This window comes from Nocardia bovistercoris (assembly GCF_015674855.1).
GTDB classification, from domain to species: Bacteria; Actinomycetota; Actinomycetes; order Mycobacteriales; family Mycobacteriaceae; genus Nocardia; species Nocardia bovistercoris.
In genome coordinates this window covers 516399-574069 of the sequence record NZ_JADMLG010000004.1, presented here as the reverse complement: position 1 = coordinate 574069, position 57671 = coordinate 516399, and the positions used below count along the sequence as shown (strand labels likewise).

Here is a 57671-nt window from a genome sequence, read left to right as displayed (position 1 = left end):
CTCCTGAGGCTTCGACGAGTCCGTCGGTGTCGCGGCCGTCGGTGAGGATTCGGATCACGCCGCGGGTGGCGTTGCCGCAGAATTCGCCGCCGAACATCTCCATGCGGCCGATCGCGGTGGAGTCGGTGCGCGGGGTCGTCGCGAAGCAGCATTGTTCGATGCCGGGCAGGTCGGGGTCGAGTGTCGCGAGCGCGTCGATGAGGCGCGTGTTGAGATCTTTGCGGTCGGCGTCGAGCGCGTGGTCGAAGACGACGGCGGTGGCGTTGCCGCCGGGGTAGGCGACGACGACGCGGTGCAGGACTTCGACGGTACTCATCCGAGTCATTCTTCCTTGGAGCGCGCGGACGTCCGTGCAGCGGCGGCGGGTCGCGTGCGCTCCTCGAGGCGGAGAGCGACACACTCTCGCGCCGCGATGGGGTGAAGTGCAACTTCGGAACGCGAGGCGCGCCGCTGAAACATTCCGCCCGCCGCGAGGGCGAACGAAAACCGACCGCGATCACCGACTCTCAGTGTCATCCCGCTCACCGTCGGCCACGACGCCGAGATCGGACTTCATCCCTTCGAGTCACCGCCCGGAAACCGATCGGTCGAATAGTTTCGCACTCGAACCCCGACCGCGACGGGAACCTCGAAACCGTCCGCACGACCGATCCGAAGACACATCGCGGGCGCGAGATCAGCCCACGTCGCGACGCAACCAGGTGACTTCGGCGCCGATGGGATCCACCCCGGAGCGATAGAGTTCGAGTTCCTCGTCCCACGGCGTGCCGAGAGCGCGGTCGATCTCGGAGGCCAGGTCGTAGCTGGTGTATTTCCCGAGTTCCCGTGCGGCTTGGAGCATGGCGCGCAGGCGCATTTCCCCGAGGGTGACATCGCCGCTGGCCGAGGTGGATCCGTGCCAGAGTCCGAGGGCGGGGACGAAACTGTAGCGTTCGCCGTCGACTCCGTCGCTCGGGTCTTCGGTGACTTCGAAACGCAGGACCGGCCAGGACCGCAAGGATTGAGCTATGCGGGCGGCGGTGCCGACGGGGCCGATCCAGTCGCTGGTTGCGCGCAGTTGGCCGTCGGCGGGTTGGGTGGTCCAGCGGAGTTTCGCCGGGGAGCCGAGGGCAGCGGTGAGCGCCCACTCCACATGCGGGCACAGCGCGGCAGGCGACGAGTGGATCCACACCACACCCGCCGTCGCGTCCGCGAACTGACTCGATGCGCGCACCACTAACACCTCCAGCTTCGACGAGGAACGTCTTCCCCAACGGCCTGTCGGCTGGCGTTGCCTGAGTGTACTGGAGTGCACGGTGTTACGCGTGTTACTTCAGCGGCGCGTTGCTCCCGCGTGTCGCTTCGGCGATGACCCCATCGCTGAGAACCGGCCACGCGGCTCGCGCCCAGTCGCCGAAATTCTCGTCCGCCAAGGCGAGACACGCCACCCCGATAACGGGATCCACCCAGAGGAAAGTTCCCGACTGACCGAAATGTCCGTATGTCCGAGGCGAATTCGCGGCGCCGGTCCAGTGCGGCGACTTGCCGTCCCTGATCTCGAACCCGAGACCCCAGTCGTTGGGACGCTGTGATCCATACCCCGGAAGCACACCGTTCACACCGGGGAACTGCACCGATGTCGCTGCGGCATGGGTCTGTTCGGACAGCAGACGCGGGTGGAGTAGTTCGCCCGCGAAACGAGCCAGGTCGGCGGCGGTGGAGCGACCCGCGTGACCGGCCGGACCGGCGAGCACCGACGCGTCCATGCCGAGCGGGGCGAAGACCGCGTCGCGCAGGTACTCGTCGAAGGCGATACCCGTCTGCTCGGTGACGAATTCGGCGAGGACCTCGAATCCGCTGCTCGAGTAGATGCGTTTGGCGCCGGGCGCGGCCACCACATCGGTGGTGTCGAAGGCGATGCCGGAGGTGTGCGCGAGCAGGTGCCGCACGGTGGCGCCGGGCGGACCCGCTGGCTGGTCGAGTTCGATCGCCCCCTCCTCGACGGCGACCAGCACCGCGTAGGCAACCAGCGGTTTGGTCACCGAGGCGAGCGGAAAGACACGAGCGCCATCGCCTTCGACGGTCGTCGCGGCGGCGGTGACAACGGCGGCCGCCGCGTGCCGCACCGGCCATTGCCCGATCTGTTCGAGTGCTCCCACACCGGCGAGCGTACGAGACGTCGAATCCGCCGCGCCCGCCGGCGGGCGCCCTGCGCCTACCCGGTTCCTACCAGTCGGCCTCGGTGTAGCGGATGATGCCGCGAATGTTCTTGCCGTCCAGCATGTCCCGGTAGCCCTGGTTGATCTCCTCGAGGGAGTAGCTGCGGGTCACCATATCGTCGAGGTTGAGCTGGCCCGCTTTGTAGAGCGCCAGCAGTCGCGGCGCGTCCTGGCGGGCGTTGCCGCCGCCGAAGATGCAACCCTTCACCGTCTTCTGCAGCATCGAGAGCAGGAAGCTGTTGAGTTTGACGTCGTTCTCGTCCATCCGGCCCATCGAGGTGACCACCAGCGTGCCCGCCTTGCCGGTGAGGATCAGCCCCTGCTCGATGTATTCGCCGTGCATCTCGCCCATGGTGAGGATCACCTTCTCGGCCATCCTGCCCTCGGTGGCCTCCATCAGCGGCATGATCGCCTCGGCCATGGAGGCATAGGTGTGGGTGGCGCCGAATTTCTGGGCCTGTTCGAGTTTCCAGGGATTCGGATCGATGGCGACGACCTTCGATGCGCCGGCGAGCACCGCCCCCTGTAGGGCGCTCATGCCGACGCCGCCGATGCCCGCGATCACTGCGGTCTCGCCGGGCTGCACCTGCGCGACGTGGGTCGAGGAGCCGAATCCGGTGGGCACGCCGCAGCCGACGAGGCAGGCGACCTCGAACGGGATGCTCGGGTCGATCTTGACCACCGAGGTGTGGTGCACCGTCATGTACGGGGCGAAGGTGCCGAGCAGGCACATCGGAATGACGTTCTGCCCCTTGGCCTGGATGCGGTAGGTGCCGTCGCTGATGGCCTGGCCGAGCAGCAGCCCGGAGCCGAGGTCGCACAGCGCCATATTGCCCGACACGCAGGCCGGACAACGTCCGCAGGCGGGGATGAAGGACAGGATGACGTGGTCGCCGACCTGGAGGTCCGCAGGGCAGTTCGGTCCGAGTTTCGTGATGACGCCCGCGCCTTCGTGGCCGCCCATGACGGGGAAGGCGGGCATCGGCGTCGCGCCGGTGACGATGTGGTGGTCGGAATGGCACATGCCCGCGGTCTCCATGCGGATCTGCACCTCGCCCGCGACGGGGTCACCGATCTCGATCTCCTCCACCGACCACGGTTCCTCGATCCCCCACAGGATCGCACCCTTCGTCTTCATTCCAGTCGACCTCTCGCATGCAGGTGCTCGTATGTGACTGCACCCACAGTACGAGATGAGCATCGCAAATGTAACGCGTTCTAATATTGTGGCTGGATATCAGCGTGAACCCAGTGGAAGAAGTAGGAACACGTTCCAGATATGTGTCCGGTTCGGTCAGCGGTCGACGTCGTGGACATGGTGGGCGAGATCATGCAGGAAGTAGCGGACGAGCGAGTCGACGGTGAAGGTGGAGCCGTCGCCGCGCCGCACCCGCCGTTCGCGATCGACCTCGGGAACCGCCGCGATCACCGCGGCGACCCGCGCCACGGCAAGCTCCAGTTCGGCGGCGACGGTGCGCGGATCCTGCTCGGCGTAGCGGTCGGCGACGGCGGTCGCGTCCTGATCCCAATCGGCGAAGGCGGGCATACCGTCGACGGTGTCGACGCGCGCGTCGTAGGCGGGCAGGCGCGGATCGCGCGCCGCGCTTCCGGCGGCCACCGCGACCCGAAAGGTGAAGATCCGACACACATCACGGACGTGCGCGGCGTATTCGAGCGGCGACCAGGTCGACTCGTCGGGCCGAACGCGCGCCCGCGGCCCGCGCGCTACCGCCGCCAACCTGCCCGCGCAACCGACCGCGAGCGCGGGCACGTCGGCGAACGACGCACGGGCGGCGTCGAATCCGCACGCGGGGCAGGCGCGGTCCAGGACCCAGGTCCAGTTCTTGGTATCGGGCGCGATCGGCATACACCGATGCTAGGAATGGCCCTATCTATTCGGCCATAGATATCCAGCCAATCGACGTCGAGATACCGCCGATCACTCCAACAGGCGATGCGCGTGATCGAACAGCTCGAGGGTGATCGCGTGCAGGTACTCGCCGACCTGCTTGGGCGCCTTGCCCGCGAACGTGCGCGCGTAGGTGCCCTCCAGCACGATGCCGAGCTTGAAACAGGCGAGCACCGTGTACCAGGGCACGGCGCTCAGATCGCGATCGGAGAACCGCCCGTAGTGCTCCACCATCTGCTCGGCCGTCGGCAGGCCGCCGACCGCGCCGAGCCTGCCGATGAGGGAGGACAGCGTGCTGTTCGGGTCCGGCCTGGTCGCGATCTGCCAGCCCAGGTCGAGCAGCGGATCGCCGATGGTCGACATCTCCCAGTCCACCATCGCGGCGACCTCGGGGCCGTCGTAGGAGAACATCATGTTGGCCAGGTGACAGTCGCCGTGCAGGATGCCGGGGGTCCAGTGTTCGGGACGGTTGCGGTCGAGCCAGTCCCCGACCCGCGCGACGCCGGGAATCTCCGGGCCGGGATACCCCTCGTTCGCCGAATACGATTCGAGTTCGCCGAGCCAGCGCGGCACCTGGCGTTCCAGGAAGCCGTCCGGTTTGCCGTAGTCGGACAGACCGAGCGCCACGTAGTCGAGCGAGCCGAGGCGCGCGATGGCCTCCACCGCGGACAGACCCATCTGCCGCCGGATCTCCGGATCACCCGCGTGCAGGTCCGGTAGCTCGGTCTGCGGATTGAAACCGATGATCGGTTCCATCAGGTAGAACACCGCCCCGATGACCGACTCGTCGGGACAGGCGGCGATGACGCGGGGCGCGCGGATCTCGGCGCCGTCGAGCGCGCCGAGCAGCCTGGCCTCGCGCCGGATCACGTCGTTGCTCTTGGGCCGCAGATGCTTCGGCCCGCGCCGCAGCACGTAGTCGCGACCGCCCCTGGTGAAGCGCAGCATGATGTTCTGGGTGCCGCCGCCCAGCGGTTTCACCTCGTCGAATTCGCCGGCGGGCAGCCCCTGCTCATCCATCCACTTTCCGACGATCGCGAAGTCGACGACCTCGCGATCCACTTCCCCCGGCTGCGCAACAGACATGTCACACATTGTGCACGACCGGTTCGCGAAAACTGACGGCACCCGACAACAGTTAGAGTAACCCGGTCGGGCGTAGGGTTGCCCACACCATGCGCACGTTGCTCATCGACAATTACGACTCGTTCACCTATAACCTGTTCCAGCTGATCAGCGAGGTGAACGGCATCGAGCCGACCGTGGTGCGCAACGACGAGGCGGGCACGATCGAGGAACTGGACCTCGCCGCCTTCGACAACATCGTCATCTCCCCCGGCCCCGGCCATCCGGCGACACCGCGCGACATCGGGATCTCCGCCGCCCTGATCGCCCGCACCGACCTGCCGCTGCTCGGGGTATGCCTCGGCCACCAGGCCATCGTCCTCGCCGAAGGCGGGCGCATCGATCTCGCGCCCGCGGCCCGCCACGGCCACCTCGACCGGATCGCCCACGACGACCGCGACCTGTTCGCCGGGCTCCCGCAGGACTTCACCGCCGTGCGCTATCACTCCCTGTGCGCGTACCCGCCGCTACCGCCGGAACTCGAGGTCACCGCGCGCGCCACCGACGGCGTGATCATGGGGATACGGCACCGCACCCGGCCGAGGTGGGGTGTGCAGTTCCATCCCGAATCCGTCGCGGGCGAGTACGGGGCGGCGCTGCTGCGGAACTTCGCCGAACTGACCCGGCAGGCTGGTGGGCGCCGACGCCCGACGGCAGCCGCGGCCCCCGCGCCGACCGCCGACATCCGGTCACGCCCCGAAACACGGCTGCGCATGCACCACCGGGTACTCGAACGCGCCGTCGACACCGAGGCCGCGTTCGTCCGCCTCTACGGCGACTCCCCGACCGCGTTCTGGCTCGACAGCGAACACGTCGAACCGGGACTCGACCGTTTCTCCTTCCTCGGCGACGCCTCGGGACCGCTGTCGGAAGTGGTGCGCTACCGGGTCGGCGGCGAGGTCGTCGTCGAGACCGCGGGCGGTGCGCGGCGCACCGTCGCGGGCGACGTGCTCGATTATCTGGGCGCGCAGCTGCGAAGACGCGCGGTCGACCCACCCGATCTGCCCTTCGATTTCGCCTGCGGTTACGTCGGCTACCTCGGATACGAGATCAAAGCCGACTGCGGCGGCGGCGCCGCGCATCGCGCCGAGACCCCCGACGCGCAATGGATATTCGCCGACCGGCTCGTCGCCGTCGATCACGTGGCGGGCCGAACCCATTTGCTCGCCCTGTCCGACACGAGCCCGGAATGCGCACGGGCGGCCCGCGATTGGCTTCGCGACACCGACGATATCCTGGATTCCCTTCCCACCTGGGCGAATCCGCCGACACTCGACATACCGTCCGACACCGAGGCGGTCGCCGAACTGTTCACCCGAGGGCGGCAGCGCTATCTGGCCGATATCGCGACCTGCCTGGACCAACTGCGGCGCGGCGAATCCTACGAGATCTGCCTCACCGACTCGCTGACCGTGCCCGCCGCCGACTCCGACGGACTCGACCTCTACCGCGTGCTGCGCCGCTGCAACCCCGCGCCCTACGCCGCCTACCTGCGCTTCGACGACCTCGACATCGCCTGCTCCTCGCCGGAACGGTTCCTCAAGGTCGATCGCTACGGCACCGTGGAGAGCAAGCCGATCAAGGGCACCGCGCCGCGCGGTGCGAGCGCGCAGGAGGACGAGCGACTGCGCCGCGAACTGGCCGACAGCCCCAAGACCAGAGCCGAGAACCTCATGATCGTCGACCTGCTTCGCAACGACCTGGGCAGGGTCTGCCGGATCGACAGCGTGCACGTGCCAGAACTCATGGCCACCGAGACGTATACGACACTGCACCAACTGGTTTCGACGGTGCGTGGCACGCTGCGCCCCGAACTGGACGTGATCGACTGTGTGCGAGCGTGTTTCCCCGGCGGCTCGATGACCGGCGCGCCGAAACTGCGCACCATGGAGATCATCGACGAACTGGAAACCGAAGCGCGCGGAGTGTATTCGGGCACCATCGGTTTTCTCGGCCTCGGCGGCACAGCCGACCTCAATATCGTGATCAGGACCGCCGTGCGCCACGACGGTAAGTGGCGGATCGGCGCGGGCGGCGCCATCGTGCTCGACTCCGATCCGGGCGAGGAGTACCGCGAGGTCCTGTTGAAGGCGGCGGCCGCCTACCGCGCGCTCGACGCGCGTTTCGCCGCGCGCTGACGCCGCTCGGGCGGGTCGGGCGGATCCTCGTCCTGGCTCGACCGCGCGCCGAGGCCCGCGACCCGGCCGAGTATCGATGCTCCGGGCAGCCGTACCATCGCGCCGAGGACGTCCTCGCCCAGCGCGATCAGCGATTCGACGCGCGGCAGCAGCCGGTCGTAGGCGGCGAAGGCGGGGTCGGCCAGCGCCAGGGTCCGGTCGAGGCGATCGACGGTCGAATTGAGCCGATCCACCGCGACGGACAGGTTTTCGATCAGATCCGGCAATTGCGCGGCCAATTGCGCCGAGGCGGGCGGCAGGCGGATCGCCGCCTCGAACGCCTGGCCCGCGGTGAGCTGCGCGGATTCCAGCGCCTGACCGGCCGCCGACTGCGCGGCCTCCACCGCGGCCTGCGCGGCGGCCAGGATGTCGGCGGCCCCCGGCACCTTCGCGCCGGACCTCGGAGCCGACGGTTTCGAAGCCATGCGTCCCTGCCCCTTCGGCGTGGTCATGGCTCCAACTGTGCCCGATACCCGGCCCGAAACCGCGGATAGACGCGGCCGCGCCGGGTCGCGGCAGGCCGAGCGTGCGGGCGTGTCGGTGGGGCGTGGCAATATTCGAGCACGATGAAACTGAGCAAGGGCGCCCATGCGCCGGTACCGACTTCGCTACTCGCCGTGGTTGTTTCATGGCGGTCCGACCATGCCGTCGATGCGCATGCCCTGTTGCTGAGCGAGTCGGGGGCGGTGCGCTCGGATCGGGATCTGGTGTTCTTCAACGCGCCGCGACACATCTCGCAAGCGGTGACCATCGATCAGGAACCCGATCCGCGCACCGCCCGGTTGAGCGTGTCCTTGCCGCGCACCGAGGACGAAGTGCGGCGCATCGTGGTCAGCGGGTCGCTGGAAGAGGGCACCTTCGGCGAGGTGCACGACCTCACGGTCACGGTCCTCGACGCGAGCGGTCCGGTGGCGCGCTTCCACATCGATGACGGCGACGCGGTGGACGCCATGATGTTCGGCGAGTTCTACCGCCGCGACGGGCTGTGGCGGTTCCGGGCCATCGGCCAGGGCTGGAGCACCGGACTGGCCGGGCTTGTCACCGAATTCGGCGTGCGGGTCGACGAGCGCCCCGACCGCTCGACCCGCGCGTCCAACCCGTTCGCCCGCCCCGGCCGCACCGACTCGTACCCGGTCGCACGCCCCGCTTCCACCGGACACCCCGACAGCGCTCCGCCTCCCGGCAATGCCGCACACTCCGGCGCCACCGCACACACCAACGAAGCCACACACTTCGGTAGCGCGCCGCATCCGGGCAACGCCCCACACCCCGGCAACGCCGCGCATCCCGGCGAAGCCGCGCGCGCTGGTGGCGCGCCGCATCCCGGCAACGGTCCGCACTTCGGCGACGCCCCATATTCCGGCACCACCGCACACTCTGGCGACGCCCCACATTACGGCCGCGCCACACCCACCGGCGACGCCGCGGATCCCGCTTCCGGCACACACCCCGGTATCGGGCCGTATGCCAGTAGCGCCGCACACCCCGGCGTCGCCCCTGCCGAACACCCCGGATCCCCGGTGCACCCCAAGGCCGCCCCAACGGCGCAAGCCGGGTCCACCGCGCCGAGATCCGCCACCAACGACGCCGCACCCCTGCCGCCGTCGGGCGCGACCACCAGACCCGTCGACCTCACACGTCGCATCCACCCGGAGCCCCCACCACCACCGCCCCCGACGACCCGCGCCGACTGGTACCGCGATCCCGAGGACCCCACCCGCATGCGCTGGTGGGACGGCTCGGAATGGACCGCCGACACCTACCGGCCCGCCCCCGCGGGCGACCGACACTGCGACCGGTGCGGCACGCCGAAGCGACGCCGACTGCTCGGCGGCTGGGCGGAATGCCGCGCCTGCGTCGCGCGGACCGAGGAATACCTGCGGCACTGGTACATCCGCGCCACCCACGTGCTCGCTACCTCGGGACCGCGCGGACCGGAGTGGTCGGCGTTGTGGGAAGCCCTGCGGTACCAGCGCATCGATGCGGGCGCGGGTCGGAGGGAACTGCGCGAGGTCGGGATCGGGCACGTGGAGCGATTGGCGACCTTCGCCTACGCCGACGGGGAGATCGCCCAGGCGGAGTTCGACGCGTTCGAGACGGCCGTCGCGGAACTGGGTCTCGACGGTCCGCTGATCGAAGATCTGCGCAGGCGGATGCAACGCGGACGCGCACTGTCCCGGATGCGCGAAGGCGAACTCCCGGTGGTGCGTACCCCCGGCCTGCATCTGGATCCCGAGGAGCGCGTGCACCTCGACCTGCCCGCCACCCATGTGCGCCAACTGGCCAGGGGCCCGAAACTCACCGAGGGACGTCTCATCGTCTCGAACAAGAAACTGCGGTTCGTCGGCGCGGGCGCGGGCGCCGAAATGCCGTGGAACCGGGTGGTTTCCGTGCGGGTCGACGGTAACGCGGTGCTGGTCGCGTCCACCTCGGCGCGCGGCGGGGCCGATTTCACCGTCGATGACCCCGACTATGTGGCGGCGGTGCTCGAGGGCGCGCTGCGGGTCGCCAAACGCCTGGTGCTCACTCCCGGCCAACGGGATTCGCGCAGCATCTCGCAGGAGGTGAAGGCGGAGGTGTGGCAGCGCGACGGCGGTCGCTGCGTGGAATGCGGCAGCGGCCATTATCTCGAATTCGACCACGTCATCCCGCTCAGTCGCGGTGGCGCGACGAGCAGTTCGAATCTGCAGATCCTGTGCCGGGCGTGCAATCGAGCCAAAGGCGCCCGGATCTGAGTCGCGAAACTCACCGCACGTAGGGATTGCCCGAGCTGCGGGCCGCGAACTCGGCGAAGGTGCCGACGCCGTCGGCGTGCTCGGGGCAGGTGTTGACGCCGTCGCGGAAGGCGCGCGCGATCCGTCCCGGCAGCGGTAGTCGCACGGCGCGGCGCGGACCGCCGTGCGCGGCGCGCCAGATCTCGACGAGTTCGGCGAGGGTGCGCACCTCGGGTCCGCCGAAGTCGTCGGCCCGGCCGACCGGGTCGCCCTCGATCAGGTCGGCGACGCGGGTCGCGACATCGCCGGTGGCCACGGTCTGGAAACGGAAATCCAGCGGCAGCGGAACCAACGGCAGCCAGCGCGCCGGATACAGCACCGAGGCGATCAGTTCGTGGAACTGGGTGGCGCGCAGGATCGTGTGCGGAATCCCACTGTCGGCGACGAGTTGCTCGCATTCGAGTTTGCGCCGGTAGTAGCGGAACGGGATCCGGTCGATGCCGACGATCGAGACGTAGAGCAAATGCCTGGCGTCGCGGGCCGCGCGCAGCACCGCGCGGGTCTGGTCGGGGTCGTGGCGGCCGAACGCACGGAAATCCGAGGCCGCGTGCACGATCAGCTCGGCGCCGAGCGCGGCCTCGTCCACGCCGACCCCGGTCGCGAGATCGCCGACATGGGTGCCCGCGCCTTCGCGACGTGAGAGCACCCGCACGTCGTGCCCTCGGTCGTCGAGCCGGTCGACGATATGCGTGCCAAGCGCGCCGGTGCCCCCGGTGATGAGGATGGTGCTCATACCCCACCCTTACCTCGAGGGCGCGGCTACACCGGGAAGGCGCGCATGGCCGTGCCCATATCGCCTCGGTCCGGCACATCGGTCCGGTGCCCCACCGCGTGGCAACACGCCCGACGAAAAACGAAATCTCGGGGTCGTTCGGTCGGGCGCGACAGCTGGCACACTCCCGGCGAACTCCGAACCGGACTGAATCACCGCGCGAGCGCGACCGATCTCGGCTACCCGCGGATCAGGTGCCGATGACCGCGTTCATGATGGTGCCCGCGCTGGTGGCCACCACGCCGCCGATCATCGCGCCCGCCACCATCTTCGGCGATTCGAGTCCGCTGCCCTGCCACTTCTCCCACGCGAATTTGCCACCGGCGTAGACGATGGCCACGATGCCGGAGAGCATGGCGAACCAGGTTCCGTAGCGGACGAACTGCATGATCTTGTCCGAAAGCGGCGGCGCCTCCGGAGTCGGATTTCCCAATTGCGCCAGCGTCACCAGGGAATCGCCGATCGAATTCAGCATGATGCTCACGCCAGATCCTTCCTGCGCCCACGTGCGGCCGACAGCGCCCACGTGGAACGACCGCGCCCACAAGGAGCGCTGCGCCCACGAGAAGCGACCGCGCCCACGAAGGCGAAACTGTCTCGTACACCGACGCATCGGGCGAGGAGCCGCCGGACGGACACACCGGCCACGGCGAGCGGACCCTCGACCGCCGCGCAGCACCCATCATCCCGAGCGGCGCGATCCGTCGCAAGCGGGTACCTGCGACGCCTCCGGCAAACCGATACCATCCTTGGTGAATGTCCCCCTGACACCCGCCCGACTCAGAATGAGCAGCACGCCGATGATACTGGTCACCACCTATGACGTTCTGGCGCAGATCGGTAACCCAACCCCAGAGGCGCCGCCGATCGCCGACAAGATCCTCCAGTTCGTCCGCTACCTGACGTGGTTCGTCCTGCTGTCGGGAATCTGCGCCATCGTCTACGCGGGCGGCAAGTTCGCGTGGGAGAAGTGGTCGGGCGGCGGACTCGAATCGCCGAAGATGGTGGCGGGCGCGATGATCGGCGGCGTGGTGGCCACCAGCGCGGGCACCATCATGAACGCCGTCATCGGCTGAGGCGAGACGAATCAGCTGATCAGGCGGTGATTCCCGCGGCGCGCGCGGCGCGCAGCCAGTCCGGGAACTCACCGAGCAGCCGGTCGTACAGTTCCGCGTCGGCGACCCGGTCGATGTCGTCGAGCGCGAAGAAGCCCGCGTTGTCGACCAGACGGCCGTCCAACTCGTCGAGGGTGCGCAGCACACCGTAGTTCGCGCGCCCCAATCCGACGAACTGCCAGAACGCGGGCAGCCGCGACGCCTCACGCATCAATTCGGCGATCTCCCGCTTCTTCGCGAATCCGCCGTCTGTGAAGAACAACACGAGCGTCGGCCCGGTGACGGCGGCCAGCCCGTCGATGATGTCGCGCATGATCGGCAGTTCGTCGTTGCGCGCGCCGATGCCGTCGTAGTCGAAGCCCTCGTGGACGCCGGTGAGATGCAGGAAGGTCCGCGCCCACCGCTCACCGTGCGCGACCTCGATATCGGGAAGTTTCAGGAACGACCGCGCGTACAGGTAAGCCTCGAGGGTGCCGTCGTCGTCGAGCTGGGTGGCGATCGGGATCACACGCTCGACCACCCGGTGCACCACCTGTTTGCGGTACTGGTTCTGCATACTGCCCGTCTTGTCCACGACCAGTACGACTCTGGCGCGCACACCGTTTGCGGACCGATCGGTCAGAACCCTGGCGACTTCCCGTTTGCGCAGGTCGAGTGTGGTGCGTTTCTCCAGCGACAACGCCGCCTCACCCGGCACCGTGCGTACATCGGGTTCGACGGACGCCGATCCCGTCGACCCGTGTCCGGCGGTGGTAGGCCGATCGGCGGACGTGAGTTCCGCGGGCGTGGTGGCGGACCACGCGGTCGCGGCGGGCAGGCGCTCGGCGGCCGCGGATTCGTCCTCGTCCACGCTGACTCCGTGATCGGTGACCAGCGCCGCGAATCCGCCCGCGTACCCCTGACCGACCGCCCGCACCTTCCATTCCGGTCCGCGTCGATAGAGTTCCAGTGCGATCACCACGGATTCGCTGTCGAGTCCGTCGATCCGGTACTCGTACAACGCGTTCCCCGCGCGATCGGCGACCGTGGCGATCGGAGCGGCGTACCGCCCGAAGGTGGCGCCGTCCTCGTCGAGGGTGATCACCACCCGCAATTGCGTGACCTGCGCGTCGACAGCGTCGAGCGATACCGCGAGCAGCCCCGCGCGCAATTCGACGCCGGGCGCGGTCGGCTGGTTGAAGAAGACGAAATCCGCGTCGGATCGGACCTTGCCGGACTCGGTGACCAGCAGCGCCGAGACGTCCGCGCCCGCGTCGACCCGCACCGACACCACGACCTGCGCGACCGTGACCGCCCCGTTCTGCCCCTTGACCAGCGCGTCGACCATCACGGCTCCTCTCCCGATCGTGCCGCGCCCAGCGTACGACAGCAACCGCCCAGCGGCTCGCCGGGTCGGACTCCAACCGCCACACTCGATTCCACGCAAGACCGAGATTTCCACTGTTCCGGGAGCGGAGTCCCATATTCGCGGTATTTCCGTGGACGAATTCACGACCGCACCGGCGGTTCGATTGTTTCCGGATTATCGGCACAGAAGTTCGTTTTCCCCGGCGGCCCCGATTCCGGGACAATGGCGCGCGCCCCGTGCCACGCTATGACCGCAATGCAGTTCTCCGTCATTCGAGCACGGGAAGGATTGCGACACCCATGGCACAGTACGACTCTCCGATCGAGACCACCGCGGTCGAGATCGCCCGGATCCAGACCGAAGGCGTGTGGGACGAACAGGGGGCGGTCCGCCCCGAAGCGGTGCATTTCGCGAGGAATCTGGTGCGGTCTCTCGAGACGGGCAGCGGTCGCGGTTTGGTGCCCGACGAGGTGGGCGAACTCGTCACGCGGGCGTTGAACGTCGCGACCCCGTCGTTCCCGCGCATCCCCACCGCCGACGGCTACGACCTGTCGGCGCATCTGCTGCGCCAGATCACCGCCGAACCGCGGCCGCTCGTCGTGATCCCGGCCGGGTGGACCCCCGTCGGCTGGCCACTGTTCGAATACGCCTACCTCACCCTCGCGGCCAAGGGCTACCACGTCCTCGCCTACACCCCGCGCGGCATCGGCTGGACGGTGCTGCCCGGCACGAACCTCCCGTGGTTCGGCACCTCGGAAGGCTTCGTCGACGTGGCGGGCCCGCGCGACATCGGCGACGGCACCACCGTGCTCGAATACGCCATCGACGCCGTCGGCCCGAGCGGCATCGCGTTCTTCGGCGAATCCTACGGCTCGGGAATCAGCCAGCTGGTGGCCGCGCACGACGACCGCGTCGACGCCGTCGTCGCCCTGAGCACCTGGGGCAACCTCGCCACCAGCCTGTACGCGAACGGCACCCGCCACCTGGCCGCCGCCACCGGCCTGATCAACCTGACCGGCGGCACCATGGAGGAGAAGTTCGACGAGGACACCAGGGAGATACTCGCGAAATTCTTCGAGAACCGGGACATGGACGACGTCGTGGACTGGGCAACCCAGCGCGCCCCGGAGATCTACCTCGACACCCCCGGTCTGCGCGATATCCCCACCTTCTTCTCCAACACCTGGCACGAGTCGCTGTTCGCCGTCAACCAGGTCATCCCCACCTTCGAGAAGTTGCGCGGCGACAAACGCCTCAACATGTGGATCGGCGATCACGCCGCCCCCGAAGGCCCCGGCCTCATCGCACCGTCGCTGCCCGGCGCGGGCCCGAACATCCCGCTGCGCGATGCCTACGCCTGGCTCGACCACCACATGCGCGGCGCGGACAACGGCGTCGCCGACTGGCCCGAGATCAGCAACCAGATCATGTTCACCTACATCACCGAACCGGACCCGGCGACCGGCGAGAACCGCATCGTCACCCCGGCCCGGCGCGAGGAACGCGAAACCTGGGCCGACGTCTGCGTCGAATACGAACCGCTGATCCTCACCGACGAACGCGAGGACGGCATCGGCGCCCTCACCGCCGAGGAGACCTCGGCCTGGCGGCGCAGCTTCACCGTCGGCAAGGAACCGCCGATCGTCGCGATGGACAAGCTGATGACCACCGGCCAGCGGGAGTGGGCGGGCAACCCGAAGATCTACGCCACCGCCGAGATCGACCGCAACGAGGCGCTGATCTGGGCCACCGAACCCCTGGTCGCCGCCGACGCCACCGCCCGCCGCATCCGCGGCATCCCCCGCCTGCGCTTCACGATCGCGAGCACCGAACCGTCGACCACGGTCGTGGCCTACCTGCTCGACGTGGACACCTCGGGCGCGGGCCGAATGATCACCCACGAACCGCTGACCCTGCCGACGCCGCGGCCGACCTCCGTCGAATGGGACCTGCAGGCCGCCGCCTACGACGTGCCCGCGGGCCACCGGCTGATGCTCGTCATCGACGGCATGGATCCGCTGTACTCGACCGACAATCCCGTCGACGCGGTCATCACGGTCAGCTCGCCGGACGGCGCCTCCGCGGTTCTGGAGCTTCCGCTCGGCTGAGTTCTTCCGATGACGCCCCGGTCCGGGATGGGCCGGGGCGTTGTCATGTCGGTAGCCGATCAGTCGCCATCTTTCGTATTCGAATCACATATGCACCTACATCCTGTGCAGATATGCGAACACAGGTAGTTCGCTACGCGCGTGGCCGGGAGGTCGTTGTGGCAACGTCCATGGCGGGACCAAGGCTCGGATGTAGGAGGTCCGATGCGATCACCGGAGAGAACGAAATCCGCCGTGAAGGTGGCCAATGGCGTGGCGGCCTGCTCGGCGCTCATGGCATCGGCTATCGCACTGACGGGCTGCGGCGAATCCGATACAGCGCCGCCCGACGGTCCTCGGGTACCCGCTGTTACGACGGTCGACGGGGCTGTCGAGTCGACGAATCCGCGACCGCGACTTCCGGTCACTCCCGGAGGAAGGATCTCGACGCCGGGAGGAAGACAGTTCCCCACTGTCCAGCCGCCGAATGCCGTACCACCGGGTCCGCGCCCTTCGCCGGGCCCCTCACGGCCGGGTCCGCAGGTTCCACAGGGTCCCACAACGCCGCTTCCGCAGCCGCCGACGCCGGAGGGCCCGCAGCCGCCAACGCAGCCTCCCGACCCGGCAACGCCTGACCCTCCGGGGCCCGTCGAAGACGGATCGCAAAATGGTCCGACCGGTGGATGACGTCGAACCCGAGGCGACGCGACCCACATTCCACAGATGGATGGGCATCCTCGGCGTGGTGGCCGCTCCGACCACGATCATCACGGGTCTGTGCTACTACTTCGGCTACGTCTACACACGCAAAAGGCTCGGATACTTCGGTATCGACTGTGATGCCATCGGATTCACGTCCAGCGACTACGTCGTCCACAGCGTGAGCGTGCTCTACCTACCGCTGTTGCTGCTGCTCACCGGATGGTTCGCGGCGCTGTGGATCAGCGCGTACACCCATCGCCTGATCGAGTCGGGTCGACGGACGGATCTTGTTCGCACCGCGGGCCGCAGCGGTCTGGCACTCGGAATAGTCCTCATAGCCACCGGTGTCATCGGAGTTGTGTTGCCCGGCCCCATATCCGAACTTCCCTTCATGAGATGGGCCTTCTCACCCTTCACGCTCGGGGTGGGAGGCCTGCTGGTGGTCGTCGGCTATTGGCTCTCGGCAGCGACCGAACCTTCGGAGCCGAAGACCGAGACGCGAATCGGACAGATCCTCGCGATCGCGGTCAGCCTTGCCGCGGCCTTCAACCTCATGAACTCGTTCGCCACGAGTCTCGCCGAAGACCACGCGACGTCGCTCGCGCACGACATCTGGTCGAGACAATCCGTGGTCACCATCGTGAGCAAGGATCGACTCGACGTGCCGATAGGTCTTGTCGCCGAGACCCTGGTCGAAGCTCAACCCGGCAGCCCGAACACCTATCGCTACCAGTGCTTGCGCACACTCGTCGCGCGCAAGGATCTCTGGGTACTGGTCTCGGCGAAATGGTCGCCCGGCAATGGATTCGTACTGATCGTGCCTGCCAATTCGGCTGTCGTCAGTGTCACGCGATCGACAAAGTTCACCGAGATCACCGACGCCTATCCGGATCCGGACAAGGTGTCCTGGGAGTGTCCCGAACGTGTATGGGCCCAGTGGTGAACAACCGAACGCGATCCCGCGACTGCGGATTCCATCGCGGTGACGTGCAGGCCGCCGATTCGAGTAGCGCGTTACCCTTTCCGCCACTTTCCGGACATCGCACGATGAATACGCGCGAGAACAGATTTCGAACTCAGCCACGAGGAGGCAACCATGGCGCACTCACCCATCATTCATGTCGGTTCCGACACGCGGGCCAAGTCGCAGGGCGAAGCTTTCCGCGACGCGAAAATCGCCATCACCGAGACCGGCCTCGACATCACCTTCACCGCCGAACCGCATATCGGCGGAGCCGGAACCCTCGACGGTTCACCGGTTTCGGTGCTCGTCACCTGCCTGTCGGTGGGATCGAGGACATTCATCGAGGTCGTCGGTATCAGCGAGGACAGCAGCGCGGCCGAGCAGACCCGCAACCGGGTCCGCACGATCACCATGGGACCGCCGAGCTGAACATGTCACCGTGGACGCGATCAGCACGCGGAAGGCAACGCTAGGAGTACGGGATTTCGGCCGAGTATCGGGAATTCGATGTGGCATTCCCGCGCCGGGGTCGATGATCCGCGACGACGCGAAACAGTACGCACAGTCGCGAGCGACCGGATCGTCGCTCGAATTCGTTCGACGAGGAACGGCCCGGCGGCCCGCCGACCCGACTACTTCCGCGATGCGCGCGAGTGGGCGCCCACCGCGCTTCTTGTCGCCGGATCAATCACAGGGCACCCAGGTGGCCCTTCCGGAATCGTCGCGCCGAACGCGGCCGAACGGCACGTCCGCGAAGTGGATGCCGAAGGCGAGGTCACCGCTGTCGGCCAGTCGCTCGATGAGTTCGCGCCGATGCTCGACGGCGTCCTCCGGTTCGAAGTCGACCGCGGCGACCCATTCCGGGTGGCTGATCTGCACTGGTGAATGGAAGGTGTCGCCGAACGCGATCATGCGCCGACCACGAGACCGTATGGAGAATCCGAGGTGGCCCGTGGTGTGCCCCGGAATAGCGACCGCGTGCACGCCGGGAAATACGCGAGCGCCATCGGCGACGGTATCGACGCGTGCGGCGATGATGTCGAGGACCTGCCGATTCGGCAAACTGCCTCTCGACCACTCCGGGAACGTGTCGATCATGGCGGGAGTCAACGACCGCCACCACCGCCATTCGGTCTCACCGACGTAATATCGGGCATCCCGGAACGGCGTCACCGCACCCGCGCCCGCCTGCAGAGTCCACCCCAGATGGTCGAAATGCAGGTGCGTGATCGCGACCGCTTCGATACTCCCGAGCCCGTCGACCTTCGCGAGATTGTCCAACAGCGCACCGGAACGCATTTCCCCGGTGATCGGATTCTCCGCCATATCCGGCACATCCACCGGCCCCGCCCCCGCGTCGATCAGCAACGCCCGCCGGCCCCGCTGCACCAACAGCCCACCCAACCCGGCGACGAGATACCCGTTGTCGTCGAGGTGGTCGGCATGCGCGACCCAGTCCTCGTCGGTGGCCGTCGGCAACCACCCCTTCGGCTTCAACGCCACATACCCATCCGGGACATAGGTCAAGCGCAACAGTCCGAGCCGGACACTCCGCAGCCGCGGCGCACGACGCAGTCGATCATCGAGAGTTGTTGATGTCGTGGAGATTCTGGACATGACGAGCCTTCCGCTAGTGCTACGAGTGTGCGCCGGCACCCGTCCCGCTCGCGGCGAAAAGCACCACACCGCTTCCCGATCGGCGGCATCGTGGCGGCACAATGGCGGAAGACGGCACCCCGGCCGTCCCTGACACGTCACCGCCGCAACACATCCCACGCTCGCCACTGTTTCGACGCGGCAGATGTCAATAGGACGCAGCCTCGAATCCCGCCGGATCGGCAGTGCTTTCCCACAACCGCCACATCGCGAGTTCGTCGTCGTGCCCACGCACCCGCCGCGCGGGCGAACTGCTCGGCCATGGCGAACATCCCGCGCACAGCGGTAAGCACCGCACGCGCACCGGCCGCGTCCTCGGCCTGCGGAGTGCAACGGTGAACGCCACACAGGTGGGCCTCGGATCGTGACGGCACTCCCGGTGGCGGTCGTGGTCGCGATGATCTTCTGGCCTTCGGATCACGACCCGCCGGATCGAGACTGACGAGCGGTGCCACCGGCGGGGAGCCGCCGCGATCCAACGGCTCCCCCGGGGATCAACTCGGCACGTACCCGACCAGACCACCGGCTACGCGTCGCGCTGCGGCACAGGGCTCTTCGGGTGCGTCAGGCTGCAGATTCCGTGTCACGAACGCGACGAAACCACCCGATACCTCGAAGCCGACATAGCACCCGATCTTGTTGCCGTCCTGCCGCGCTCGGAACTGGTGCGCCTGTCGACCGCCAACGGTCAACGTGCTGAAGTCCACATACTTGCCGACCTCCTGGAATCCGTACAACGTCATCCGCGTCGCGACGACCGTCAGTTCGAACTTGTCCGTGGACGACTTCCATCGGCAGTTCTTGCTCGAGCCGTCGTCCCCGTTGATCGCCGTCTCACTGTCGGCACGGAACCCCTGCCCGCTGATATCCGCGGCGGATATCGCACAGGGATCCCAGAGCGCGGCGGGCGCGGGCTGTTGATCGGTGGCCCCGCACAACGTCGCACCACACGTGTCGGTGCCACCCGGCGCCGGGGCCTGCGTGGTCCCGCAGAGCGTCGCGCCGCAGGTGTCGGTCCCACCGGGCGCGCCTGCCTGCCCGGTTCCCGATCCACCTCCACCACCCGAACCTCCGCCCGTCTCACCACGATCCCCGGAAGCCGCGGTCGTGGTCTTGGGCGGCGTCTTCGCCACGCCACTCGAAGTAGCCGTGACACCGGACTGCGCCGTATCGGACCCTTGTTCCTCCGCCGTGCACCCGCTCAGGACCAGCACCGGGACCACGATCCCCAGAACCGATCCCGCAACCGAGCGCCAACGTCCCATACCCGAAATCCGCATGATCCTCCCCTGTCACAGCACGCGTTCCCGCACCTGAAACAACCAGGCGCGCAACGGGCTCGGTCAATTCCAGACGACTGTCAGTTCCCCGCGAGCGGATAACGAACACTCACGTTCACTGTCGTGAGCCACCCCCGACCCGTTACACACAAGCGATCCGATGATCCGGCAAGCGCCCTCGCAGCCCGACTTCCTGACGACTGCCCGAGCCTCGGGGCCATCACCCGCCCGGCTGTCTCTGTCAGTAGACGTCCTTGACGTAGCGTTTGTCGGAGGACAGCTTCTTGACGTAGGCGTCGGTGTCGTCGGAGTCGAGATTGCCGTGGTGGGCGATGATTTCGCGGAGAGCTCGGTCGACGTCCTCGGCCATGCGGTTGGCGTCGCCGCAGATGTAGAAGTGCGCGCCGGAGTCGAGCCATGACCAGAGTTGCGCGCCGTGTTCGCGCATGCGGTTCTGGACGTAGATCTTGGCGCGTTGGTCGCGGGAGAAGGCGACGTCGAGACGGGTGAGGACGCCTTGTTCGCGCAGGGTGTCGAGTTCGTCGCGGTAGTAGAAGTCGGTGGCTTCGTGTTGTTCACCGAAGAACAGCCAGTTGCGGCCCGAATCACCGCGAGCGGCGCGGTGTTGCAGGAAACCGACGAAGGGCGCGACGCCGGTGCCGGGGCCGACCATGATCGCGGCGGTCGTGGGGTCGTCGGGCGGGCGGAAGTGTGGTGCGCGTTGCACGTGCAAGGCTAATGGCTGGTCGGGTTCGGCGTCGGCGAGATAGGTCGAGCACAGTCCGCCGCGACGCGCGCAGATCGGGCTCTCGTAACGCACCACCGACACCGTCGTCGACACCGATCGCGGGTCGACCAACGGGCTGGAGGAAATCGAATACAGGCGCGGCTGCAGCTTTTTCAGCATCGCGACCCATTGATGTCCGTCGGCGCGCACAGCGTACTCGGTGGCGACGTCGACAGGCTGGCGGCCCCACGTCCATTTCGCGAGTTCGCCCTTGTTGTCGGGCCGCAGCAGGGTTTTCAGGACGTGCTCGCCGGTCTGCTCGGCCAGGAAGCGCAGGAGTTCGGTGGTGATCCTGGTCAGGTCGAGGTGTTCTTCGACGGCCGCGGCCAGCGAGACCGCGCCGACCTTGGGGATCTCGACTTCCAGGGCCGGGTCGAGGCCGGTGCGCGCGAACCATTCCCAGACCAGGCCGACGTCGTTGACCGGCCGCACGCCGAGCGCGTCGCCGACGTCGTAGGTCAGGCCCGTATCGGTGAGGTCGAAGCTGAACTGCCGCACCTCTTTCCGTGCTCCGGGCAGACTCAGCAGGCGGTTGCCGACCAGTCGCCCCCGTGGCGTCTCGGTCACGGGTTCGGCAACCGCACCCGGACCGCCGGGTCGGGAGGGTGCGGCCGGGTCGGGCGTAGGGCTCGACGTTGCCGCGGCGGGTGGTGTGGTGCTCAGTACTCCCAGAACCTGTTCGAGCCATACCCCGGCCGGGTCTTCGAAGTCCGGCTCGCAGTCCACCCGCGGGACCAGGCGTTGTGCGCCGAGCGTGGCGAGGCGTTCGTCGAGTTTGCGGCCGTGCCCGCAGAAGTCGTCGTAGTTGGAGTCCCCGAAGGCAAGGACCGCGAACCGGGTACCCGCGAGCGCGCCGTCGGGCAATGTCGACAGCGACTGCCAGAACGCGGCGCCGTTGTCGGGTGCGTCGCCGTCGCCGAAGGTGCTGCTGATCACGAGCAGATCCGACCCCGCGGGTAGGGCATCGGCGGTGGTTTCGTCCATGCCGAGCACCCTCGGCGCCCGCCCGGTCCCGGTGACCGCGGTGGCCAGGGCGCCGGTGGCGAAGTCTTCGGCGTTGCCGGTTTGGGAGGCCCACAACACCACGACCTCCCGAGCGGGTGCGACGTCGGGCTCAGGCGGTTGCACGCCCGTTGGTCGGTCCGGCGTGGTGGCAGGCAGCGAGGGCGCGGTGGGGGCGAACATGCCCGCGAGCAGTCCGTTGACCCACCCGGACGTTTGCGGGCTCAGTGGTGCGGTGGCGGGTAGGACCGGTGCGGTGTTGCCGGTCGAGTCGATTCCGGCCAGGAATCCGGAGAGGAAGGCGCGCTCGATGTCGTCGAGCGCGGGTGGCGCCAGCGGGCCGAGTCCCAGCAGGGTGGCCGCCGCCTGTGCTCGTCCGCCGGTACCAACCGGCGCCGGCGTCGGAACGGGTTGCGCGACGGTGCCGGGCGTGGCCGTGATCGCTCGAGGCGCGGCGGGTTCGGCGAGTGCGAGGACGGTCGCCTTGGCCAGGGCGACCGCGCAGACCTTGAATTCGGGTTGCTGGGAGATGGGATCGATGGCGTCGTTGGTGACGGCGTTGATGGTCGTGTATTCGCCGAACAGGTCGTTCCAGTGGAACGGAGCGAAGGTGTTTCCCGGACGCACCCGGTCGGTGAGAACAGCGGGCAGCACCGCACGCCCGCGCCGGGAAGAGATCTCGACCGCGTCACCGTCGGCGATCTCGAGTGCGGCGGCGTCGCCGGGGTGGATCTCGATGAACGGACCAGGATTCAGTTTGTTGAGTTTGGCGACCTTCCCGGTCTTGGTGAGGGTGTGCCATTGATGCTGCACGCGACCTGTATTGAGCACGAACGGGTAGTCGTCGTCGGGAAGTTCGGCGGCGTTCAGATGCGGGCGGGCGAAGAACACCGCGCGTCCGGATGCTGTCGGGAACGCCAATCGCGGTGTGGTGCCGTCCTCGTGGCGCAGCAACGTCTGGCTGACGCCGTCGTTGCGGTAACGGATGGGGTTGCGCACGGGGCCATCCGGGGCGCACGGCCACTGCACCGGCCCCTCGCGTAGCCGCTCGTAGCTGACCCCGCGCAGGTCGTAGCCGGTCTTGGGATTGTTCGCCCGTTTGATCTCTTCGAAGATCTCCTCGGCGTTCGAGTAGGTGAAGCCGTCGGAATAGCCCATCGCGCAGGCGATCTCGGCGATGATCCGCCAGTCCGGCCGGGCCTCGCCGGGCGCGGGAATCGTCTTCGGAACCAGGGTGAGGTTGCGTTCGGAGTTGATCATCACCCCCTCCCCCTCGACCCACAGGGTGGCAGGCAGGATCACGTCGGCGTAGGCGTTGGTCTCGGTCTCGGCGAAAACGTCCTGGGTGATCACCAACTCGGCGGCCTCGAGCCCGGCCAGCACGGTCTTTCGATTGGCGACGGTCGCGACCGGATTCGTGCAGATGATCCAGCAGGCTTTGATCTCACCGGCGGCCATCCGCGAATACATGTCGATGGTGCCGGACCCGACCTCGGTGCGCAGCCGCCCCGACGGCAGATTCCACAGGTCCTCGATGAACGCGCGGTCCGATTCGAACAGCACCGAGCGCTGGCCGGGCAATCCCGGTCCCATGTAACCCATTTCGCGCCCGCCCATCGCGTTGGGTTGACCGGTCAGCGAGAACGGGCCGCTACCGGGGCGGCAGATCGCCCCGGTAGCCAGATGCAGGTTCACCAAGGCGTTGGTGTTCCAGGTGCCGTGGGTGGACTGGTTCAGACCCATTGTCCAGCAGCTCATCCACTCCCTCGCCCCGCCGATCCACTGCGCGGCCGCGCGGATGTCGGCGACGGGTAGGTCGGTGATCTCGGCGACCGCCTCGGGCGTGTAGTCGGCGAGGAAGGTCGGCATCTCGTCCCAGCCCTCGGTGTGCTCGGCGACGAACTGTTCATCGACGTGACCGTTCGCGACCAGCAGATGCAGCAGACCGTTGAGCAGAGCCAGATCGGTCCCGGGTTTGATCGGCAGGAACAGATCGGCCTTGTCGGCGGTGGCGTTGCGGCGCGGATCGACCACGATCAGTTTCGCTCCGGCCTTGACGCGATCCATCATGCGCAGGAACAGGATCGGATGGCAGTCGGCCATATTCGCGCCGATCACGAAGAACACGTCGGCGTGGTCGAAGTCGTCGTACGAGCCGGGCGGGCCGTCCGAACCGAGCGACAGTTTGTAGCCGCTGCCCGCGCTGGCCATGCACAGCCGGGAGTTGGATTCGATCTGGTTGGTGCCGATGAAACCTTTGGCCAACTTGTTCGCCAAATACTGGGCCTCGAGGGTCATCTGACCGGAAACATAGAGCGCGACCGCGTCCGGGCCGTGCTCGTCGAGGATCGCGCGCAGCCGGGCGGCGGTCTCGGCGATCACCTGATCGGCCGGACGAGCCTGCGGCGCCGCGCCCCGTTCGGCACGCACCAGAGCCGTGCGCAGACGGCCGTCGTCGGCGGCCAGCATATCGGCGTGGGTCGCGCCCTTGGTGCACAGCCTGCCACCGTTGGCCGGGTGCGCCTTATCGCCCGCGACCTTCTTGACCAGCGGTTTTCCTTCGGGACCGACGGTGACATCCAGGACAACCCCGCAGCCGACGCCGCAGTACGAGCACACCGTGCGCGCCGTGTTCGCTTCCGTTGCCATCGTGACTCCTCCCGAACCAGCACGCACCCACCGGTTCGCCAGGCTAGGAATCCGGTGTTACCTGCCGGTCACATATGCCGGGGCCGGTCGTTACATTCACCTCTCACCACCGCACCCGCGATCGTGCGCGACTGAGAGCCTGCTCACAGGCACGTCCGTGCGCAGCGGAGGCCAGACGGTCGTCGAACATTTCTGACACTCGTCAAATTTTTGCTGACATGTGTCGATCACTGTGGTTTGTTGAGTGGGTGCACAACATCACAGAGCGTTCCATCGAAACCAACGGCGTGCGGTTACGGGTGACCGAGGCAGGCGATCGAGGCGCGCCCGTAGTGCTTCTCGCGCACGGGTTCCCGGAACTCGCGTATTCGTGGCGGCATCAGATCCCCGCGCTCGCCGCCGCCGGATACCACGTCATCGCCCCCGACCAGCGCGGCTACGGCGGCTCGAGCAGGCCGGACGCCGTCGAGGACTACGACATCGTGAACCTCACCGCCGACCTCACCGGCCTGCTCGACGACGTCGGCGCCGACACCGCCGTGATCATCGGACACGACTGGGGCTCGGTGGTCGCCGCCCACTTCCCCTTGCTGTATCCCCAACGCACCTCCGCGGTGGCGCTGCTGAGCGTGCCGCCCACGCCTCGCATGCCACAGCCCCCGCTGGAAATCATGCGCACCGCGTTCGGAGACGGATTCTTCTACGTGATCTACTTCCAACAGGTCGGGCTCGCCGACGCCGAACTCGACGCCGACCCGGCCAGGACCATCCGCCGCATGTTCGGCGGACTTCGCAACGATCAATACGAAGCGGCCCTCGCGGCGATGACCGCGCCCGGCCCACAGGGATTCATCGATCGACTACGCGAACCCGACGGCGCGCCCGACTGGATCACCCAGAACGAAATCGACCACTACGTCACCGAATTCACGCGCACCGGCTTCACCGGAGGACTGAACTGGTACCGGAACATGGACCGCAACTGGTCACTGGTCGCCGACGCACCCGCCGCGACGATCGAAGCGCCGACCCTGTTCCTCGCGGGCAGCGCCGACCCGGTACTCGACATGACCCCGCGCGACCGAGTCGCCGACATAGTCACCGGCCCGTACCGCGAAGTGCTGATCGACGGCGCCGGACACTGGGTGCAACAGGAACGCCCCGCCGAAGTCAACACCGCACTCCTGAAATTCCTCGCCGACCTGGACTGAGAGTCGGCATGGGCCGGTGGTTTTTCGCGATCGTCGGATACCGGCGCCGCGGTGGCCTCGACCGGGGGTCGAGGCACCACCGCCGCATGCAGCGTGACCACAGCAGCCTCGGTGAGTGCGACGAGACCCGACGACTCCGCGGTCTGGGGATGTAGCCGGTTACTCGCAGACGTCGCCACGGCGACTCGGGACGATGGCAGCACCACGCCGGTCCGCCACGATGAAAGCCGAAGGCGCTCCGCAACTCTGGGAACATATCAACGACAGTGCCCTACTTGTTGGTGATTAATTATATCGAGACGTCGGCCAGCCGCCTGAATCCGAGACTTATGCCGAATTCACGACCGAGTTCAACGACTCGTTCATAGTTTCCGCAATCGTTAGGACCTCTTCGCCCGACCCGGATGAACAGTCGCTGCACAGCCGCGGGATCACCTCGTTGAGTCGCCCCCGGCCCCGCGAAAGCTCTATGGCTGGATCACAGCAGTCGCAAGTTCCCGTCTCGTTGCCCGGTCGACCGCCCAATTAGGTGCGTTCGCCTTGGCTTCCGCGCGGATGCTCGCCAGTGAGGTATCGAGTTCGCTGACTCCGCCGTGCAGCTCTGCCGGTTCGCCCAAGTCGCGCAAGGAGCGATAGCGGTACGCCTGCGCGTCGTACGCCGATCGGAGGCGTCGGCATTCGGCCTGATGGACATCGCAGTCCAGCCGGGTGTGGATGACGGTGAAAACCGCGCTCGCCAAGGCCAGACAGCCCGGAACGTTGCCCGCTTTCCCGGCCAGAACCGCCGCGCCGGCAACAGCGGAGAGCACAGCGGCTCCGACTTTGAGGACGATGTTCGCCGGCTGTAGCGCAGAGAGCCAGATCGAGTAAGCGCGAGCCTGGATCCGACACTCGCGCTCGCGTGCCGCGGCAACAGCTTGATAATCAGCCACTCTGTCATGGTTCCGTACTCCACCACCAGTTGTCACCTATCCGTGCAGCAGCTCCATCGTGTCGCTGAGCATCTGGGAAAGCTCGATCACTTCTGAGCGAACGATGAAATGATCCAACGGATTCGAGACAAGATCGCCAAAGGATAGGCGTTCTCCGAGGCCCAGGTGAACTTCATGAAGCACGAGTTGACCGACGCCGGACTGATGGAGAAGGGGATGCCCTACGAACAGGCCCACGAAAAGGCCCTCGAGACGCATCCACCTGGGAAGAACTATGATCCCGATGTGATCGACAAGTACCCGGAATTCGGTCCGTGGTGGCGCAAGCAGAACGGACTACCGCCACGATGATGACACTCGAAGTCGACGGTCACGGAATCGCCGCGATAGACGAAGACGACACTAACGCCTCATATCCAGCCGCGCGAGTACTCACCTCCGCCACCCCGGCGACGGCTGTCGCGGGGAGGACCGGAAGCGTCCGAATGCTGGTCGAGGTATTGCGCCGCCACGGCGGCATCGCACCACGCGCGCTACTCGGCGCGAAATTCGTCGTCGGCGAAGACGATTCCACCACGGTGATCGAAGTCGAAGTCTCGCCGTTCGACCTGCTCGACAGCGAAGAACAGCGGACAAGCACAAGCCGGTTGTGGACCCGTCCGTTCACTCCGGGGTTGCCCTCGGACATGGCCGACGCTGTTCTACACGGCCTGACAACCGACCCACGCATCACACTTCCACCGGGTGTGCTTCGGGTCGACCGCGCGGGATTCGATGTCATGAACTCCTCGGAGGCGATATTCGCGAAGACCGCTTCGCTGTTGGGCATCGCCGTCTCCACGAGACTTTCCGCCCGCGATCCTGAGCTGATCCTGCGGACCGCGATCCAGAGCTGGTAGCGCGATTCGGCGAAGTATGCGATCCGCGTGAGGTATCCCTACTCGCAAAATATATTGGTCACGGAGCGTTGTCCTGGACCGACTCGGCTGTCGATCTCAGCCTTTCCGCTGGTCAGCGGGTGTTTGTGGGGCGGGCGGGGCTCGAACCCGCGACCAATGGATTATGAGTCCACGGCTCTAACCGACTGAGCTACCGCCCCGCTGCCGCGATGAACGCGGGCCTTGGGGATGGTACCGGGTGGGGTGGGGTGGGCACCACTCGGTATCGGGGTGGTTAGGGTGGGGGCGGAGGCTCGTCGTCTGCGGAGGGTTGGGTCATGGGTGTGTTCGTGCAGGTTCTGAAGGCGCATCAGTGGGTTTACGAGAACAGTCGCGGGGTGGTGGGGCATCGGCTGTTGTTCGGGAATCCGACGTTGTTGTTGCGGACGGTGGGGCGCAAGACGGGTCGGGGCCGTACGTCGGCGCTGACGTACGGGCGGGACGGGGACGATTATCTGGTGACGGCGTCCAATGGCGGGTCGCCGCGGCCGCCGGGGTGGCTGGCCAATCTGAAGGCCGCGCCCGCGTGTGAGATTCAGGTGGGGACGCGGCGGATTCCGGTGTCCGCGCGGGCCACGTATCCGGGTGATCCGGATTACGAACGGCGTTGGCGGATCGTGGACGAGGTGAATCAGGGTCGCTATTCGGGGTATCAGGAGAAGACGAAGCGGCCGATCGCGGTCGTGGTGTTGACGCCGTCGCGGTGACGGTTCATTGGTCGCCGGATTCTGCGGCTTCCCAACGGCTTACATCCTGCGGGGGCCTGCTTGCGTATTGGACGACGAAAACGACGAGCAGGAGTACGACGGCGATGACGCCGGCGACTATCAGTGTTTGCACGCAGGCACTCTAGCGGTCGCCGTGCGCGCCGCGCATCCGGTGAGCGCGCACGGCGGCGACGGGTCAGCGCACGGTGATCAGGGTGCGTCCCAATGCGGTTCGCGATTCGATCGCCGAGTGGGCGTCGACGGCGTTTTCGAGCGGGTAGGTCTGGCCGATGACGACTTCGAGTTGTCCGGCCGATACCGCTGCTCGAGCGCGGCGGGCCAGAGCCTGCCAGTCGGTGCCCGCGCCGGTGATGTCGAACAGGCCGATCACCTCGATTCCGCGTGCGGCCAGGTCGTTTCGGTCGAGTTCGGCGAATCCTCCTGCGGCCGAGCCGTATCCGAGGATCCGGCCGCCTTCGGGGAGGGTGTCGGCGGCGGCGCGTCCGAGTTCGCCGCCCGCGCCGTCGAGTACCACCCGTACGCCGGCGGCGCGAACGGTAGCGGTCCATTCGGGGTCGGTGTAGTCGACGACGGTGTCGGCGCCGAGGCGGCGGGCGAGGGCGAGTTTGGCGTCGCCGCGCGCGGCGGCAACGACTTTCGCCCCCGCGGCGTGCGCGAGTTGGATCAGCAGGGTGCCGAGCCCGCCGCCCGCGGCGGTGATGAGCACGGTTTCGCCGGGGTGTGGTGCGGCGCGGTCGAAGACGGCGAAAGCGGTTCTGCCGTCGTGGGTCAACGCGACGGCCTGTTGCAGAGTGAGGTCGTCGGGGACCTCCGCCAGGGTGGCGGCCTTGGCGGTGGCGCGTTCGGCGTATCCGCCGATCGGCAGTCCGCGGCCGATGCCGCTGGCCGCGGTAGCCGTGGCGACACGCTTGCCGACCCAGGACGCGTCGACCTCGGGTCCGACAGCGGTGACGACGCCCGCGACCGCGCCGCCCGGCACATACGGTGGGCGGACGGCGAAGAATTCGGTACCCCAGCCGCTGCGCAGCCGGGTGTCGAGGAACATCACGTCGGCCGCGGCGACCTCGACCAGGACCTCCCCCGCGCCGGGTTCCGGGTCGGGGATCTCGACGACCTCGAGTACCTCGGGTGCGCCGAATTCTCGTACCTGTACCGCCCGCATGACCTACCTCCATCGATTCCGTGTCGTTCCGACGAAATCGAGCATGGAACCTGAAGTGGGCTCGAGGTCAAGGAGAGATTCCGCCGCGGCATGTCGGGCGCCGGATACTCAACCGATGAGAGCACGTGCGTCGCCCTCGACCATGTGGACGCGAGAAGCACAGACTCCTCCGCGACAGGTCGACACCGAATACTCAACCGATGAGAAGCGCGCGCGTCGCCCACCACCGTGTGGACACGACAAGCACAAACTCCTCCGCGACAGGTCGACACCGGATACCCATCCGATGAGGAGCACGTGCGTCGGCCTCGACTACGTAGACGCGAGCCGGATCATGAGCCTCCGCCGCAACTACTGCCACCTCCACCGCAACTGCTGCTACTGCCGCCACCGCAACTACTGCTCCCCCCACCGCAGCTACTACTGCTGCCGCCACCGCAACTACTACCGCCACCACAGCCGTTGCCCCCGCCGTGGTGATCGTGGTGCCCGCCATGGTGCCCGTGGTGCCCGTCGTAGCCGCTCCAGCCGCTGAATCCCGAACTGCCCGAGCACGACGAGCCGGAGCCCGAGTCGAACTCCATCCCCGACCCGCCCGCCGACCACGGCCCACGTTGCGCACCGCCGAAGAAGGCAGCGCCGCCGTCGCGGAACGGCTGCGTCGCCTGCTTGACCAGGTACACGACGAAGGCGACGATGCCGCTGACCAGCAGCGCGACGAAGACCAGCACCAGGAGGACCACCATGGCCGAATGGTAACGGTGTTCGCGCGGAAATTCCGCGCGACCCCGACGCCGCCGTACAGTGAATCGTGGGGCTTTTACGAACTCGGACCCGGCCGCGACGCCGCATCGACCTCGGTGAGGTCGATCGGGCGGTGGCGGCGCTGGAGTTGCCCGAGGCGGTGTTCAAGACCTGTCCCTGGCAGCCGAGGGAGCTCGTGGAGACGGGTCTGCGGCAGTGGTTGCGGTGCTGCGGCGCCGCGATGCGCGACGGTCAGGTGATCGGCATGCCGTCGCACGCGGTGGACGAGGCGTGGCACGGCCTGATCCTGTGCACCGAGCGGTATGCGGCGTTCTGCACGGCGGCCTACGGGCGTTTCCTGCACCATTTCCCGGACGGCGACGGCTTCGTGCGACCGGGCGCGCGGCCGGGGCCGGGGCACGGGTCGATGGCCGAGCAACTCGGCCGGACGGTGGTGGCCTGGTCGCTGGTGGCAGCGCCGGACGAGCGGGCGGTGCTGTGGGATCTGGATCACGAGGTCGGCGTCGACCACCCGTGGGGTATCGACGCCGGGCGAGTCGCGGCCATCGAGGACGAACTCGCCCGGCCTTGAATCAGGTGAGGCGCACGCGTGCGGCGACGAATCGGAAGGCCGCTGGTGCGAAGCGGCTGATCTGCAGCTGCACTTTCGCCTCCGGGGTGACCGGGACGATGCTGCGGTCCTTCTCGACGGCCCGCACGATCTGCGCGGCGACCTTGTCGGGGGTGTAGTGGCGCTTGCGGTAGAGGTCGTCGTAGCGCCGCTGCCTGCGCTTCTGCTCTTCCGCGCTGACACCCGAGAAAGTTGTGGTGGCAACGATATTGGTGTGCACGATGCCGGGACACACGGTGTGCACGGAGATTCCGCGGCCCGCGAGTTCGGCGCGCAGGCAGTCGGAGAACATGTAGACCGCCGCCTTGCTGGTGGAGTAGGCGCTGAAGTTCCGCTGCGGAGCGTAGGCGGCCATGCTCGACACGTTGACGATGTGCCCCCCGAGTCCGCGTTCGGCCATGGCGGCGCCGAACGCTCGGCAGCCGTTGACGACTCCGCCCAGATTGACCCGCATCACCCGGTCGAATTCGGCGGAGGTGGTCTTGAAGAATCCGCCCGCCTGGCCGATTCCGGCATTGTTGACCAGGATGTCGGGCACGCCGTGCGCGGCGAGCACGTCGGCGGCGTGGGCGAGCACCTGTTCCTCGTCGGCGACGTCGAGGCGGTAGGCGTGGGCGCGCGCGCCTTCGGCGGCGACGAGTTCAACGGTCTGCTTGGCGGCATCGAGATCGATGTCGGAGAGCACGATTTCGGCGCCGAGACGTGCGAAGGCCAGTGCGGTTTCGCGGCCGATGCCGCTGCCGCCGCCGGTGATGACCACCAGTCGATCCTCGAACGGCCCGACGTCGCGGCCGGTTTCGGCCCGACGCAGCCCGCGCGGCGGTTGCGCGCCGTCGAGGGTGTCGATCAGTTCGGTGGTCGCGCTCGCCAGGAGTTCGGGATGGGAGAACGGCATCCAGTGTCCGGCGGGCACGTCGCGACGCCACAGTCGCGAGGTCCAGCGCCGTTCGTCGTCGTAGCCCGCGGGCCGCACGGCGACGTCGCGTTCGGCGACGATCAACTGCACCGGCACCTCGGTATGCCGCTGTCTTGGCGCGAACATTCTCGGCAGGATGTTGGCGCGGTAGATGAGCAGGCCGTCGATGAAGTCGCGCGAGAAGGTCGGGCCGAGGCTGACCGTCGAGCGCGGAGTGGCGTTCATACCGGAAACGATTCGCTGCCAGATCTTTTCGTCGGCGATGAGCCGGAAGATCTGGTCGAGTCCCGGCGTCATGGAGAACGCGGTGTAGCCGGAGGACATCAGTTGGGTGAGCGGCTGCCAGATATTGCGCGGGGTGGGCCGCGACAGCCGGGCGCGCACCCAGTGGCCCAGATGGTCGAGGTTGGGGCCGGACACCGAGGTGAAGGAGGCGATCCTGGTCTCCGCGCCGGGTTCGCACACCGCCTCCCACACCTGGATCGAACCCCAGTCGTGGGCGAGGACGTGCACCGGGCGCTCGGGGCTCACCGCCGCGGCGACGGCGAAGAAGTCCGAGGCCAGCGCCTCGAGGCGGAAGTCGGCGACACGGCGGGTGCGGGTGGACCTGCCGTGTCCTCGGGTGTCGTAGGTGACGACGTGGAATCTGTCGATCAGCAACGGCACCACGGCATCCCACAGGTGGTGGGTGTCGGGCCAGCCGTGCACGAGCACCACCGTCTCGGCGGCCGGGTCGCCGTATTCGTAGGTGGCGATGTCGAATCCGTCGTTGTGGACGATCCGCTCGGTCACCTCGGCGTCGATATCGGTCCGTGTCATTGACCTTCTCCTGATTCCCAGTTGTTCACAGGTCCAGCACCAAACGTTCGCTCGCCGAACGTGATACACAGACGAGCAGATCACCCGCGTCGCGTTCGGCGTCGGTCAGGGTCGTCTCGCGATGGTCGGGGACGCCCGCGAGCACCCGGACCTTGCAGGTTCGGCAGAAGCCTTGGCGGCACGAATAGGGGCGGTCGGGGCGGCGGTCGAGGATGGCGTCGAGGGCGGTGCGATATGCGGGGACCTCGAATATCTCTCCGGTGGAGGCGATCTCGATCTCGAAGGGGCGACCGTCGATGATCGGCGGCGGGGAGAATCGCTCGGAGTGCAGTTCGATCCCACGATCGCGCACCGCCGCGGCGACGGTCGCGGTCATCGCCGACGGTCCGCAGCAGTAGACCGCGCAGCCCCGCGTGACGCCGGGTAGCAGCGCGGCCGCGTCCGGGAGGCCGGAGCGGTCGTCGGTGCGTACCACCGCGCGATCGCCGAAGCTCTCGATCTCGTCGAGGAAAGGGAGGGCGTCGCGGGAGCGGCCGGTGTAGACCATGGACCAGTCGAGACCGAGTCGGTGCGCCAGCCGTGCCATCGGCAGCATCGGCGTGATGCCGATTCCACCCGCGACGAAATGCACACGGGTGGAGGGTGACCCGTATCCGGGGACCGCGAAGGGGAAGGCGTTGCGCGGCCCGCGGACGATCAGCGGTGTGCCAACGGACACGGTGTCGTGCACCTCGACCGAACCGCCGCCGCCCTCGGGGATGCGGCGCACGGCGATCCGGTAGCCGATGGCGTCGGCCGGGTCGCCGCACAGCGAGTACTGGCGCAGCCGCCCGGAGGGAAGTTCCAGATCCAGGTGCGCGCCGGGTCGCCAGCGTGGAAGTTCACGCCGGTCGGGAGCTTGCAGCCGCAGGGTCACCACGTCCTCGTCGTGCGCTTCGATCCGTCGGTCGGTGACGACGAGCGCGAGGCGACGGTCGTCTACGACGGGTGTGACGGGACGTCGGTTGACGAGTGTGGTCCAGGTCAGCCGTGCGGTCGCGACGGCGTCGAGGATGCGGACCGCGCGGTCGCGGTCGCGCCTGCCGTACAGGTCGGCGGGCAGCCGGTCGGGTATCGGGCCCGCGTTCACGACGCCGTCGCCTGCGCCGCGGGCGATGTGGCCAGGTAGGCCACCGCCTGGGCGGTCGACCCGACCGATTCGGGGTCGTAACCGGGCAGGAAGGTCGACAGCGCACTGCGCACCAGCGACGGCGCACCGGGCAGAGCGCCGCGCCACATCGCGCCGACGATGTGGGTGAGCAGGCGCGGATATCCGTGGTCGGGCAGCCTCGGGTCCCGGTGGACGAGGTATTTCGTGCCGCGCGCCACGAGCACGAGAAAGATCGGGAACACGATGGTCATCACCGCGGCGCGGCGCACGTAGCCCGCCTCGAAGTAGACCGCGACATCGTGGGCCACGTGCCGGTGCTCGACCTCCTCGGCGCCGTGCCAGCGGAACAGGTCGGCGACCCTGGGGTCGGCGTCGAACTTCTCCAGGTCGGCGTTGAGGACCCAGTCGCCGAGGTAGGCGAAGAAGTGTTCGAGGCATGCGATGACCGCCAGCCGCTCGACCAGGTGTTGTCCGCGCGCGACGCCGTCCGCCCCGCCGGGGCCGAGGGTCTTGCGGAACAGGTATTCGGCTTGGCGGACATAGGGTTCGGGGTCTATGCCGCCCGCCGCGAGCACCTCGCGCAGTACCCGGTCATGGGTGGCGGCATGCATGGCTTCCTGACCGATGAAGCCGAGCATCGCCTCGCGCAGTTTCGCGTCGCGCACGGATGGCAGCGCCTCGGCGTAGGCGGCGCAGAACATGCGCTCGCCTTCGGGCAGCAGCAGATTCAGCGCGTTGATCAAGTGCGAGGCGACGGGTTCGGCGGGCATCCAGTGCAGCGGAGTGTCCGTCCAGTCGAATCGGACGTCGCGCGCGTGCAGGGCGACCTCACCGGGATCGGTCTCGACCCGTCGCCGGTCTCGGCGAAGTAGCTTCATCGGTACTCCTCGATCACACGTTCCTACATCACTGTAGCAATATTCTACACATACATAGAACTGCCAGTAACACACACGCGGCGGGATTCAACGCCCGAATCCCCGCGCGCGCCCAAAATTTAGAACGCGTTTCAGTAGAATTCCGCTATGGAACGCATGACAGGATTGGATGCCAGCTTTCTCTATCTCGAAACCCCGACCCAGCACCTGCACGTCTGCGCGCTGCTGATCCTCGACCCCGCCGCGAGCGACGCGGGCTACTCCTACGCCGCCGTGCAGACCGAACTCGCGTGCCGCCTCGACCTCGTCCCGCAGATGCGCCGCCGCATCCGCGAAGTTCCGTTGAATCTGGATCACCCGGTCTGGGTCGATGATCCGAAATTCGACTTGGACAACCATATTCACCGCGCGGGCCTGCCCGCCCCCGGCGAACGAACCGAACTCGCCGAACTCGTGGCCGACATCGCGAGCACCCCGATGGACCGGAATCGTCCGCTGTGGGAGATGACCTTCGTCGAAGGTCTGGCCGACGGCCGAATCGCGGTGGTGTGCAAGTACCACCACGCGGCCGTCGACGGCGTCACCGCCGCCGATATGCTCCTCAGCCTGTGTGACCTCGGACACGACGCCGCCCGCACGGCGGAATCGAGCCGGTGGACGCCGGAACCACAGCCGCCGGACTGGAAACTGCTGACCGACGCGGCGGTGCGGCTCCCCACCAAGGCGGGCGTGCTCGGCATGGTCCCGAAAACCCTCGGCATCCTCGCCGGTTTCGCCGAACGCAGGCGAAAGAAGCAGCGTGGCATGGCCTTACCGTTGACCGCGCCGCGCACCCCGTTGAACGGGGCCATCGGCGCCCGGCGCACCGTGGCCTTCGTCGAATCGCGGCTCGACACCGTCAAGGAGATCAAGAAGTCCTTCGGGGTCACCGTGAACGACGTCGTGATGACGATCGTCGGCGGAGTGCTGCGCGACTACCTCGGCAAACACGATGAACTGCCGGACCGATCGCTCATCGCCTCGGTGCCGGTCTCGGTGCACGGACAGACCCGCCACACCGACGGCATCAACAAGGTGTCCTCGCTGTTCACCGAACTCGGCACCGATATCGCCGACCCGGTCGAGCGGCTGCGCGCGGTCGCCCTCGCCAATCGGCACGCCAAGCGCGAACACGAGGAACTTGGCGCGGACTTCCTGCGCGACTGGTCGAAATACGCACCGCCCAACGCTTTTCGCTTCGCGGCCCGCATGTACGACTCGCTGCGGCTGGCCGAGCGGCATCCGGTGGTGCACAACCTGGTGGTCTCGAATGTGCCGGGTCCGCCGATGCCGTTGAACTTCCTCGGCGTTCGGGTCGCGAGCATGTTTCCGTTCGGTCCGGTATTCCACGGCGCCGGGCTGACCGTGACGGTGCTGTCCATCGACGGCCGCCTCGACTTCGGCTTCATCGCCAGCCGCGACCTGGTGCCCGACATCTCCGCCCTCGCCGACGCCGTGCCTGCCGCCGTGGACGAACTGCTGGTCGCCGCACGGGAATCAACGGACCGACGCACCTCAGACAGCCGCGACCGGCACGCCCACCGTGAGTACGGCGATCGGCGGTAGCGCCGCCAGGACCGAACCCGCGACGACATTCGTCCACCGGTACTGCACGACCAGCGCGGCGAATTCCCGCAGGATCGCGGCGGGCAGGTAGTAGAGGGCGGTACGCGCGCCGACCACCTCCGCGTCCATATCCAGTTGTCGCGCCAGGATCGCGGTGCGCAGCACGTGGAAATCACTGGTGACCAGCACCATTCGGGCGGATGACCCGCGCACGGTCAGCAATTCCTTGGTGAACAACAGGTTCTCCCTGGTGTCGACGGAACGGTCCTCGTGCAGAACGGCTTCGGGCGCGATACCGGCTTCCATGAGGTATGCCGACATGGCCTCGGCTTCGGCGACTTTCTCGTCATCACCTTTGCCGCCGCTCGTCACGATCGAAGGGCCCGAGCCCGCGGCGATTTCGGCCCGATAGACCTCCAACGCGAGGTCAAGTCGGCTCGCAAGAAGTGGCGGCACCCGGCCGCCGTCGAGTCCGCAGCCGTGCACAACGATGGCGTCCATCCCCGGCTGGTAGCCGAGATGTTTGTACACGTAGGCGTAGAGCAGGAAAGCGATCAGCAGCAAACCCAGGTAGCTGACGACGAGGGTCACCGAGGCGGTGGCGACAGTGAACCAGAGATCGCCGAGCGCGAACGCGATCACATACAGCGTGTAGGGCGTGAGGAAGACCAGCGCAACCCCCGAAGGCAGGGCCGTGTGCAGGCTGATGCCTTCGCGCCTGCACACCTGTATGCCGTTGACGAGCAACAACACCGCCGCGGCCACCATCAGCAGCGGAGCGAGCACGACGAGGACGACGGCGAGGACGGGCAGCGCCTCCTCGACGCCCATGGTCAGCGCCCACACCCCGGTGAAAATCGAGCCGAGGAGCAGGAATACGCCGTTGCCGAGTCGCCGTCGATCGGTCACGAAACGCACCGCGAACACAGCGAGCAGGCCGAGACCGATGGCGGGCATGATCACCCGGCAACCGTAGCGGTAACCGGCGACAGCCGAGCGGGGTCCGTCCGGATCGGCGCTCGGCGCGGTCGCGCCCGAGTGGGTGGTGCGTCATCCGAACTGGATCGACGACCCGTTGACCGTCTCGGGCCCGCCTCGCGCCGACTCCATGATCAACACCGCTGGACCGACCGGTTCGCTCCGTCCGTATCAGGACCAATGCCGGTCCGATTCGGGACCTTAGACAGTAAATAGGTTTGGATTCCGTTTTATTAACCCGGCACGCCAGTCGCCGCCCCTAAGCTGGCAATCGACCCGCAACCCCGCATGCGCGGGTCCGGCCGCGGCGGATCCCCATCGGACTCCGACGACAACCCGCGCCGGAACAGCGTCGGGGAGTGCCGCTCACGCACCTCCCCGACGCCGTTCACCTCTCCGACACACCGCGACGACGAACGGAGATCCACCATGCCCAACAACAACGACATGCACTCCCGCTGCGAGGTGACCTGGGTGCCCCACCGCAGACTCTTCATCGCCTACGCGGGCGAATTCCCCGGCCTCTTCCACACCGACGCCGGTTCCGGCTACCGCGCCCGCCGCAAGATCAACGAACGCATCCGAGACCTGCTCATCACCAACGATCTCCCCGCCTCCCCCACCGAACCCTGGGCACGCTAGCGGTTCGCCCGACGGCGACGATCCGTGAACGAAGTCCTTCGCGAACTAGTGGTCTCCGGCATGGTTATGTAGATTGAATCTATGTAGATTCCATCTACGTATCAGGAGTAGAGTGACTTCAGGATTCGTTGGCAGAAACGTCGAACTAGGACTGCTCCGGACCCGCCTCCAGCGCGTCACGGCATCCGGCACCGCTGTCGCCGTGGCGATCAGAGGTCGCAGGCAGGTCGGAAAATCGCGGCTGGTGCAGGAGTTCTGCGATACGGCAGAGGTGCCGTATCTGTACTTCACCGCCATCAAAGGCATGCCGGTCTCCGAATCACTCGGGGAGTTCCTCGCGGAACTGACGAGATCGGGCATAGTCCCCGATCCCGCAACACTTCCCGAGAGCATCGGCGGCTGGCCTGATGCGTTCCGACTGCTGGCGGCTTCGGTCGGCGATTCGCCGATCATCGTCGTCATCGACGAACTGCCCTGGCTGGCAGAACAAGACGCGGTTTTCGACGGCGCCTTGCAAACAGCCTGGGACCGACTGCTGCGACAACGACCGATCCTACTTCTGCTGCTGGGCAGCGACATCCACATGATGGAACGTCTCACCGCCTATGATCGCCCCTTCTACGGACGAGCCGACAACCTCGTCCTCACCACGCTCAACCCGGCCGAAGTCGGAAGCGCGCTCGGACTCGACGCGGCCGAGAGCATCGACGCGCACCTGATCACAGGCGGACTTCCGGGTATCTTGCGCAGCTGGCCGCACGGATTGCCACCACTTCAATTCGTACGCCGTGAATGCGCCGATCCCGCCGCACCGCTGTTCGGACTGCCCGAATCAACCCTTCTCGCCGAGTTTCCAGCACCTGACCAGGCGCGGCGCGTGCTCGAAGCGATCGGCAGCGGGGAACGCACCCACGCCACCATCGCGGCTACCGCGGGCAGCCGCAGCGGGACACTGCCCTCCGGGACGTTGTCGCCTCTGCTGCACCGACTTTCAGCGGACAAACACGTGCTGTCCGTCGATCACCCGCTATCGATCAAATCAGGCAAACCCGCGCTGTATCGGGTCGCGGACAGCAATTTGCGGCTCTATCTCGCGGCCCTGCGCTCGATGCAGGACTTGGTCAGGCGAGGCCGAGTCGACGCCGCCTACGACTTGTTCGTCAAACGCTGGACCTCTTGGCGCGGCAAGGCGGTCGAACCGCTGATCCGGGATGCGCTCGAACTGGCTGCGCTCACGGGAAGGCTTCCGTGGCAGGATGTCACCGCGGTGGGCGGCTGGTGGAATCGCGCATTCGATCCGGAAATCGACCTGATCGGCGCCGACCGTTCCCCCATCGCCGGACGGGTGATCTTCGCCGGATCGATCAAATGGCTCAATACCCCGTTCGACCGTCACGACCTCGCCGAACTCACGCGCGCAGTGACCAGTGTTCCGGGCTTCACCCCGCGCGAAACAGCATTGCTCGTGGTGTCCTCGACCGATGTCGAACACTCCATCGCCGACGCTGTGGACTTGGTCTGGAATGCCACCGACGTACTGTCGGCTTGGAGCTGACGGATCCGTCGACTCACGCACGCCTCAGTGCGATACCGGGACGCTTCCGCAGCAGAGCGGCGCACGATGTTCGTTTACTCTGAATGCATTGATTGCCTCTCGGTTGCCCTCAGCGAGGAATGTACTGTTGAAACTCCGAGAGATCACCGCTGTACTCGACGACCACCCCGTCGTGCGCCGAACGTTTCTCAAGGGGCGACTACCAACAAGGTGGCAATCACATGGGGGTTCTTTACCCTGAGCCAATTCTTGTCGTTCTCCGACCATGTCCACCCGCGGTAGACGTAGTCCGACCGGCGGCCGTCTTTGGCTGTACCCCATTCGGAAACGTCGGGATAGTTGTTCTTGCCGATGTGTGTGACCACACTCATGTGGTCGATCACGTCATCACCGTCCCAGTCGTACGCGATCAGATCACCCAGACGGGCTTCCGGAACAGCATTCGTCGCAAAGCGGTCCTGACCAGACTGAGCGTGCGGTCCCGCCAAGGGAATGGGCAGGGTTTGCGTATGGAAGAGCAGATACCTGTAAAGCTCGTCGGCCAGCGTGGCCGCGCGCGAACCCGCCACGCCGTGCACCATGAGACCCGAGATGGTTTTGTCATTCCAAGTCTCGTCTTTCGGCATGCCGCCCGCCCAGAGTGCTTGGCTGGCAAACCAGGTGCAGCCGGCAATGTCTGGCTGCTGGTCCTGAGCATGACCTAGCGCCCAGCGTGCTGCCGCTGCGCCGTCGTAAGCAGGGCCGGCATTCGCAGTTCCTTGCGAGCCCACGAGGGTCGCCGAGCTGACGACGACCAGCAACACAATCCATCGGCGCATCGCCGACCTACCAACCTTGATGGATATCACGACAGCTCCGATCGAAGATTCAGTGAGCAATATTCTGGCATAGATTCAGCTCGGCAAGAACCCTGAGAACTGGTACAAAATATTCCAACCAGTCGGTAATTGAATGGTGACAGCCGATCTGCTTCCGAGATCTGCGTGGGACCCCGACCGCCTCACATCAGCGGCAACCTCCAGAGTTTGGATTGATGTTTATGCGAAGCGGAACCCGTGACCGGCCAGTTTTTCTGGACAAGCAATTGATTCCTCTGCATTATCACATAATTTGAAGCGTATGCATCAGCCCCGCTCAAGCGGTAAGTCACGTCCAGATGTTGAAAACATCGGCATCAAATTGACGTTTATACATCAACGTGCCTCTTTGACGCTTACACATCAACTTTCCTATTACGAGGCAACTCTTACCGACCGGTGCCGACCCGCCCCTCTTGTGGTCCACCTCCAAGCCCGCCCATCTGTACATCCAGCGCCCACCTCGGCTCCCTTCTCAACCCGCCCGCCCCAACGCATTCGAATCCTCGCCTACAGGCAGCGAAGCGCACAGTCCACTTACAGCGGGTAATCGGCTTCGATCACCGGGGTAAGGTTTCGCGCGTATCCCGTCTTCGCCTACACGGCACCGACGCGGAAGTCCATCTACCGTGGATCCACAGCTTCGACCACCAGTCATCGACCTGAAAACCGCAGGTCATTCGGATTCCCAAGTTCGACACCCCACCGAGGGCACGAACCTGCGACGTTCAACCGTCGAGCCGGAGCGATGGGCCATACCCGCAGGCGAATTGGCGGCAGCGCCGGGAGGTTCGGACCGGAATTCTTGGCGTATTCTGGGTCGGAACCCGCACACAAAACAGGTCAGGCACGATGACCGCGCCTGACCTGCTGGTTATGCTCCCCCATCTGGACTCGAACCAGAAACCTGCCGATTAACAGTCGGCTGCTCTGCCAATTGAGCTATAGGGGACTATTCTGGGTGGCCGTTCCTTGCGGGCTGGCCGAGAAGAAACTTTAGCGTACCGGTGGGTGGGTTCCCAAATCGCGGGTCTAGCTGGGCGGATGCGGGGCGGGGGTGGGTGGGGAACGGGGGCGGTGGGGTGGGGGGTGGAGTCGGATCGACAGGGGTGACCGGCGTCGGGCAGGATGGTAGCCGCGCACTGGCTATTGGGAGGAGATCGACGAGATGCTGCGGTTGATCATCGGGCTTGCGGCCGGGTATGTGCTCGGCACGAAGGCCGGGAGAGCTCGGTATGAGCAGATCAGCGCGGCTACCCGCGCGGTGGCGGGCAGTCCGGTTACCCGCAAGCTGGTGTCGGTCGGGCGGCAGCGGCTGTCGGACAGGTTGAGTACGCGGCCGCAGTTGGAGCCGATGGAACCGTTGGACGAGCGGACCACCGTGTTGGTCCCGCAGGATCAGTTGCGTCGCTGAGGATTCCGGGCACGGTCGTCCGCCGCGGGATCGGCGGGCGACTCGGCCTGGAACGAATCAGCTCGGGATGAAATCGTCGGAGTTGCCCATCGCTTGGGTGAGCAGGCTCTTGCGGTACTGCTCGAGGGCCACCAGGTCGCCGAACAGTGACATGTAGGTGTCGGTTTCTTCGGTCGAAGAGACGCGCTGGAGTTTGGATTTCAGTTCGGCGACCTGACGGCCCACCCACGCCTCCTGCGCGCGGGCCAGTACGCCGGTGACGAAGCGCGGGATGTCGGCTTCGGATTTCACGGGCAGCGGTTCGATCGCGAGTTCGGAGATCAGGGCGCGGGCGGTGAGGTCGTCGCTGCGGTCGCTGACGGCGTTGACCCATTCGGCGCCGCCGAGTCCGGCGGCGGCGCCGCCCGCGTCGGCGATCATGCCGCGGATCGCGACGTAGGCGGGGTGGGTGAAGGCCTCGGTGTCGAGGGCGTCGAAGACGGTGCCCGCGATGGCGGGGTATTGGAGGGCGGCGCACAGCACTTGACGTTGCGGGCGCAGCACCGGATCGTTCGGATTCGGTCTGGCCGCGACCTGTTCGGCGGCGGCGGGTTCGGCGCGTCGTGGCGCGGCGGCGCCGGTCCTGGCGCGTTTGGCCTCCTCGCCGACGCGACGGACGACGGTCTGGATGTCGTCCCAGCCGACCCAGCCCGCCAGCCGCGCCGCATACGCCTTGCGGGTGGCGTTGTCCTTGATCTTGGCCACCACCGGCACCGCGCGCCGCAGCGCCTCGACCTGGCCCTCCACCTGGTCGAGGTTGTATTCGGCGAGCAGGCCGCGAATCACGAACTCGTAGAGGGGGGTTCGGCGGGCGACCAGGTCGCGGACGGCGCCGTCGCCGGAGCGCTGGCGCAGGTCGCAAGGGTCCTGACCGTCGGGGGCGACGGCGATGTAGGTCTGGCCCGCCACCTTCTGGTCGCCCTGGAACGCTTTCAGGGCGGCGGCTTGCCCGGCGGCGTCGCCGTCGAAGGTGTAGATGATCTCGCCGCGCCAGAAGTTGTCGTCCATGAGCAGGCGGCGCAGTATCGCCATGTGCTCGTCGCCGAAGGCGGTGCCGCAGCTGGCGACGGCGGTCTTCACGCCTGCCAGGTGCATGGCCATCACATCGGTGTAGCCCTCGACGACCACGGCCTGGTGGCCTTTGGCGATATCGCGCTTGGCGAGGTCGAGGCCGAACAGCACCTGAGATTTCTTGTACAGCACCGTTTCCGGGGTGTTGACGTATTTCGCGGGCATGGTGTCGTCGTCGAAGAGCCTGCGCGCGCCGAATCCGATGACCTCGCCGCCGAGATTGCGGATCGGCCACAGCAGCCTGCGGTGGAAACGGTCGATCGGGCCGCGCTTGCCCTGTTTGGACAATCCGGCTGCCTCGAGTTCCTTGAATTCGAAACCCTTGCGCAGCAGGTGTTTGGTGACGGTGTCCCAGCCGTCGGGTGCGTATCCGCAGCCGAATTGCTGGGCGGCATTGCCGTCGAAATTGCGTTCGGTGAGGTATTTCCTGGCGGTTTCGGCGTCGGGTTCGCGCAGCCGCGCCATGTAGAACTCGTGCGCGGCGGCGTTGGCGGCGACCAGCCTCGCCCTGGTGCCGCGGTCGCGCTGCACGGAGGTGCCGCCGCCCTCGTAGTTGATCTGGTAGCCGACCCGGTCGGCCATCTGCTCGACGGCCTCGACGAAGCCGATGTGCTCGATCCGCTGCAGGAACTTGTAGACGTCGCCGCCCTCGCCGCAGCCGAAGCAGTGGAACAACCCGTGGTTGGGACGCACGTGGAAGGACGGGGACTTCTCGTCGTGGAACGGGCACAGCCCCTTCATGGAGTCCGCGCCCGCGCGTTTGAGCGCGACGTACTCCCCCACCACGTCCTCGATCCGGACCCTGTCGCGTATTGCCGCGATATCGCGATCTGGGAGTCGTCCGGCCACTCGGAGAGTCTAGCGCCGCGTCCGGATCGGGACGCGGCGCGGCCGCGCTAGCGGGACAGATCAGCGGCGACCCGCTCGAGGCGGCTCTCGGTGTAGGAGGCGATCTGGTCGACGACCACCCGGACGCGGGCCGTCTCGTCGCCCGCCTGCTCCCACCACGGCAGCAGGACGGGGTCCAGGTGCGCCGGTGCGTCCCGAAGCAGGCGCTCGGCGACCTCGAGTATGCGTTCGCGCTGCACAGCTTGGCGGCGCTTGTGGGTCTCGTCGGACATGACGTAGCGCAGCGCGACCGTCTTGAGGATCGCGACCTCGGCCTTCACCACCGGCGGGACCGTCAGGTCGGCGGCGTAGCGCGACAGTGGGCGATCACCCGCGACGGCGCGGGTGGCGCCGATGGCCGCGGTGGCGAAGCGACCGACGAGTTCGCTGGTGAGCGTTTTGAGGGCGACCGAATCGGCGAAGGACCCGTCGTATCCGCCCGCAGCGAGGACCACGGGCAGTTCGGACAGGCGCTGCGCCGCGGCCACGAGTTCCTCGACCGACAGGCCGGGGTGCTGGGTGTGTCCCATGGCCGCCAACGCGCGCTGTTCGACCGGGTCGGCCAGGGCGCGCAATTCGATGCGGCCCGCGATCACGCCGTCCTCCACGTCGTGCACGGAGTAGGCGACGTCGTCGGACCAGTCCATGATCTGGCATTCCAGGCTCTGCACGCGCTCGGGGGCGCCCGCGCGGATCCAGTCGAGTCTTTCGGTGTCGACGTCGTATGCGCCGTATTTGGTGCGCGGGCCCGGACGCACCCACGGGTACTTGATGGCGGCGTCGAGGGCTGCGCGGGTGAGGTTGAGGCCTGCGCTCGTGCCGTCGGGGGTGCGCACCTTGGGCTCGAGGCGGGTCAGGATGCGCAGGTTCTGGGCGTTGCCCTCGAAGCCGCCGTAGGCGTCGGCGAAGGTGTCGAGCGCCTTCTCACCGTTGTGGCCGTAGGGCGGGTGGCCGATATCGTGGGCGAGGCCTGCCATGTCGACCAGGTCGGGGTCGCAGCCGAGGCCGTCGGCGATGCTGCGGCCGATCTGGGCGACCTCCAGGGAATGGGTGAGCCTGGTGCGCGGGGTGTCGCCGTCGCGCGGGCCCATGACCTGGGTTTTGTCGGCCAGTCTGCGCAGCGCGGCGGAGTGCAGCACCCTGGCGCGGTCGCGGGCGAACTGGGTGCGGTGTCCGGATTCGAATTCACCGCGCGGCGGACCGATGCCCGCGGTCTTGGCGCCTTCCGCCACCATGCGCGCACGGTCGTGCGCCGTGTAGCCGTCAGTCATCGGATCTCACTGGCCCGCTGTGTATTCGAAGTCGGCGGAGAAATGGGTGAGCTGATACCAGAGCAGCGCGCCCGTCTCCCTGGCTATGCCGTGCGCCTGCGATTCCCTGGTGTAGACGGCGGGGCCGGTGCGGGTGGGCGCTGTCCACGCTTTCAGACCCGCGTCACGGGCCATCGTGCGGGTGCGCAGGGAATGCCACGGGTCGCTGACCAGGACCGAGGACCGCATGCCGCGCGCCGCCATGGCGGTGGCGACGGCCTCGATGCTGCGCAGCGTGTCGGAGCCGGTCTCCACGGCGAGGATGTGGTCGGCGGGCACGCCGAGCGACTGGAGGTAGTTCTTGCCCGAGGCGGCCTCGGTGTAGATATCGCCCTCCTGTTTTCCGCCGACGGTGACGACCTTCGGCGCGACGCCGAGACGGAACAGTTTGTACGCCTGATCCAGCCGCGCCTCGAAGACCGAGGAGGGTGTGCCGGAGTATTGCGCGGCGCCGAGCACCACGATCGCGTCGGCCTTGCCGTAATCATCGATCCTGGCCACCTGCCAGACCCGGAACGCGGTGCCGCCGACCAGTACCGCACCCGCCACGATCGCGCCGACGACCAGCCGCGACGTCCAGCGCCGCAGCCCGGCGCCGAAACCGCGCGGCGGGCCGGGATCTCGGAGGGATCCGCCCGCGAGAGGCTGGGTTGGCGAGTTCACGCTCCAAGTCTGCCAGGCGAGTCTTTCGGTCCGATGCATCGGTTGCCGCGCACGATGCGCGACACGCCGCCGTGACATTCGGAGCACGACACGAATGCGGAATCGATCACAGTCGGCGGCGTCCGGTGGTCAGGCCATCAGCACACGGCCCGCGCACCGGGGCAGACCCCGGCAACCAGCGGTATAGGCCGCGACATCTCATGAAATTCTCAAATTTGTCTCGAAGATTTTCGGACCGTGGCCGGTTTGCAACCCGACGACCAACGGATAAGCTCCCTGCCGGTTGGGTAACCCGATTCCAGGTTCCCCCATGGGCCATCGGATCGTTATTTTCTCACCCTCAGGTATCGATATCGGAAAATTAAAGCAACGCACATCCCTACCCGCTTCAGAGTTCGAAGCGCAGGTTTCCGGAATCCGAAAATTAGCCGACCTGACCCACAGTCCAGAAGAACCCTCAAGACTATTCACGAGCCCCACATCATTCACGCCCACCGCTTTTTTCGAAGTATTCATCACAGTAATTTCCAACCACGTCGACCTATCGGCAACGATTTTTCGATCCAACACGAATCTTTCCCCACGGGGAACAGATATATCGACATGTGTCACTGTGTTTGTGCCCGGCTTTCGGTAAACGATCTCGAACGCGGGAGCATAACTCTCAGCCGCTTCCTGCCGCGCGAGGTCCGCCTGTTCACGAGCAACCGATGCGCCGCCTCTGGCAATCTCGTTCGCTTCCGTACTGACCGCGCACGACCTCGTCGAAGTAAAGAGGGCGCCGACGCTGACCAGCACAGCCACGACTGCGATTATGGCCGACCAGCGGTCCTTCTGGTCATGTTGCCGGGGTATCGCATCATTGTCTTCATGAGGTACGCGTGACTGATTCATCGCCAACTCGGCTCTATCATGGTTCCGAAGCGTGCCCAGACTCTATCAAAATCGAGCGATTCGACCGAGAGCTCCAGCCGTCCCCTAGCCAAAGTGGGCAATAAACCAACCGTCGGAATTCTGTGTCCGTAAGATTCTCAAAGATTGCATCATTGCACATAGCCCACTACCGCGTAGCGAACCGAGGTGCACATTCCCGTGGTCAATTGCGTGGCTCCGCGTTGACACCCTATATCGAGCCCCGCCGACCAGGGCGAGGTACACCCTATCGCGGCCGAGTCGGCGGAATTCTGTGCGCGGTTGATCACCACCCGCGACTGCGCCACTCCTCCAGGTGCGGGCGTTCGGCGCCGAGGGTGGTGTCGTCGCCGTGGCCGGGGTAGACGACGGTGTCGTCGGGGTAGCGGGCGAACAGTTTGTCGGTGACGTCGGTGAGCAGGGTGGTGAAGTCTTCTGGGCTGTGGGTTTTTCCTACTCCGCCGGGGAATGCTAGAGGACCTCAGCGGGTAACATAAGGAAATGGCAGGTAGAGCAGCTATTTACTGTCGAATCTCCGAAGACCCACGCAGCACTGAGAAGGGCGTCGCTCGACAACGCGATGATGCGGAACGGCTGGCCGCGATCCGTGGCTGGGAAGTCGTCCGCGTGTTCATCGACAACGACGTATCCGCCCTCGGCGCGAAGCATCGGCGCGACTACGAGGCGATGCTCGGCGCGGCAGTGAACGGTGAGTTCGACTACATCGTCGCGTATGGACTCTCCCGGCTGTGGCGCAACAGAAAGGAACGCGCGCACGCGATCGAGGTCCTGTCAAAGGCTCGGGTCGGTATCGCGCTCGTCAAGGGCTCGGACATCGACCTGACTTCGGCGGCTGGGCGGATGTACGCAGGCGTTCTCGGCGAGTTCGACACGGCGGAATCCGAGATCAAGGGTGAACGCATCGCCCGCGCCGCCAAACAGCGTGCCGAAGAAGGCCGCGCGAACGGTGCGTGCGCGTACGGCTGGAGGCGGATCTACGAGCGAGATGCGGCCGGAAATGTCCTTGGGTGGCGCGACGTCGAAGACCCTCAGTCCGCAGACGTGGTTCGCTCCATCGTCGCCGACCTACTCGCCGGACGCTCCATGAATTCGATCGTGTCCCGTTTGAACGACGCGAGTATCCCTACGCCCCAACAGAAGGGGGCCTGGAGGTCGTCACTGGTCCGCAAGTTGGCTCTACGCAAGATGAACATTGCGGTCCGGACCCACCGCGGGCAAGACTTTTCCGCCGCTTGGCCACCGATCATCGAGCGCGATGACCACGATCGCGTGACGGCCCTGCTCACCGCTCCTGGGCGCGCCACCACGAAAGGCGGCGCACGCAGACATCTGTTGTCTTTCGGCATCGGGCGATGCGGCAAGTGCGGATCATTCCTGAGAGTGGCGAACCGCGGCGGACCGAACATCCTCTACATCTGCGACACCAACAGCGGATGCGTCGGGCGAAGAATGACATGGGTGGATGAGCTCGTTACTTCCGTGGTTTGCGCGCGGCTGACTCAGCCCGACGCCCGCGACCTCTTTGCCCACGATGACTCAGCTTCAGTCGAGGCACGAGCACGACTTGAAGCGATACGCGCACGGCTGGACGGGGCCGCAGATACGTTCGCGGACGGAGCGATCGACGCCCAGCAGCTTGCCCGAATCACAGCCAAGCTCAAACCGGAACTTCTCTCCGCGGAAGCAGAAGTCGCCCAGACCATTGCTGGACTGGATGTCACCCTGATTTCGCAGATCACTACCCAGGACGCCCGCGAAGTGTGGGACAACCTCGTCGTGACTCAGCGAATTGCCGTCCTGCAAGCGTTGGGCGTCCGTGTCACTCTCCTACCGGCGAGAGGCGGACCGGGCTTCAAGCCCGAGAGTGTTCGCATCACTTGGGAAGTGCCCGAAGCAACTGACAGCAACAGATTATGAGATCAAACACTCTCGGCGCTGTGCACACCTGCAAAGAACCTGCATGTCAGCAACCATTTTCCCATAATCTATTGGTGTAGATCCACTCAGCATCCACGTCGTGGCGAGTCCTCGGAGCAGACACACGACACCGCTGCCCGTCGGACGATCCAGTCTTAAGCACTATGAAGCCGGACGCGGTAGCAACTCAAGTCACGCGCAGTCATTCTCCACCTTCTCGAGCGCCCATCCCCGCAGACGGGCAGCACACCATGCCGGCCAAATCCGCTGAGTGCAGGGCTCCTGAGGCCTCCGCAGCAAAGATTCCCACTACGTTTACTAATTCCTGCCGGTCTGCCCCCCACCAACGACACCTGGTGCAGATTCTGACTTCGCACTTCCGCGTATTGCAGACATCATATCTGACAGCGCTGCAAGCCGACTAGCATAGTTTTCATCGAGCGAACTGATGATCACTACAGCAGCCCATAAAATAGCGAATACAGCGGCCCCCACACCTATGCCCGAAGCCGAGAGATCGAATCCAGCCCATTTCGCCAAATATATAAGCATGAGCGGTATGGTTCCGGCCATTATATTTAATAAGACCCGCACCATAGCCCTCAGCCTATCAGCGACGGAAATTACTGCTACACCCTCGGACTTCGGCATCAGGTCGTAAAGTCCGAGAGAAATATTAGTAGTTACCTCTTCCAATCTTTCTAACAAATCGTGCCGAGTACTTGGCGTCGGCAGTGCAGCCCATAGAGCATACGATCGAATAATCTTACTGGCCGAATGACACCGCCCCTCGAAGACAATTCGCTCAACCGGATCGAGAATACTTCCCGTAACCGGCAGATAAGTACGGATGTAGGCAGATGACTCATGCAGACGAGAAACAACCTGCCACTTTCCGTCCTCGCTAATCAATGCTTGAGCAGATCGCAAGAGCATTATCAAGTCCAACAATGAATTAACAATCAACATTGATGGGTCAATTTTGCGCCGATGGCTATTCTTACGTCTCAAACCAATCAGAAGGCCAATTAGGAGTCCCGAATAAACAAACAGACCGGAGATCGCAAGTGATGCCGTCATTAGACAGAGGATGGTCAGCAGGGACACATGAGCGGTGACTGACAGAGACTCGAGGGACTTACCGTAGAGAAGCGGTATGGTGGCAACTCCTGCTATTAAAGGCAATAAAATTAGGACACTTCGAGCACCTAGGATCGAACTCAAACCTGGTGCCACCACCCCTGCGGCAACACCGATAACAACACCCATCATCACGCCTACACGAGCCTCGATATTAAAATTCTGCATGGATGCCAAAACAGCAACGGCAACGCCAGCAATGACACGGGGAATAAACTGACACATTAAGAAGATAATTTGACCAGACCCGTCCGAGGCTTGCAAATTACGCAAGATGCGCATTTCGGTCTTGTATTGACGCGCGATAGCCGATCCCGGAATATCGCTAAGTACACTCCGGTTGTCAATTAAGCTCTGGAGAAGAATCGATCTATGCCCAGTTTGTCTAACATCCCGACGGGTCCGATACAGAATAGACGAACGACGCGACTTGCGAAAGGAGAAAACCGTTACCGTCCGAAACGAATAGGTAATGCCCCCCATGTCCAAACTACGCATGCCCGTCCAGCGATCCAGCAGACCCATGATTCCTTCATTTCTGTCGATTAGCCTTCGCAGCTTCTGGCCCCTCGAACCTACCGCCGAATATGTAAAACCGGAGTAGGAATATAGCATTCCCCGATCGGCGCCACATGCCGCAGCCCCCAATGTTGATACTCATCGAGCTAGCCGACACAGGCCGATTGGGAATTACGGACTACCGAAAGGCTGCGTCTTGAGCACCTGATTTTCAATCATGCTCTCCACATCCGAGAGAGCGATTCTGTCACGACTCAATATCATCGGCATCCCCACCGGTAGCCCACTGAGGTCGAGCGCCAGGCAAACCCCGATTGTCTTTTCGAATGGATCGAAGAATGGATCTATGATGCACCAAAACATCTTTTCATGAGATGCCGGATCGCTGAAAACAAAGTACCGGACCATACCTTCACGCGCAGACATGCTGCCAGTGTAACGAAATCTAGTGTACGGGTCCGTTTGATTATGTATTGTTCGAATTGTCAATTTTCCGAATACCAATGAATACTTTACAAGATAGTGCTCCTCGATGATTCGACCGTCAGCCTTGCTGCTCCTGTGGTAAGACCAAAGGGGTCCCAGAAATTTCTTCCGAGACGACAATCGCCTGTAATTCACGAGGATATACAATTGCCTTACAATTAGCGGAGTCATGCCTAGCACAAAACCCGCTAGAACCTCTGGCCAATTAATTCCGCTCAACCCACGCTCATTTCGATAACCCTAGCTACTGTGAGTAGACGCGAATGGCAAATGCTAGAGATGACCTCGACTCCACCACCTGGCCCACCTGAACTACATTGTGGCATTCGTCCAGGCCGACGGCTGCATCTTTGCCATGCGCCGACCTCGTGCTAGCAGGCCCTTCACCATCCGGAACACCGGCGGCTTAGCAATTCGCCTGGAACGGAGAGCAGCCGATCCCCGACGGCTGCGTGAGCTCCGGCAGGACCGGTTCAGGCTGCGGTGTGGGCTCGACGTACGTCGTCGGTGCAACTTCCTCGGTCGATGAGCCGACGACCTCGTGGTCACCGGTCCGCTGGGGGTACGGTGCCTCCCCCTCGGTCCATACCCCAAGTCCCTCCGATGATGGCCGCGATAAGCGGCGACAGCAGCAGCTATCTGGACGCCTGTGTGATGCGTGATCGAACGCTTGGTTCTTACTGGACGGGGCGGAATTTTGTCAGGAGGAGGCGCAGTGCCGGTCGAGACCGTCGACCGGGCGGCGGGCGGCGGCGCAGACATTGGAATGCCCCAGGCCGGGGCCTTGCGCTGGGCGGTAGCAGTCGACGTGAGCATCGGATTCGGCGCCGCCGATGACGTCGAGTTGCCTGGGAATCCCGGCGACAAGCTCTGAGATACCTGCTTGTTGATACCTGCTTGTTCTCCCAGGTTCATCGCAGTCAGCAGTGCACCTGTCCACCGGTGCATCCATTCGGCCACCCGCCGCTCGCTCGGCTCTATCGTTGCCGCCTTGTTGATGACCAGCATCGCTCGGTCCCTCCCTGTCGATCGCGATACCCAAACGGTATCGACACCCACCGACACACGGGTTGCAACGAAAGTCATTGGTAGACACGATTATCGGAGCATGGGTGACTGCGGCCCAGTAGCCGTGATGCCGCTGGGAAGTTGCGGCAGACCTACCTACCGGCAGTTCTCGTTCCGGTCCCTCTGGACGGCCTGCCTCCCGGCGAGGGCGGGGTGCGGGGGCTGGCCCCGCTCGCGCCCTTCAGGCGCGCAGCTGTTCGGGCTGTAGAGCGTTCGGCTGGGACTGTGTCTGTTCCCTCCGGTGTGGCCTGGGCATCTTCGATCACACGGGCGCCGGGCAGCAAGGGTGGCCGAAGGCCATCGGCGCAGCCGACGCGCAGCGCCCTTGATGTTCGGTGACCGTGTGATAGGCCCGTTCAGGCCACACCGGAGGGAACAGACACACCCGCTCGCAAGCCCGCGCGACCACCGGTCGCGCAACCCCGCACACGACCGCCACCACGTCCACGAATCGCCGAACCGCGCAAGCCGCGTGCCCTGAACCGCAGCCTCACCGCCTGACGCCACCCACCACTTCCGTATGCCAACCCGACCAGCTCGCAAACTTTCCGATACCACCTCACGTAACCAGATTCCTTTTCACTCAACCACCCCCCGAACCTGACCTTCTCTTTTGATTTCTGATTGCTCCTCTCCCCACCCCCACCGACATCTCAACGCACGTTTCACGCAGTGTGCGTTGAGATGTCGGTGGGGGTGGGGAGAGGAGTGAGCAGAAATCACCCACGTAACCACAGCTCGAGGGCAGGTTCGGGGGGTGGTTGAGTGCGCCGAATGCTAGCAGTGTCCACTGCTGGCATTCGGCTACCTATCGGCACCTTTTCGGCGAACTCTCGGCGCGCTGATCGACACTCCACGTACTGATTCCGAAGACCGAATCCACGACGTGACAGCCCTTCCTCGGCCGAACAGCATGAGTACGGATCGGCGGTCGTTCAAGGGCGCTCCTACGTCGCGTCGCCTCCGGCGATGACCTTCGGTCACCCTTGAGCAACCGCCGATCCGTACTCGACAAGCCTTCGGAGGAAGGGCCGCGGGAACAGTCGGGGAAGACGAGATCGCCGCCAGGCCGTGAACACGAAGAAGCCCGGCCGAAATATCGGCCGGGCTCGGGTTCGGGGATGGGCTACTCGGCGGGCGGGACGTAGGCGCGCATCTCGTAGACGCGGCCGTAGCCGCTGCCTGCGGCAGGGCCGACGTAGGCCAGACCGTCCAGGCATCCACCGATGGCCAGACCCGACGCGCTGGATCGGCGCACACCGGCCGAAATCGCGCGTTGGATATCGCGATCCAGGGTGATAAGGCGCAGACCTTCCTCGTCGGGAGTGTCACGCTCCTGCTCTTCGACCTGGATCACCAGGGCCGAGTCGATGACCGGGTCTCCGGCTGCGGCGACCATCGGTTTGCGGTTCACCCAGAACAGCGGCTGTCCCTGGCTGTTGTGGCGATGACGGCGGATCACGGCCACGATCTCGCCGGACACCATCGTGCCCGGTTCGATATCGCGGCCGAACGGATTACGGGTGCCACTGCTCATCAGCTCGGCGTTGATCTGGTCCATTTCGCTCAGTGCGTTGGTCATGTTGTGTTCCTTCGATTTCGTGAGATAGGAGGGGATGAGAGGCAGGCCCGATCGGGCCTGCCTGCTGGTGTGGCGATCGGTCAGCGAACCAGGCTCAACACCTCCGGATCGTCGTCGTTGGTGTCGTCGCGGTCGGTGGTGGCGTTGACGATCTGGCCTATCCGCGAGTGCGACAGACCGACCGAGGCCGCGATCGAGCGCATGGATTCCCCGCCCGCGTGACGGCGCCGGATCTGCGCATCGCGTTCGGTGATCGGGTCGATGTCCACCGCCTCGACAGTCACTGTCGAGGCGGTGTCCAGTCCTGCGCGCTCGCTGTCCAGCCCTGTCCGGTCTGTGTCCAGGCGTGTCGAATCGGCGTATACCGCTGTCAAGTCCGGAACCGGGGTCGGTTCGGGGTTGCGGGGGACCTCGATCAACGCGGTGAGCCCGTGCGTGGCCGCCAAACCGAACAGCGGCGCCGCGCCAGCCACACACGCCGCGATGGTCGCGGGCAGGATGCGTTGCCCGGATTCCGCAGCGTGCAGGCCATTTCCGATCACGGAGATCAGTTCGGCGGCGAACAATTCGCCCCAGAAGAACACCTTGGTCCCGGTCGGGATGGGGACGTTCTGGCGGGCGCGCCGTTGGAGTGAGACCAGGGCGACAGCGGACTGGACGATCGCGCCGTCCACGAAAATCGGTCCGGCCCACGCTAGACGCGGAGTGATGCCGGCCATCACCGACAGCTCGGTCAGCGCGGCGAACGACCACGCGAACGCGCCCGCGCCGATGACGATCGTCATCGCCAACGCGGTCAACTCCGCCAAGTCCATACGCCCGTTTGACACCCGCTTGACAGGCTGGACAGGGGTAGACGGATTCATCGGTCGTGACCTCCTCGGTCGGTGGACGCTGTCCATGGGCTCCACACCGGGACGCGCACGAGGCGTTCCTGCTCGGCGTGCGCGGCGTGGCCCGCGAGTTCGTCCAGGGCGTTGTCCAGATCACTGGCTAGTTCGCGGTTACGGTCTTGGAGCTGGGCCGCTTCCCGCTCGGCGGCAGCCCACGCGTGTTCGGTCGCGGTCAGCCGCGCCCGCAATTCGGCGTTGTGTTCGTACGCGGCGATCAACCGCGCTTGCAGTTCGGCCACCGACAGGCCCGGTTCGATCACCGGCCGCGCCGGACTCGCCGCGGCGGGAGACGCGGTCTGCTCGGTCGCGGGCGCCGTGTGGTCGTGGTCCTGGTCGACGGTGACGGGGCTGAGCGCGCGGCGCAGCGGCGCGAACAGGGTGTCCACCAGTTCGTCGTGGTAGTCGCCGCGGGTCGCGGGCATCGTCGCCTCGGCCGCGGGGCTCACCGCTGGACTCCTTCGCGCTCGATGTTCGCCGCGTGTGTCGCGAGGGCATTGCCGGGCCGGTAGTCGGCCAACGCCGACGGCGCCACTGTCGCGGGCGGGGTGATCTCGCCGGGCAGGGTGTCGTAGTAGTTCTCCACGCGGGTCACGTAGTGGGAGGTCAACAGGCCGTACGCGTCGCGCTCGACACCGTGCTCGGCGATGTGGCAGGCCTGTTCCTCGCTGCGCAGATGGATCGGGGACAACACGCCCTCGGCGTCGGCGATCATCGTCACGTCCGCGGCTTCGTCCCGATCGGCGCGCCACCGATTGGTCGCGTCTTCGAGGTAGCACCAATGCGCGGTCCACTCGTCACCACGAGTGAGCCACGGCAGCGAGTACTCGGCCTGCTCGACGCTGTCGGCGGGGTCGTAATCCTCGGGGTCGCGGTCGATGTACTGGTTGGCGTGCATGAAGTCCGCGCGCATCCGGATCTCGGTGGGAGACTCGTGCTCGTTCGGATCGGCGCCCTGCTGGGCGGCGGTATTCTCATTCACGGTTCGTTCCTTCTGTGAAATGTGGTGTCGGACCGGCCATGCCGGGCGCTGACACGCCCGGCATGGCGCGTATTCGGGGATGAGAACGGGCTATCGCTCGTACTCGGTGTGATCGACCGACATCGCCCTGGCCAGGGCGTTACCGGTCCGGGATGCGGTCGGCGCCGCCTCGGCGCCCGGTACGTGTCCCAGCCGCAATGCGCGCTGCACGTACGGGCTTTCGGCGTAGGCCCACGGGTCGCGCTCGACTCCGGATTCGGCGATCCAGCGGGCCTGTTCCTCGCTGCGCTGCTGGATCGGCGAGCCCACGATGTGGGCCTGCGCCCGCGCGAACTGATCGGCGGCTTCCGGGTCGCGCCGCCACCGATTCGTGGCGCCGGACAGGTAGACGAAGTGCTCGGGCCAGTCGTCCTCGCGGCCGAGCCACGGGGAGGTCCAGGCGCCGATGGATACGGCGTGGACGAAGTCCGCGCGCATCACCTGCTCGGTCCTGGACCCGAACTCCTCGAACTCCTCGGCCTGCTCGGCTTGGTCGCGGCGGGTATCGTCTCGGGTTGGTTCGGTCCTTTCTCGATCGCTGTTCGCGTGGGGTTCGGCCCATCGGCCGTGGCCGGTCAGATCGCGTGCCTGCAACTGACTGCGCCACATGGTCGGGTCCATGCCGGGCGGTGCCTCGCCCGGCATGTCTCCGCGCTCTTCGCCGTAGGGCACCATCACCTCCAACTCGGCGCGCGCCCTGTCCAACCCGGACCACAGCGGCTCGACACGCGGGTCCTCGACCCACCTGCGCCGGACCTCGCGGGCCTGCTCGGCGTAGTCGTCGGCGTCGGCGTAACCGCTGCGGCCCTCGGCGCTGTCGGCCAGGAAGTAGAACCGGGCGTAATCGGTGCGCCACTCGGCCTCGACCGGATCAGCGGTCCGCGCGCTGTAGAACGCGTGCAACGCTTCTCGACGCTCGCGCTCGGACCGGACACCGATCCCGTCGTAGGCCGATTCCAGACCCGGCCCGCTCACCGCTCGACTCCGTCCCGCTCGACGCGATCCAGAGCCGCGGCCAACGCGTTGCCGCCCTGCCCGGCCGACGAACCGGTGCTGGTTCGCTCGGGGTCGAGTGCGGGCCAGCGGGCGGTTCCGGCCAGATCGACGGCCTGGAACACGTTGCGCCAGGTGACCGGATCGCCGCCCTGCGGGATCTTGGTATACAGGTCCGGGATATCCGCTCCGTTGCGAGCGTGGGCGGCTTCCTCGGCCATGCGATGCCATTCGGCCAACTGCTCCCACCGCGGCGCGACTTTCGGGTCGCCTGTCCATCGGGCCTCGATCCGTTCGGCGTCGGCGACGATCGCGACCGCGCGCGGGTCGTGCTCGTGGTCGGGGAACCCGGCCTGAACCAAGCGGTCCTGCACCCGCCCGTAATCGGCGCGCCATTCGGCTTCGGCCGGGTCGGGCACTCGTTGCGCGTAGTAGGCGCGGATCGTGTCGTCCATCGCGTCCACACCGCGCAACCCGATGTCGTCGTGGCTGGTCATCGGTACATCCCTTCGTGTTCGGCGCCGTCGAACTCGGCACCGTTGGTGCGCCGGGCGCTGTGTCGGGCCATCGCGTCGGCCAACGTGCGACCGGCCCGGTAACCACTCAGCGCCGAACCACCCGACTCACCGCCCCGATCCCGCTGCCGCTGTTCGGCGGCTGGTGTCGCGGTGTTCTCGCGCTGAGATTTCTCCTCGACCACGCGCCGCTGGTCCCCGTCCGATTCCGAGGCCCAGTCGTCCTCTTCGCGCACCACCTGCTCGAAACCGGGGTCGTACTCATCGGCCTCGATGGAGCGCAACCGCTCCTCGAACCGGGTCCACTCCTCGGACTCATCGGAATCGCGCTCGACCTGGCGCGCCTGACCGCGCGCCCCCGAAGTGGATTCACGCTCGGCGCCAGCAGCGCGCAACGCGTCGCGGAGCTTGTCACGTTCGATCTCCAGGGCGTCGAGCCTGGAGTGCAGATCACCGAACTGCCCGCGCACCGCGGACAACTGCCGGGTCAACCGACCGTTGCTGTCGGACAGCTCCGCGTTGTGCTCGATCGACAACCCGAGTCGATCCCGAAGCGAATCCCGCTCCGCGCGTACCGTTTCCAGTTCGATACCGGCAGCCGCGGGCGACTCCGTACGCCCCGACACGGGGGCCTGCGGCGCCGAGGTGTCGCGGCCCAGGCCCGCGCGGTCCGGGACGTCGCGAGCCAGAGCAGACCGGGCCAAGGCTTCCTCGCGAAAGGTCAGCGACACCGCGACCGCGCTCTGTCCGCCCGTATGGGAATACAGCGGGGCGGTGGCGTCGTGCGCGTCCCAGGTCTGGACACCGACCGTCTCACCGAAGGACAACCTGCCGTCGACATCGCGGCGCATCCAGTCCGTGGCGGCGTGCTCGGTACCGAACCGCCGCGTCTGCGACGTGGTGATCCCGTCGTGGTCGGTCCAGGCCACCG

The 57671-nt window shown here is 66.1% G+C and carries 52 protein-coding genes, 2 tRNA genes and 1 pseudogene (2 of these 55 cut by a window edge); 17 read left to right on the top strand and 38 right to left on the bottom strand.

The genetic code is table 11. From position 1 onward, the window contains the following. From IT779_RS13660 to IT779_RS13635, 6 genes are all read right to left on the bottom strand, one after another. A protein-coding gene (locus IT779_RS13660; protein ID WP_196149628.1) for a hypothetical protein crosses the window boundary here: on the bottom strand, window positions 1–316 show its start. Its footprint begins 503 nt before the window's first position; the window shows 316 of its 819 coding nt (coding positions 1–316); the start codon lies at window positions 314–316; its stop codon lies off the left edge, out of view. A 360-nt stretch (window positions 317–676) separates the two neighbouring features. After that, window positions 677–1213, bottom strand: a complete 537-nt coding sequence (locus tag IT779_RS13655; RefSeq protein ID WP_196149627.1) for a DUF3145 domain-containing protein — start codon at window positions 1211–1213, stop codon at window positions 677–679. 94 nt (window positions 1214–1307) lie between these two features. Beyond that, on the bottom strand, window positions 1308–2138 hold the full coding sequence (locus IT779_RS13650) for a serine hydrolase domain-containing protein (RefSeq protein WP_196149626.1): 831 nt from the start codon (window positions 2136–2138) through the stop codon (window positions 1308–1310). Window positions 2139–2205: 67 nt separating this feature from the next. After that, window positions 2206–3336: an NDMA-dependent alcohol dehydrogenase gene (locus IT779_RS13645; protein ID WP_196149625.1), complete on the bottom strand. Its 1131-nt coding sequence runs from the start codon at window positions 3334–3336 to the stop codon at window positions 2206–2208. Window positions 3337–3492: 156 nt separating this feature from the next. Beyond that, window positions 3493–4065: a DinB family protein gene (locus IT779_RS13640; RefSeq protein WP_196149624.1), complete on the bottom strand. Its 573-nt coding sequence runs from the start codon at window positions 4063–4065 to the stop codon at window positions 3493–3495. A gap of 72 nt (window positions 4066–4137) precedes the next feature. Beyond that, a complete protein-coding gene (locus IT779_RS13635) occupies window positions 4138–5202 on the bottom strand; it encodes a phosphotransferase family protein (protein ID WP_196149623.1) in 1065 nt (354 codons plus the stop codon). Window positions 5203–5282: 80 nt separating this feature from the next. Between IT779_RS13635 and pabB the strand changes: the two genes are divergently transcribed. Beyond that, window positions 5283–7370, top strand: coding sequence for an aminodeoxychorismate synthase component I (gene pabB / locus IT779_RS13630; protein WP_196149622.1), 2088 nt, complete (start codon window positions 5283–5285; stop codon window positions 7368–7370). Here the strand turns inward: pabB and IT779_RS13625 are convergent. Continuing rightward, window positions 7334–7861 carry a hypothetical protein gene (locus tag IT779_RS13625; RefSeq protein ID WP_196149621.1) on the bottom strand — a complete coding sequence of 176 codons (528 nt, stop codon included), beginning with the start codon at window positions 7859–7861 and terminating at the stop codon, window positions 7334–7336. The genes pabB and IT779_RS13625 overlap by 37 nt on opposite strands. A 114-nt stretch (window positions 7862–7975) precedes the next feature. On the opposite strand from IT779_RS13625, the gene IT779_RS13620 reads away from it, so the two are divergent. Further along, complete coding sequence (locus tag IT779_RS13620; RefSeq protein WP_232541681.1) at window positions 7976–10144, top strand: TerD family protein; 2169 nt, start codon at window positions 7976–7978, stop codon at window positions 10142–10144. Between the two features lie 10 nt (window positions 10145–10154). Here the strand turns inward: IT779_RS13620 and IT779_RS13615 are convergent, their stop codons facing one another. After that, on the bottom strand, window positions 10155–10916 hold the full coding sequence (locus IT779_RS13615) for an SDR family oxidoreductase (RefSeq protein ID WP_196149620.1): 762 nt from the start codon (window positions 10914–10916) through the stop codon (window positions 10155–10157). Window positions 10917–11145: 229 nt separating this feature from the next. After that, on the bottom strand, window positions 11146–11430 hold the full coding sequence (locus IT779_RS13610) for a hypothetical protein (protein WP_198428497.1): 285 nt from the start codon (window positions 11428–11430) through the stop codon (window positions 11146–11148). A gap of 325 nt (window positions 11431–11755) precedes the next feature. Between IT779_RS13610 and IT779_RS13605 the strand changes: the two genes are divergently transcribed. Beyond that, entirely contained in the window at window positions 11756–12031 is a 276-nt protein-coding gene (locus IT779_RS13605; protein WP_196149618.1) for a hypothetical protein, read from the top strand. A gap of 19 nt (window positions 12032–12050) precedes the next feature. Here the strand turns inward: IT779_RS13605 and IT779_RS13600 are convergent, their stop codons facing one another. Beyond that, window positions 12051–13397: a vWA domain-containing protein gene (locus IT779_RS13600; protein WP_196149617.1), complete on the bottom strand. Its 1347-nt coding sequence runs from the start codon at window positions 13395–13397 to the stop codon at window positions 12051–12053. Window positions 13398–13717: 320 nt separating this feature from the next. Here IT779_RS13600 and IT779_RS13595 point away from each other — a divergent pair, with 320 nt between their 5' ends. From IT779_RS13595 to IT779_RS13585, 3 genes are all read left to right on the top strand, one after another. Next, entirely contained in the window at window positions 13718–15526 is a 1809-nt protein-coding gene (locus IT779_RS13595; RefSeq protein WP_196149616.1) for a CocE/NonD family hydrolase C-terminal non-catalytic domain-containing protein, read from the top strand. 658 nt (window positions 15527–16184) lie between these two features. Next, window positions 16185–17150, top strand: a complete 966-nt coding sequence (locus tag IT779_RS13590; RefSeq protein WP_196149615.1) for a hypothetical protein — start codon at window positions 16185–16187, stop codon at window positions 17148–17150. 153 nt (window positions 17151–17303) lie between these two features. After that, window positions 17304–17600, top strand: coding sequence for a hypothetical protein (locus IT779_RS13585; RefSeq protein ID WP_196149614.1), 297 nt, complete (start codon window positions 17304–17306; stop codon window positions 17598–17600). A gap of 255 nt (window positions 17601–17855) precedes the next feature. On the opposite strand, the gene IT779_RS13580 is transcribed toward IT779_RS13585, so the two are convergent. The 3 genes from IT779_RS13580 to IT779_RS13570 all read right to left on the bottom strand — a co-directional run bounded on the left by IT779_RS13580 (window position 17856) and on the right by IT779_RS13570 (window position 24545). Continuing rightward, window positions 17856–18788 (bottom strand): MBL fold metallo-hydrolase, encoded by a 933-nt coding sequence (locus tag IT779_RS13580; RefSeq protein WP_196149613.1) that lies wholly within the window; start codon window positions 18786–18788, stop codon window positions 17856–17858. A 533-nt stretch (window positions 18789–19321) separates the two neighbouring features. Continuing rightward, window positions 19322–20092, bottom strand: coding sequence for a DUF3558 family protein (locus IT779_RS13575; RefSeq protein ID WP_232541743.1), 771 nt, complete (start codon window positions 20090–20092; stop codon window positions 19322–19324). Window positions 20093–20348: 256 nt separating this feature from the next. After that, window positions 20349–24545, bottom strand: a complete 4197-nt coding sequence (locus IT779_RS13570) for a bifunctional nitrate reductase/sulfite reductase flavoprotein subunit alpha (protein WP_196149611.1) — start codon at window positions 24543–24545, stop codon at window positions 20349–20351. A 218-nt stretch (window positions 24546–24763) separates the two neighbouring features. On the opposite strand from IT779_RS13570, the gene IT779_RS13565 reads away from it, so the two are divergent. Further along, entirely contained in the window at window positions 24764–25756 is a 993-nt protein-coding gene (locus tag IT779_RS13565) for an alpha/beta fold hydrolase (RefSeq protein ID WP_198428431.1), read from the top strand. A gap of 467 nt (window positions 25757–26223) precedes the next feature. On the opposite strand, the gene IT779_RS13560 is transcribed toward IT779_RS13565, so the two are convergent. Beyond that, window positions 26224–26688, bottom strand: a complete 465-nt coding sequence (locus IT779_RS13560) for a hypothetical protein (RefSeq protein WP_196149609.1) — start codon at window positions 26686–26688, stop codon at window positions 26224–26226. 174 nt (window positions 26689–26862) lie between these two features. Between IT779_RS13560 and IT779_RS13555 the strand changes: the two genes are divergently transcribed. Further along, window positions 26863–27039, top strand: coding sequence for a hypothetical protein (locus IT779_RS13555; protein WP_196149608.1), 177 nt, complete (start codon window positions 26863–26865; stop codon window positions 27037–27039). Window positions 27040–27173: 134 nt separating this feature from the next. Continuing rightward, window positions 27174–27587, top strand: coding sequence for a hypothetical protein (locus IT779_RS13550; RefSeq protein WP_196149607.1), 414 nt, complete (start codon window positions 27174–27176; stop codon window positions 27585–27587). A gap of 126 nt (window positions 27588–27713) precedes the next feature. Here the strand turns inward: IT779_RS13550 and IT779_RS13545 are convergent. Beyond that, window positions 27714–27787 (bottom strand) — tRNA-Ile (locus IT779_RS13545). Between the two features lie 117 nt (window positions 27788–27904). Between IT779_RS13545 and IT779_RS13540 the strand changes: the two genes are divergently transcribed. Then, entirely contained in the window at window positions 27905–28333 is a 429-nt protein-coding gene (locus tag IT779_RS13540; protein ID WP_196149606.1) for a nitroreductase family deazaflavin-dependent oxidoreductase, read from the top strand. A gap of 4 nt (window positions 28334–28337) precedes the next feature. On the opposite strand, the gene IT779_RS38515 is transcribed toward IT779_RS13540, so the two are convergent. The 3 genes from IT779_RS38515 to IT779_RS13530 form a co-directional block, all read right to left on the bottom strand. Then, window positions 28338–28466: a hypothetical protein gene (locus IT779_RS38515; RefSeq protein ID WP_269781579.1), complete on the bottom strand. Its 129-nt coding sequence runs from the start codon at window positions 28464–28466 to the stop codon at window positions 28338–28340. A 63-nt stretch (window positions 28467–28529) separates the two neighbouring features. After that, the gene (locus IT779_RS13535; RefSeq protein WP_196149605.1) at window positions 28530–29516 is read right to left on the bottom strand and encodes a zinc-binding dehydrogenase; all 987 of its coding nucleotides are present in this window, start codon (window positions 29514–29516) and stop codon (window positions 28530–28532) included. A gap of 332 nt (window positions 29517–29848) precedes the next feature. Beyond that, the gene (locus tag IT779_RS13530) at window positions 29849–30262 is read right to left on the bottom strand and encodes a hypothetical protein (protein WP_196149604.1); all 414 of its coding nucleotides are present in this window, start codon (window positions 30260–30262) and stop codon (window positions 29849–29851) included. A 65-nt stretch (window positions 30263–30327) separates the two neighbouring features. Between IT779_RS13530 and IT779_RS13525 the strand changes: the two genes are divergently transcribed. After that, complete coding sequence (locus IT779_RS13525) at window positions 30328–30852, top strand: glycine-rich domain-containing protein (RefSeq protein ID WP_332838783.1); 525 nt, start codon at window positions 30328–30330, stop codon at window positions 30850–30852. Between the two features lies 1 nt (window position 30853). Here the strand turns inward: IT779_RS13525 and IT779_RS13520 are convergent, their stop codons facing one another. Genes IT779_RS13520 through IT779_RS37750 form a run of 3 tightly spaced genes read right to left on the bottom strand, consistent with a single transcriptional unit; the run spans window position 30854 to window position 34654 of the window. Then, window positions 30854–32626 carry an SDR family oxidoreductase gene (locus IT779_RS13520; RefSeq protein WP_196149603.1) on the bottom strand — a complete coding sequence of 591 codons (1773 nt, stop codon included), beginning with the start codon at window positions 32624–32626 and terminating at the stop codon, window positions 30854–30856. A 25-nt stretch (window positions 32627–32651) separates the two neighbouring features. Further along, window positions 32652–33755, bottom strand: a complete 1104-nt coding sequence (locus tag IT779_RS13515; RefSeq protein WP_332838782.1) for a PDR/VanB family oxidoreductase — start codon at window positions 33753–33755, stop codon at window positions 32652–32654. Further along, the gene (locus tag IT779_RS37750) at window positions 33752–34654 is read right to left on the bottom strand and encodes a metal-dependent hydrolase (RefSeq protein WP_232541680.1); all 903 of its coding nucleotides are present in this window, start codon (window positions 34652–34654) and stop codon (window positions 33752–33754) included. Before IT779_RS37750 ends, IT779_RS13515 begins: the two co-directional genes overlap by 4 nt. Before the next feature lie 147 nt (window positions 34655–34801). Between IT779_RS37750 and IT779_RS13510 the strand changes: the two genes are divergently transcribed. Beyond that, window positions 34802–36259 carry a WS/DGAT/MGAT family O-acyltransferase gene (locus tag IT779_RS13510; protein ID WP_196149601.1) on the top strand — a complete coding sequence of 486 codons (1458 nt, stop codon included), beginning with the start codon at window positions 34802–34804 and terminating at the stop codon, window positions 36257–36259. On the opposite strand, the gene IT779_RS13505 is transcribed toward IT779_RS13510, so the two are convergent. Then, window positions 36209–37216, bottom strand: a complete 1008-nt coding sequence (locus tag IT779_RS13505; protein WP_198428494.1) for a YdcF family protein — start codon at window positions 37214–37216, stop codon at window positions 36209–36211. The genes IT779_RS13510 and IT779_RS13505 overlap by 51 nt on opposite strands. Before the next feature lie 450 nt (window positions 37217–37666). On the opposite strand from IT779_RS13505, the gene IT779_RS13500 reads away from it, so the two are divergent. Beyond that, window positions 37667–37879: a hypothetical protein gene (locus tag IT779_RS13500; protein WP_196149599.1), complete on the top strand. Its 213-nt coding sequence runs from the start codon at window positions 37667–37669 to the stop codon at window positions 37877–37879. A gap of 112 nt (window positions 37880–37991) precedes the next feature. After that, window positions 37992–39434, top strand: coding sequence for an ATP-binding protein (locus tag IT779_RS13495; RefSeq protein ID WP_196149598.1), 1443 nt, complete (start codon window positions 37992–37994; stop codon window positions 39432–39434). 188 nt (window positions 39435–39622) lie between these two features. Here IT779_RS13495 and IT779_RS13490 read toward each other — a convergent pair whose 3' ends face one another. Both IT779_RS13490 and IT779_RS13485 read right to left on the bottom strand, forming a co-directional pair. Next, a complete protein-coding gene (locus IT779_RS13490; RefSeq protein ID WP_196149597.1) occupies window positions 39623–40282 on the bottom strand; it encodes an amidase domain-containing protein in 660 nt (219 codons plus the stop codon). An 888-nt stretch (window positions 40283–41170) separates the two neighbouring features. Further along, window positions 41171–41243 (bottom strand) — tRNA-Asn (locus IT779_RS13485). A 216-nt stretch (window positions 41244–41459) separates the two neighbouring features. Between IT779_RS13485 and IT779_RS13480 the strand changes: the two genes are divergently transcribed. Further along, entirely contained in the window at window positions 41460–41705 is a 246-nt protein-coding gene (locus tag IT779_RS13480) for a hypothetical protein (protein WP_196149596.1), read from the top strand. Window positions 41706–41762: 57 nt separating this feature from the next. On the opposite strand, the gene dnaG is transcribed toward IT779_RS13480, so the two are convergent. From dnaG to IT779_RS37745, 5 genes and pseudogenes are all read right to left on the bottom strand, one after another. Next, window positions 41763–43664 carry a DNA primase gene (gene dnaG / locus IT779_RS13475; protein WP_196149595.1) on the bottom strand — a complete coding sequence of 634 codons (1902 nt, stop codon included), beginning with the start codon at window positions 43662–43664 and terminating at the stop codon, window positions 41763–41765. A gap of 47 nt (window positions 43665–43711) precedes the next feature. Next, entirely contained in the window at window positions 43712–44974 is a 1263-nt protein-coding gene (locus tag IT779_RS13470) for a deoxyguanosinetriphosphate triphosphohydrolase (RefSeq protein WP_196149594.1), read from the bottom strand. A gap of 6 nt (window positions 44975–44980) precedes the next feature. Next, on the bottom strand, window positions 44981–45676 hold the full coding sequence (locus IT779_RS13465; protein ID WP_408637750.1) for a YdcF family protein: 696 nt from the start codon (window positions 45674–45676) through the stop codon (window positions 44981–44983). A gap of 198 nt (window positions 45677–45874) precedes the next feature. After that, window positions 45875–46480, bottom strand: coding sequence for a hypothetical protein (locus IT779_RS13460; RefSeq protein ID WP_196149592.1), 606 nt, complete (start codon window positions 46478–46480; stop codon window positions 45875–45877). 394 nt (window positions 46481–46874) lie between these two features. Beyond that, a pseudogene (locus IT779_RS37745) lies at window positions 46875–47069 on the bottom strand (MBL fold metallo-hydrolase); the annotation flags it as partial. Window positions 47070–47089: 20 nt separating this feature from the next. Between IT779_RS37745 and IT779_RS13450 the strand changes: the two are divergent. After that, window positions 47090–48526 carry a recombinase family protein gene (locus IT779_RS13450; RefSeq protein ID WP_196149591.1) on the top strand — a complete coding sequence of 479 codons (1437 nt, stop codon included), beginning with the start codon at window positions 47090–47092 and terminating at the stop codon, window positions 48524–48526. 318 nt (window positions 48527–48844) lie between these two features. On the opposite strand, the gene IT779_RS13445 is transcribed toward IT779_RS13450, so the two are convergent. Both IT779_RS13445 and IT779_RS13440 read right to left on the bottom strand, forming a co-directional pair. Next, window positions 48845–50191 (bottom strand): hypothetical protein, encoded by a 1347-nt coding sequence (locus IT779_RS13445; protein WP_196149590.1) that lies wholly within the window; start codon window positions 50189–50191, stop codon window positions 48845–48847. 165 nt (window positions 50192–50356) lie between these two features. Next, complete coding sequence (locus tag IT779_RS13440; protein WP_196149589.1) at window positions 50357–50611, bottom strand: hypothetical protein; 255 nt, start codon at window positions 50609–50611, stop codon at window positions 50357–50359. Between the two features lie 775 nt (window positions 50612–51386). Between IT779_RS13440 and IT779_RS13435 the strand changes: the two genes are divergently transcribed. Further along, on the top strand, window positions 51387–51545 hold the full coding sequence (locus IT779_RS13435; protein ID WP_196149588.1) for a hypothetical protein: 159 nt from the start codon (window positions 51387–51389) through the stop codon (window positions 51543–51545). Window positions 51546–52865: 1320 nt separating this feature from the next. Here IT779_RS13435 and IT779_RS13430 read toward each other — a convergent pair. From IT779_RS13430 to IT779_RS13400, 7 genes are all read right to left on the bottom strand, one after another. Continuing rightward, the gene (locus tag IT779_RS13430; RefSeq protein WP_196149587.1) at window positions 52866–53321 is read right to left on the bottom strand and encodes a hypothetical protein; all 456 of its coding nucleotides are present in this window, start codon (window positions 53319–53321) and stop codon (window positions 52866–52868) included. An 80-nt stretch (window positions 53322–53401) separates the two neighbouring features. After that, window positions 53402–54136 (bottom strand): DUF2637 domain-containing protein, encoded by a 735-nt coding sequence (locus tag IT779_RS13425; protein WP_196149586.1) that lies wholly within the window; start codon window positions 54134–54136, stop codon window positions 53402–53404. Window positions 54137–54183: 47 nt separating this feature from the next. Next, window positions 54184–54660 carry a hypothetical protein gene (locus IT779_RS13420; protein WP_196149585.1) on the bottom strand — a complete coding sequence of 159 codons (477 nt, stop codon included), beginning with the start codon at window positions 54658–54660 and terminating at the stop codon, window positions 54184–54186. Further along, window positions 54657–55193, bottom strand: a complete 537-nt coding sequence (locus tag IT779_RS13415) for a hypothetical protein (RefSeq protein WP_196149584.1) — start codon at window positions 55191–55193, stop codon at window positions 54657–54659. The genes IT779_RS13420 and IT779_RS13415 overlap by 4 nt, the downstream gene beginning before the upstream one ends. Window positions 55194–55283: 90 nt before the next feature. Beyond that, a complete protein-coding gene (locus IT779_RS13410) occupies window positions 55284–56207 on the bottom strand; it encodes a hypothetical protein (protein ID WP_196149583.1) in 924 nt (307 codons plus the stop codon). Continuing rightward, window positions 56204–56722 carry a hypothetical protein gene (locus tag IT779_RS13405; RefSeq protein WP_196149582.1) on the bottom strand — a complete coding sequence of 173 codons (519 nt, stop codon included), beginning with the start codon at window positions 56720–56722 and terminating at the stop codon, window positions 56204–56206. The genes IT779_RS13410 and IT779_RS13405 overlap by 4 nt, the downstream gene beginning before the upstream one ends. Continuing rightward, window positions 56719–57671: the 3' portion of a hypothetical protein gene (locus IT779_RS13400; protein ID WP_196149581.1), read on the bottom strand. Its footprint extends 697 nt past the window's final position; 953 of the gene's 1650 nt are visible here — the last part of the coding sequence; its start codon lies beyond the right edge, outside the window; the stop codon is at window positions 56719–56721. The genes IT779_RS13405 and IT779_RS13400 overlap by 4 nt, the downstream gene beginning before the upstream one ends.

Excerpts from the sequence above, each read along its gene's own strand:
- IT779_RS13645 (WP_196149625.1), bottom strand. The coding sequence starts at position 3,336 with ATGAAGACGAAGGGTGCGATCCTGTGGGGGATCGAGGAACCGTGGTCG.
- IT779_RS13640 (WP_196149624.1), bottom strand. The coding sequence starts at position 4,065 with ATGCCGATCGCGCCCGATACCAAGAACTGGACCTGGGTCCTGGACCGC.
- IT779_RS13635 (WP_196149623.1), bottom strand. The coding sequence starts at position 5,202 with ATGTGTGACATGTCTGTTGCGCAGCCGGGGGAAGTGGATCGCGAGGTC.
- pabB (WP_196149622.1), top strand. The coding sequence starts at position 5,283 with ATGCGCACGTTGCTCATCGACAATTACGACTCGTTCACCTATAACCTG.
- IT779_RS13625 (WP_196149621.1), bottom strand. The coding sequence starts at position 7,861 with ATGACCACGCCGAAGGGGCAGGGACGCATGGCTTCGAAACCGTCGGCT.
- IT779_RS13620 (WP_232541681.1), top strand. The coding sequence starts at position 7,976 with ATGAAACTGAGCAAGGGCGCCCATGCGCCGGTACCGACTTCGCTACTC.
- IT779_RS13615 (WP_196149620.1), bottom strand. The coding sequence starts at position 10,916 with ATGAGCACCATCCTCATCACCGGGGGCACCGGCGCGCTTGGCACGCAT.
- IT779_RS13610 (WP_198428497.1), bottom strand. The coding sequence starts at position 11,430 with ATGCTGAATTCGATCGGCGATTCCCTGGTGACGCTGGCGCAATTGGGA.
- IT779_RS13605 (WP_196149618.1), top strand. The coding sequence starts at position 11,756 with ATGATACTGGTCACCACCTATGACGTTCTGGCGCAGATCGGTAACCCA.
- IT779_RS13600 (WP_196149617.1), bottom strand. The coding sequence starts at position 13,397 with ATGGTCGACGCGCTGGTCAAGGGGCAGAACGGGGCGGTCACGGTCGCG.
- IT779_RS13595 (WP_196149616.1), top strand. The coding sequence starts at position 13,718 with ATGGCACAGTACGACTCTCCGATCGAGACCACCGCGGTCGAGATCGCC.
- IT779_RS13585 (WP_196149614.1), top strand. The coding sequence starts at position 17,304 with ATGGCGCACTCACCCATCATTCATGTCGGTTCCGACACGCGGGCCAAG.
- IT779_RS13580 (WP_196149613.1), bottom strand. The coding sequence starts at position 18,788 with ATGTCCAGAATCTCCACGACATCAACAACTCTCGATGATCGACTGCGT.
- IT779_RS13575 (WP_232541743.1), bottom strand. The coding sequence starts at position 20,092 with ATGGGACGTTGGCGCTCGGTTGCGGGATCGGTTCTGGGGATCGTGGTC.
- IT779_RS13570 (WP_196149611.1), bottom strand. The coding sequence starts at position 24,545 with ATGGCAACGGAAGCGAACACGGCGCGCACGGTGTGCTCGTACTGCGGC.
- IT779_RS13565 (WP_198428431.1), top strand. The coding sequence starts at position 24,764 with ATGTGTCGATCACTGTGGTTTGTTGAGTGGGTGCACAACATCACAGAG.
- IT779_RS13555 (WP_196149608.1), top strand. The coding sequence starts at position 26,863 with ATGAAGCACGAGTTGACCGACGCCGGACTGATGGAGAAGGGGATGCCC.
- IT779_RS13550 (WP_196149607.1), top strand. The coding sequence starts at position 27,174 with ATGCTGGTCGAGGTATTGCGCCGCCACGGCGGCATCGCACCACGCGCG.
- IT779_RS13540 (WP_196149606.1), top strand. The coding sequence starts at position 27,905 with ATGGGTGTGTTCGTGCAGGTTCTGAAGGCGCATCAGTGGGTTTACGAG.
- IT779_RS13535 (WP_196149605.1), bottom strand. The coding sequence starts at position 29,516 with ATGCGGGCGGTACAGGTACGAGAATTCGGCGCACCCGAGGTACTCGAG.
- IT779_RS13530 (WP_196149604.1), bottom strand. The coding sequence starts at position 30,262 with ATGGTGGTCCTCCTGGTGCTGGTCTTCGTCGCGCTGCTGGTCAGCGGC.
- IT779_RS13520 (WP_196149603.1), bottom strand. The coding sequence starts at position 32,626 with ATGACACGGACCGATATCGACGCCGAGGTGACCGAGCGGATCGTCCAC.
- IT779_RS37750 (WP_232541680.1), bottom strand. The coding sequence starts at position 34,654 with ATGAAGCTACTTCGCCGAGACCGGCGACGGGTCGAGACCGATCCCGGT.
- IT779_RS13510 (WP_196149601.1), top strand. The coding sequence starts at position 34,802 with ATGGAACGCATGACAGGATTGGATGCCAGCTTTCTCTATCTCGAAACC.
- IT779_RS13505 (WP_198428494.1), bottom strand. The coding sequence starts at position 37,216 with ATGCCCGCCATCGGTCTCGGCCTGCTCGCTGTGTTCGCGGTGCGTTTC.
- IT779_RS13500 (WP_196149599.1), top strand. The coding sequence starts at position 37,667 with ATGCCCAACAACAACGACATGCACTCCCGCTGCGAGGTGACCTGGGTG.
- IT779_RS13480 (WP_196149596.1), top strand. The coding sequence starts at position 41,460 with ATGCTGCGGTTGATCATCGGGCTTGCGGCCGGGTATGTGCTCGGCACG.
- IT779_RS13470 (WP_196149594.1), bottom strand. The coding sequence starts at position 44,974 with ATGACTGACGGCTACACGGCGCACGACCGTGCGCGCATGGTGGCGGAA.
- IT779_RS13450 (WP_196149591.1), top strand. The coding sequence starts at position 47,090 with ATGGCAGGTAGAGCAGCTATTTACTGTCGAATCTCCGAAGACCCACGC.
- IT779_RS13445 (WP_196149590.1), bottom strand. The coding sequence starts at position 50,191 with ATGGGTCTGCTGGATCGCTGGACGGGCATGCGTAGTTTGGACATGGGG.
- IT779_RS13440 (WP_196149589.1), bottom strand. The coding sequence starts at position 50,611 with ATGTCTGCGCGTGAAGGTATGGTCCGGTACTTTGTTTTCAGCGATCCG.
- IT779_RS13430 (WP_196149587.1), bottom strand. The coding sequence starts at position 53,321 with ATGACCAACGCACTGAGCGAAATGGACCAGATCAACGCCGAGCTGATG.
- IT779_RS13425 (WP_196149586.1), bottom strand. The coding sequence starts at position 54,136 with ATGGACTTGGCGGAGTTGACCGCGTTGGCGATGACGATCGTCATCGGC.
- IT779_RS13405 (WP_196149582.1), bottom strand. The coding sequence starts at position 56,722 with ATGACCAGCCACGACGACATCGGGTTGCGCGGTGTGGACGCGATGGAC.